The following is a 56494-nucleotide window of genomic DNA, read 5'->3' on the forward strand; positions in this document are numbered from 1 at the left end:
CGGTGAGGCTGTTGCCCGCCCTTTGATACGATCTGTTGTAAGTCATTGCCGGAGCAACCGCGAACCGTCCTGCGGTTGCTCCGGTACATCGGTACACCAGACCGTATGAGTCAGGCAGCGAACAGCGCCTCGAGCAGCGCGGGCGTGACGAAGGCCTCGACGACGGCGGCGACGACGAGTAACAGCCAGCCCACGAGAACGAGGAGCCCGGTCCGGTAGAAGTAGCGTTTCGTGAGGATCGCGTCGCGCGATCCGCGAAGCCGCTGGCCGACCCGGTATAGTAGTCGGAAGCCGACGCCGGCGGCGATGAAGAGCGCGGGGAGTTCGAAGATTCCGTGTGGAAGGAGGCCGACGAGGATGAAGCCGATGCCGTCGTTGCTGGCGATGAACGCGCCGAGATTCCCGACAATGATTCCGTTGAACACCATCGCCCAGGCCGTCAGGAGACCGAGCGTAAGCGCGCCGAGGATCGAAAGCAGGAACGCCCGCGTGTTGTTCACGAGCAAGAAGCGCGCCAGTTCGGTTCTGCTCTGCCCGCCGATATCCGGGAAGAGCGGCTCCCCAACCATCTCTTCGATGATCTCGAGCAGGTTGTAGCCGGCTGCCATCAGCGCGATCCCGATGAGGATCCCGATCGCGAACAGGCCGGCGGCGAAGCCAACGTAGCGGCTGTGCTCGTCCCACGCGTCCGCGAGCGCCTCGCGCGGTGGATAGCCACCGGTGGAGCGGTCACGCTCGCGCTGGGTTCGTTCGTTCATAGTCATATATTTCCGAAATAACGCATAAAGCCCGCGGCTCGTCTCACGGGTGGCCATCGACAGGCTAAGGCCGCCCGACGAGAACCCTGCACCAATGACGACGCTTGCGATTACCGGCGGGCAGGTCCTCCGTCCCGATCTGACGGTGGCGACTGCCGACGTACTGATCGATCAGGAACGTGGCGAAATCCTCGAGGTCGGTTCCGATCTCGCGGGCGACGCCGACGAAACGCTCGACGCCGCGGACTCGCTCGTGACGCCGGGGTTCGTCAACGGCCACTGCCACGTCGCCATGACGCTCCTGCGGGGGTACGCCGATGATAAACCGCTCGAGGCGTGGCTCCAGGAGGACATTTGGCCCGCCGAGGGGGAGCTGACGCCCGACGACGTCCGCGTCGGTGCCGAACTCGGCCTGCTCGAACTCATTAAATCCGGAACGACCGCCTTCGCGGATATGTACTTCCACGTCCCCGAGGTCGCCGCCGCGGTCGAGGACGCGGGGCTCCGGGCCCGCCTCGGCCACGGTATCGTCACCGTCGGCAAGGACGGCGAGGCCGCGCGCGAGGACGCGCGAACGAGCCTCGAGATCGCCCGCGAGTACGATGGCGCGGCCGACGGGCGGATCTCGACGGCCTTTATGCCCCACTCGCTGACGACCGTCGGGAACGAGTACCTCGAGGAGTTCGTCCCCGACGCTCGAGCGGCGGGCGTGCCGATCCACTATCACGCCAACGAGACCGAAGCCGAGGTCGCGCCGATCGTCGACGACTACGGCCAGCGCCCGCTCGAGTACGCCGCCGAGCACGGGTTCCTCGAGTCCGAGGATTTCGTCGCCCACGGCGTCCACGTCGACGACCGGGAGATCGAACTGCTCGCCGAGACCGGCACCGGCGTGATCCACTGCCCGGCGTCGAACATGAAACTGGCGAGCGGGATGGCGCCCGTCCAGCGCATGCTCGATGCCGGCGTCACCGTCGGCCTCGGGACGGACGGCGCGGCCTCGAACAACGACCTCTCGATGCTCGACGAGGCCCGCGACGCGGCCATGCTGGGCAAGCTCGCCGCCGACGACGCCAGCGCGGTGCCCGCCGAAGCGGTCATCGACGCGGTGACCCGGGGCAGTGCCGACGCGATCGGCCTCGAGTCGGGTCGCCTCGAGGCGGGTGCACCGGCCGATTTCGCGGTGATCGACCTCGAGCAACCGCACCTGACGCCGCGACACGATCTCGTGAGCCACCTCGCGTACGCGGCGGCGGCCGCCGACGTGCGACACACCGTCTGTGACGGCCGGGTGCTCATGCGCGATCGCGAGGTACTGACGCTCGAGGAAACGGCAGTTCGAGAGCGAGCGCTCGAGGCCGCCGAGTCGCTTTCGGCCCGCGCCGCCGAGTGATCGCCGGGCTCGAACCGTTCGACCCAGACAGGTCTAATACCGAAATAAACTCTCAAAACGGTGTATAAACCCTTAGGACAATTTTCGAACGATTTCTATTGTGGGCGAACAACGAGAACCGCCGTCCGGGTTTATTTAACAAAGACGGAAAGTCACGAGTGAATGAAAAACCGACTACTAACGATGACACTGGTCGCCGTTATGATCCTGTCCGTGTTCGCATCGGCAGGCGTGGCGGCACAGGAAGACGATAGCGACCTCGCAGTGGCCGTCGACGACGGCGACGATATCGTCGTCACGGTGACGGCGAACGACACTGCGGTTGCGAACGCGACCGTCGACGTAACGACGACTGAAAATAACACCTCGTACGCGGGAGCGGGCGAGTACACGACCGACGACGACGGAACGGTCGAACTCCCGACCCCTGCGGCGGACGTCGAGGTCTCGGTCACCGCCACGGCTGAGAACGACACCGCCACGACGACGGTGACGCTAACCGCGGACGCGGCGGCGGACGACGGCAACGAGACCGAAAACGAAACTGACGGCGATGATGGCAACGAGACCGAAAACGAAACTGACGGCGATGATGGCAACGAGACCGACGACGGAAACGAATCCGCGACGAACTTCGGTGCGATCGTCTCCGAGTACGTCCAGACCCAGCAGAACGATTCGAACGACACCAACGCGTCGATCGGGCTCTCGATCGCGAGCTTCGTCGTCCAGAACAATCCGGGGAACGCGCCGGCTCACGCCGGTCCGCCGAGCCACGCCGGCCCGCCGGCTGACGACGATGACGACACCGAGAGCGACGACGAACGAGGGCCGCCGAGCCACGCGGGCGGACCGAGTGACGATGGCGACGACAGTACCGACGGTGACGACGAGACGGGCGGCGGCCCGCCAAGTCATGCGGGCGGACCGAATGACGATGGCGGCGACGCTGACGAAGACGATGCCGACGAATAATCCGGTTTGATCGGACTGACCGACCGATGCCGGACGACGGCACTGACGTGCAGTGAACCGTCGTCGGTGTCGGAACCCGATCGCGGCGCTCGCCCTCGAGGCGATTGCCCCGATCGAGCAGGCACGTAGCGACCGCGGATCACCCACCACTCTCGCCGATTTGTTTTGACCCAGGAGAGATATCTCGTCGTCGAACCCGAGCCACGCCACGAACTGACCGTCGGAGCGGTTCGGTACCGTTTTGCCCACGGTCCCACTCAGTCGACACATGACCGACACCGAGTATCCCCCGATCAGCGAGCAACTCGACAATCTCGAGTCCGCTCGCGAGGAGGGACGCCGGAAAATGGACTGGGCCGCCCAACACATGCCGATCTGCGAGCACGTTCGCGAGGAGTTCGTCGCCGACCAGCCCTTCGCGGGCGAGCGCATCGGGATGGCGATGCACGTCGAGGCAAAGACGGCGATCCTCGTCGAAACGCTCGCAGAGGGCGGCGCCGAGGTCGCAGTCACGGGCTGCAACCCGCTTTCGACCCACGACGACGTGAGCGCGGCGCTCGACACGCACGAGAACATCACCAGCTACGCCAAGCGCGGCGTCGACGACGACGAGTACTACGCCGCGATCGAGGCCGTCATCGCCCACGAGCCGACGGTCACCGTCGACGACGGGATGGATCTCGTCGCGGCGATCCACGAGGACTACCCCGAACTGATCGACGGCATCGTCGGCGGGGCGGAGGAGACGACCACTGGTGTCCACCGCCTGCGCGCGATGGACGAAGACGGGGCGCTCGAGTACCCCGTCTTCGCGGTCAATGACACACCCATGAAGCGCCTCTTCGACAACGTCCACGGCACTGGCGAGTCCTCGCTGGCCTCCATCGCGATGACCACGAACCTCTCGTGGGCCGGCAAGAACGTCGTCGTCGCGGGCTACGGCTACTGCGGCAAGGGCGTCGCGAAGAAGGCCTCGGGCCAGAACGCGAACGTCATCGTCACCGAAGTCGAGCCCCGTCGCGCGCTCGAGGCCCACATGGAGGGCTACGACGTCATGCCCATGTCGGAAGCGGCCGAAGTGGGCGACGTCTTCCTGACGACGACGGGCAACCGCGACGTCATCGTCGAAGAACACTTCGAGAAGATGCAAGACGGTGTCCTGCTGGCCAACGCGGGCCACTTCGACATCGAGATCGATCTCGAGGCGCTCGACGAGCTCGCGGTCGATCGTTTCGAGGCCCGCGACGGCGTCGAAGCCTACGAGATGGGCGACGGTCGCAAGCTGAACGTCATCGCCGAGGGGCGACTCGTCAACCTCGCTGCGCCCGTTTCGCTGGGCCACCCTGTCGAGGTCATGGACCAGTCATTCGGCGTTCAGGCCGTCTGCGTGCGCGAGATGCTGGAAAACAGCGACGCCTACGACGCCGGCGTCCACGACGTCCCCGACGACCTCGACAAGGAGATCGCCGAGATCAAACTCGAGGCCGAGGGCGTCGACTTCGATTCGCTGACGGACACCCAGCGCGACTACATGGGTAGCTGGGACCACGGAACGTAGCTCGACCGCGTTTTCAGTAGAATTAGCAGCACACTGCGCTCTCTTTCCGTATTAGTGGCGTCGCAACTCACTCCTCGAGCCCGTCGCTTTCCTTGCTTTCGTCGACCGCGAACACCAGACTGCCGTCCTCGAGGCCGCCGAGGCGAACGCGAACCGGGAACGTCGCGCCCGTTTGCCGCCGACCGGTACAGCTACCGGTCCACCGCCATCCCTCGGCGACGGTCGGGAGCGCCGCCGACTCGAGGTGGGAAACGGCCGCGTCGGTGAACAGTGCCCGCCATGGGGTCCCGGTGAGAGCGTCGCGATTGGAGCCAAACTGCATCGCGAAGGACCGACTCGCGAACTGGACGTCGCCGTCGGGGTCGACGATCGCGATCCCATCGCCGGCGAACTCCACGCTCGCCAGCGATCGTCGCGCGAGCGTCGCCAGCCGGTGGCGCTCGAGGAGAGTGTGGACGCGGTCGGCGAGCAGCGCGAGCGTCTCGTCCCGTTCGGCGACGGCGGTCCAGCCGTCCGAGCGGACCGTCCGCATCAGCGCGGGCGTGAGCTCGTCCGCGAGGACGACGACCGGCAGTTCGGGCGCGTCAGTCCTGATCGTCTCGAGTCGGTCCGCAACGTCACCTGCGCTCTCGTCGTCGGTCGGCGTGTCACTCGTCGTATCATCGGTCCGCTCGCCACTTTCGCCGCGGTCCTCAGTTTCGTTGGCCGCCGTCGTCGGCGACTGCACGACGAGACAGTCGATGTCGTCGAATCGGGGCCGCGCGCTCTCGAGCGCGGGGACCGACTCGACGGTGACTTCGGTTTCGTCGTCGAACGCGCGGTCGATCGCGTCGCACTCGCGGCCGACGACGAGGAGACGAATCTGTGCTGGTCGCGTTCGAACGGGCGGTTCGGGGACGACAGCAGTTGATTTCAACATTGGTCTCGGTTTCGGCACGGTTTCGTTGCGCGACCGCGTTCGGTTTGGGGTCGAATCGCGCCTGCCGATCGTCGTCTCGGGCTGTTCATATCACTCGATCGCCGTCTCACGTCGCTTTCGTCCGTCAAAGTGGTCTCGAGCCGCCGGTGCTTACCCGCTGTCATGGACGTTCCCGTCGATGCTGACGGTGCCGTCGCTTCGAACCTCGACCAGCGAATCGCCGTACTCGAACGTGACGCGAACCCCGTTGTTCGTGTCCTGCGTGAAGAGCTGATCGAGCGCCTCGGGATCGACGACGTTGTACAGTGGCTCGAGTTCGTGTGCGGCAGTGTCGGTTGCAGTCGCGAGCGCCTCGACGACGCGGAGACTGATCGAATCGCTGTAGTGCTCTACCGTCGTTCCAGTCATCGTAGTCGGAGAAACGCGAGCGACCGGTATCCGCTTGGTCGTTATACACGTAACGCCGACGCAGCTGCGACACTACGTGTATAGTGTCACGTCCGTCAGCGAGCCAGCGTCGCTGTTGTCCCCCGGTCTCGCCGCAGGTCCCCTGGCACCGATCCGTCCGTCTTTCTCGCCACTGGAACCGGACTTCACCGGAGTCAACCATCTCTAAATATTTGCGCAATATCGGGAAAATAAACCGCGCATATCATTGGCAGTCATTCCGTAGGTGCCCTATGGTCGGTATCGCCGTTTGTCACGGACTGCTCGCGAACGCCACGACGCGTTCGATCTCGGTTTTGCTCGGAACGATCGGCGTGGTGGTCGCTCTCATCAGCGGGATCGCACCGCCCGATCTCGCGACGCTGGGGGTCGGCGCGGCGACGGAACCCGGACTACTCGTCGTGGGACTCGCCGCGCGGAGCGGCTCCGATGGACCGACCGATATCGAGCGACTCACCGACGAACTCCGGCAGTTCATTTCGCGCATCGAGGACGATCCCGCGCCGTTCGAGGCCGACCGCGCCGATGAATCGACCGATATCGCCGACACCATCGACTTCGCGATCGATCGGGACGACGAGGTCGGCCGACTCTCCGAGGTCATCGAGGACCTGACGGTCGCGGTGCGCGAGCGCGAACGGCGACGCGCCGAGAGCGATCGCGACCGACGGGACCTCTACCGGGTCACGTCCGATCCCGAACTCCGGGGCGAGGCGAAGATCCGACGACTGCTCGAGCTCGGCTGTGACCGGCTGGGGCTCGAGACCGGGTTCCTCTCCCGAATCGACGAGTCGACCGACCGCTACGAGGTCGAGACGGCCGTCGGCCACGAGGACGACCTCGAGGGGGCGGTACTGGATCTCTCTACGATCTACTGTCGAGACACGATCACGTCGGACGATATTCTGGGAATCCACGACGCCGAAGCGACGGACCGGGAATCACACCCGGCAGCCGACGAACTCGGTATCAGTTGCTATCTCGGCGGCAAGATCGTCGTCGATGGCGAACTCTACGGAATGCTCTGTTTCCTGAACCGCGACTCCCGGGACCGGCCGTTTACGGCCGCCGAAACGTCGTTCGTGGATTTGATGAGCCGCTGGATGAGCCAGGCCGTCGAGCGGCGCACGTACGTTCGACGGATCGAGGAGCGCGAGCGACGCCTCGAGCGAGCCCAGCAGTTCACCGACGACATGCTCGACGCCGTCGACGACGTCGTCTATCTGCTCGACGAGGACGGCGAGGTCCGGCGGTGGAACGAGAGCCTGTGCGAGACGACCGGCTACGCGGACACCGAGATCGAGCCGTTGCACGCCCTGGACTTCTTCGACGAGACCGACCACGACCGGATCATGACCGCGATCGAGGAGGTTCTCGAAACCGGATCGACGCGCATCGACGCCCCACTCGTGACCAGCGACGGCCGGCGGATCCCCTACGAGTTCGCCGGATCGGTCCTCGAGGGCCCGGACGGAGACCGGCTCATCGCCGGCGTGGGCCGCGATATCAGCGAGCGCAGGGACAAAGAGCGACGGCTCGAGCGATACAAGCAGTTCACGAACGACGTCCTCGACGCGTTGGACGACGTGTTCTACATCCTCGACGAGGACGGGGTGCTCCAGCGCTGGAACGAGACGCTGGTCGAGATGTCGGGGTATTCGAACGCCGAGATCGAGTCGATGCACGCCCTGGACTTCTTCGACGAGGAAAACCGGTCGGCTATCCGCGACTCGATCGAAGAGGCCTTCGAGACCGGTGAGACGCGGGTCGAAGCGGCGTTGCAGACGAAATCGGGCGAGCGGATCCCCTACGAGTTTATCGCGTCGGTCCTCGAGGATCCCGACGGCCAGCCCGTCGAGGTCGGGATCGGCCGTGACATCAGCAAGCGCAGGGACAAAGAGCGTCGGCTCCGCGAGCGCGAGGCCCGACTCGAGCGAACCACGCACCTGCTCGAGCAGTCCCAGCGGCTGGCGAAGATCGGCGCGTGGGAACTCGACGTAACCGAGGAGCCGTACGACACTCGATGGACCGAGGAGGTCCGCCGGATCTACGACATTTCGGACGACGAGTCGGTCGATCTCGAACGTGCATTCGGATTCTACCATCCCGAGGATCGCCCGCGTATCCGCGCGGCGGTCGAGCGTGCGATCGAGGACGGCGAGCCGTACGATCTCGAACTCCGCATCACGACGGACGACGGCGACCGGCGATGGGTTCGGGCCATCGGCGAACCGGTCTTCGAGAACGAAGCGGGGGGTTCCGCCGACGGCCGGTCGCAGTCCGGCGACGGGGAGGTCGTCAAACTCCGTGGTTCGCTTCAGGATATCACCGAGCGAAAGGAGCACGAACGCGAACTCGAGCGCGCCGAAGCGATCATCCAGGCGCTGGACGAACTGGTGTACACAATCGATGCCGAGGGCCGCTTTACCTTCCTGAACGACGCTCTCACGTCGATCACCGGCTACGATCCCGACGAGTTGATCGGCAACCACGTCTCAACGGTGATGGCCGAGGGGGACCTCGAGACGGCTCGCGCTCGGATCCGCGACCTGCTCCGCGCCGACGACCCGTCTCAGACGTTCGAATTAGATCTCGAGACCGTCGACGGCGAGATAATCGACGCGGAAAACCACATGGCGCTGTTGCCGATGGTCGACGGCGAGTTCGCCGGAACCGCGGGCGTCATCCGCGACATCACCGAGCGCAAGGAACGCGAACGCGAACTCGAAGCGACGAGCGCACGGCTCGAAGCACTGTTCGAGAACTCCCCCGATATGATCAACGTGCTCGATACCGAGGGAACGATCGTCGATGCGAATCGAATGCTTTCCGACGAGCTGGGCTATCCCGCGGACGAGCTAATCGGCACGAAAATCTGGGAGCACGACCGTCTGGTCGACGCGGCCGACGTCCTGACCCAACTTGAGGAGATGTCGGTCGGCGAACAACAGAAGTTCGAAGGGGAGTATCAGTGTCGAGACGGATCGACCTTCCCCGTCGAGGTGCACCTGATCCGCATCGATCTCGAGGACGAGAACAGGTTTATCGCGATCAGCCGCGACATCACGGAACGGAAGGAACGCGAGCGGGATCTCCGCGAAACGAAACGCCGCCTCGAACTCGCACTGGAAGGAACGAACACGGGCGTCTGGGAGTGGGATCTGGAGACCGATACGGTCGACTGGAACGAGACGTACGAGGGACTGTTGGGTATCGATCCGGGGGCGTTCGGCGGAACGTTCGACGCCTTCGAGCGGCGCGTCCATCCGGACGACGTGGCCCGCGTCAACGAAGAGGTCACCCGAGCGATCGAGAACGACGAGCTGTTTCAGACGGAGTTCAGGCTCCGACACGAGGACGGGGGCTGGATCTGGGTCGGATCCCGCGGTCGGGTCGTACACGACGAGGACGGGAGCGAGCGCATGGTCGGGATCAACAACGACATCTCCCAGCGCAAGGAACACGAACGCGAACTCGAGCGGACGACGGAACTCTTAGAGCAGGCCGAACGGATCGCCAGCATCGGCGGCTGGGAACTCGACGTAAGCGGTGACTTCCCCGACGTGACCCTGACCGACGGGCTGCGTCGCCTCTACGACCTGCCGCTGGACGCGGACGTCGATCCGGAACTGGCGTCGTCGTTCCCGCATCCGGACGACGAAGCGATGGTTTCGGACATCGTCGCTGCGGCACTCGAGCGGGGGGAGAGCTACGAGATCGAACACCGCATAGAGACTATCGAGGGAGACGTTCGCTGGGTTCGATCGATCGGCGAGCCGGTCTACCGGGACGGCGACGGCCGGCCGGCTGACGCCGAGCCGTCGACTCACGATCGCGCGGGCGACCCTGTTGTCGACGACCGGGAGTTGCCGCAGCCCGGCGACGGCATCGACGGGGTCCGGGGAGCGATTCAGGACATCACGGCGAGAAAGGAGCGCGAACTGGCCCTCGAGTCGCTCCACGACGCCGCCCGCGACCTGCTGGGTACCGACACCGAACGGGAGGTCGCGGCGCTGGTCGTCGAGACGGCCGCGGATATCCTCGAGGCGTCGGGCGTGGCCGTTTACGCCCTCAACTCCGACGTGAACCGGTTCGAGCCCGTCGCGTACACCGACGAGTTCGCGACGCTCTGTTCGGGACCGCCGTCGGTCGCCGTCGGCGACGACGACTCCGTTCTCTGGAACGCCTACGTGACGGAAACGGGGACGGTCGTCGACGATCCGGCGTCGTTCGATCGGTCGCGGATCTTCGGGCCGGCGGTCGAGAGCGGGGTCGTCGTTCCGATCGGCGATCACGGGGTCTTCGCGGTCGCGTCGGGCGACGGAACGATCGACACCGACGCTCGACGGCTGATCGAGACGCTCGTCGCCACGACCGAGGCCGCGTTCGATCGTCTCGCGAGCGAGGCCAGCCTCCGCGAGCGGGAGGCGGAGCTCGAGGAACGGAACCGCCGGCTCAACCGCCAGATCGAGATCACCGAACTCATCAGGCGGATCGATCAGTCGCTGATCGGGGCCGACGGCCGCGCGGAAATCGAACGGACCGTCCCCGAGCGGCTGATCGAGGCCGACGATGTCGCGTTCGCGTGGATCGGCCAGCTCGACGCCGGCGGCACTCGACTCGAGCCCCGGGCCTGGGCGGGAACCGGCCAAGAGTATCTCGACGACGTCTCTCTCGAGGGCGACGCGTCGGCTGAGCCGGCCGTCCGGACCGCCCGGACCGAGACGCCGACGGTCGTCTCGAACGTCGTCGAAGGGCTGCAAGGCGACCCCTGGCGGCGACGAGCCGTCGACCGGGGGTTCCAGTCGGTCATCAGCGTCCCCCTCTCGCACGCGGAGTACTCCTACGGCGTCCTCACGGTCTACGCCGACGAACCGGACGCGTTCGCCGACCTCGAGCGGACGGTCATGACGGAACTCGGCGAGGGGATCGCGAACGCGATCACCGCCGCCAAAACGCGGGAGGCACTGCACGCCGAAACGGTGCTCGAGTTGACCCTGCGGATCGAGGGCTCGGAGGACCTGCTGTCTCGGATCGCGGCGAAGACGGGTGCCCGGGTCGAGTACGCGGGTCTGGGGACGCACTCCGGCGACGAGACGCTGCTGTTCTTCGAGACCAGCGGCGTCTCCCCCGACGACGTTCGCGCGGTCCTCGACGATCTCGTCTCGGTGACGGACTCCCGGCTCATCAGCGACGCCGACGGCGACTGCCGGTTCGAGGCGACCGTCACCGGCGAACTCATCGCCTCGCGGCTGGTCCGCCACGGCGGCAGTCCGCGCTCGATGCACGCCGACGCGACGGGGACCGAGATCACCGTCGACGTCTCGACGGGCACCGACGTCCGCGAGTTCGTCGAGATGCTCCGCGAGGGGTATCCGACCGTCGAACTCCGATCCCGCCGCTACGTCGAGCGATCGATGGGGACGCGACGCGAACTCGTCACGTCGCTGTTCGAGGCGCTGACCGACCGGCAACTCGAGGTGCTTCGCACGGCCTACTTCGCCGGCTTTTTCGAGTGGCCCCGCGAGAGCACCGGCGAGGAGATCGCAGAGTTGCTCGCGGTGACGCAGCCGACGGTCAACAGACACCTGCGGATCGGCCAACAGCGACTGCTGGCACAGCTGTTCGAGGACGAAGTTCCGGTTCCCGCGGAGTGATCGATCGGCATCGGCCGTTCGACGAGGGCGCTCCCCGGCGAGACGGGCCGTTTCGGATGAGCAACGCCCAAGGCCCCCGTCGTCGTACGTCTCTCCATGGAAACGCCCGCACGCCATCGCGACGACGGCCCGATTCGATCGACGCTCGTCGCGATCGGCCTGGCAGCGTTCGGTATCCTCGCCAGTCAGTTCACGGTCCTCCCCGCCGTCCTGCTCGATCCAGCGGTAGTCACGTCACCGATGGAGGCGTCGATCACGAGTCGGGCGCTCCTGTTGACCCTGAACTTCGTCGGCTTCGCGCTCGCCGGCGGGATCTACCTCGCGGCGACCGACCGCGGCTGGTCGTACGTCGATCTCCGAACCCCGACGAAACGGGGCTGGGGCTACATCCTCGCCGGCGTCGTCGGGAGCTTCGTGTTTTACGTTCTCGTCAGCCTGCTCGTCCAGTTGCTTTCCCTCCCCACCGCGGACAACTCGGTCTCGGGCTTCATCGGCGACGACCAGACGATGGTTCTCGTCATGATCGCGATCGTCTTCCTCTTCAACGCGCCGGCCGAGGAGTTCCTCTTCCGGAATATCGTCCAGAAGCGCCTCTACGATGCGTTCTCCCGGCTCCAGGCGGTCGTCATCGCCAGCGCCATCTTCGCGCTGATCCACATCCTGTCGTACGCCGTCTCCCAGTCGCTGCTCGCCACCGTCGTTCCGGTCGTCATCGTCTTCGGCGGCTCGATCATCTTCGGGTTGCTCTACGCGAAAACGGACAACCTCTTCGTTCCGATCGCCGCCCACGCCGCCTTCAACGCCATCCAGTTTGGCATCCTCTACATCGCCCTCGAGTACGAGATCGAGACCGCCGAGCCGTCGACGTCGCTGCTCGTCGACCTGCTGGCGGCTGTCCCGCTGTAGGCCCCGCCGCTATCGGCTGAGCCTCCGTACTCGTCCCCCCCAACGATCACTTCCACCGCGCTGTCCGTTCCTTTATTACCGGCCGGCGGTGACGGTGGGGTATGTCTCAGGCGAAGGGCGACCGCCGCGAGCGGGAACTCGTCAACGCGCTCGACGAGGCCGGCTTCGCGGTCATGCGTGCGCCCGCCAGCGGTTCTGCGACCGAACGCGAACTCCCCGACGTGCTCGCCGGCGACGGCGAACAGTTCTACGCGATCGAGGCGAAATCGAGTTCGGGCGACCCGATCTATCTCACCGGCGAGGAGGTCGAAGCGCTCATCTACTTCGCGCAGAACTTCGGCGCGAAACCCCGGATCGGGATCCGCTTCGACCGAGAGGACTGGTACTTTTTCCACCCTGGCGACCTCCACGTGACCGACGGCGGCAACTACCGCGTCAAAAAGGAGACGGCCATCGCCGAGGGAACCGATTTTCCCGAGTTCACCGGCCAATCCGAGAAGGTCACGCTCGAGGAGATCGGCGACAGCGGGGCCGATACCGGTCCCGACGAGGAAATCCTCCGCGTGCTCAACGCCGTCGAGCAGGGCGTGATGAACGTCGAAGAGGCCGCAAAAGTGCTCGAGTGAGCCAATTCGACCGATCGGCGTTCGGGGACCCGTCTCAGTCGTCGGCTGCCACCGTCTCCGAGACCGTCTCGGGATCGATCGGCGCATAGCGGACGATCGGTTCGAACGCCTCGAGGACGAACCGATCGCCACCGGTGATTCCCCGCGCCTCCCTCTCTTCGAGTTCGGTCGCGACGAATCGTTGTGCGACGAGTGCCGTCCGGCCGTCGCCGTCTTCGAGGTCGGCTCGTGCCTCCTCGAGCAACAGCGCGGCGGTGAACACTTCGAAACAGTAGTGAGCGAGCCGGTGGCGTCTCGAGCGCCGGTGGTGTTGCCGGCCGGTCTCTCCCCGCGAAACCGGAACGAGACGCTACGACGCCTTCTCGAGGCGGGTCCGCGGGAAGACGTAGACCTTCAGCGATGCGGGGATGACGCCGTTGGGCGCGACGGTGGCGTGGGGATAGATTGCGCCGACAACGGGGACGTCGGGATCATAGTCCGCGTTGGTCTCGTACTCCGCGACCGTCGTGTCGGCCGCCCCGATCTCGACGGCGTCGGCTCGAAGTTCCGAGACGTCGACAACGGTGAGTCGATCGCCGGTCTCGCGGTCACGGACGGTGTCGCCCGCGTAGATCGCGTGCTCGTCGCAGTAGAACGGCGCGGGTTCGTCCTCGTCGACGAAGATCGTCTCGCCGCAGTCGCGACAGTCGACCGCGACCTCGCCTGGCGGCGGTGTCCGGCCTTCCGTGATCTCGATCGCGACTCTGCGGATGTGCTTGCAGCGGGCTTCGCGGAAGACGTGGTCCGGACAGGTGCATCGACCCGCCTCGAGGTCGACGAGGTAGGTGTGGTCGCTCGCGGACTCGACCTCGTAGAGGCCGTCGCCCAGCGACAACACCGACATCGGTTCGATTCGCGCCCGGCGCGATCGCTTTGTGAGGTGGTCTGTGGACGGTACTGGAAGCGGTGCTTTCGGTGACGCTGTTGTTTTCATCGGTGCGTCGAAGTGGATTCGCTGGTCGGCTGGCTATTCGATATAAATAGGGGCTCGACGAGCATAACGGGCCTGCTTGCACCCTCATGGCAGCGGTTTATACGGCGGACTGCGGACGACTGACGATCGCGACGACGATCCGTCTCGAGGCACCCTTCGAAGCGCTTTTCACCGGTCCGGCGAAACCGATCGAACAATGCTCGATCGCGAACAGCTCATCGAAATCGTCGTCGCCGTTACTGCCGTCTTTCTGATGCTGGGGGCCATGATCGCCGTCGGCTCCTCCTACGGGGCCGATAACAGCACGCTCTCGCCCGAAGGCGGACAGATACTGGTAGCGGTCATCGCCGGCTTCATCCTCCTGATGACCGCGGCCGGCATCCTCCTCGCCTACCTGCTCAACGACCCCGAGAACGGTCTCGAGGCCAACGACGATGACGACGATGCGGACGCGCAGGGAACCTTCTGAGGGCGTCGGTACGCTTTTCACGTTTCCAATTTGACAATACCTATGGACAGTGCTGACTCCAGTTCGGCTCGAGCGGATGGATTCCGTTCCAGTCAGGCTGCCGCCATCGTCGTGTTCGTCCTGCTCTGTTCGTCGCTGCTCGTGAGTGTGCTGTCCATCGTCGATCCGGTTGTCGCCGCCGGCGCGGTGGCGGGACCGACGGTCCTCGCGCTCGCGCTCCTGGGGCGACTGGCCGCGACGGACGGGTCGACGGCCGATCATGCGGCCGAAGACGACGAGGGTGACGACTCGAGCGTCTGGAACGCGATCCCGTCCGACCAGTACGACGGTCGACACGCCGAATCCGGCGGTCTCGCCCGCGGCGAACAGGAACGAGCGCTACGGGACATTCAACGGCAGGCCGACGAACTGTCCGACGAGCCCCAGAAAAAGTGACGCACGACGCAGAACCGTCGAATTTCGATCGCACGCGGCCCCACGATCGACCCCTGCTATCAGCCGAGAGCAACTGCCATCAGTCGCCGCTCGCGGCACTGTCCTCACCGTCGGTCCCCTCTCGCCAGTCCTCGATCTCGTCGTCGTCGGCGTCGTCGATCCGCTGTTCGTAGTAGGCCATCGGATGCGGAATGCGCTCGCAGAGGTCGTCTTTGTTCACGCAGTCGCCGTAGGACTGCATCGTCGCACACGAGGGCGGCGAGTACTCCGTCGGGGAGCTATCGCCGCGGATGTGGTCGGTCTGGTAGCGGGTCATCTCCTCGCCGAACGACGAGTTGACGCGATAGAGGTCGACGATCTGATCGGTGGTCATCCCGATACTCGTCAGGAACGCTGTGATCGCGAATCGGGAGTGGTGCGCCAGGTGTTCGCCCTTCTGGATCTGATCGAGCAGGGCCTTCATACACGGCGGGAACAGGTCCGGAACGACCGTGTCGATGTCCTGGGTCAACTCGAGATCGGCGACCACCTCGCGGATCTCGGCCGCATCGTCCTCGAGCGCAGTCGCGATGGTGTCTGGCACCTCGAACGGAAGGCCATCCTCGATACGGCTCCGGATCGCCTCGCGCAAGAGCGCGAGCAGCTCCTCCGCGTCGACAGGCACCTCGCCGGCGTCCAACGATCGATTAACCAGTCGCCACTCGTCTTCCCACAGGTCCTCGGCCAGCGGGAGGTAGGTGCCGACGTCGATCCGATAGCCGTCGCCGTCGGTCGCCTCGCGAACGTCGTCCCGCAGATCGAACTCGGCGAGCAGGTCCTCGAGTTCGAGACCCGTCGTCTCGACGCTCTTCAGCTCGGTGGTGTCGGCCATGTCGGCGGTAAAGCGGTTGTAGGCCGCCGCGGCTTCCCCGCGGGCGTACTTTCGGACGAGCACTCGCTCCCCGACCAGCGAGACGAGCACCCGCGCGACGGGATAGGAGAGCAACTCGACGCGAGCCTCGCGGTGTGAGTCTCCGACCTCCCCCTCCTCGAGCGCGGTAATAACGCGTTGGCGTGCGCGGTCGACGACCGCCTGATCCTGCTCAACGACGGTCGCGAGATCGACCGCCTCCGTCGCGACGGACTCGCGAGCGGCCTCGAGAAACGGGTACCGCGCGTGCAGTCGCTGCATCGGTAACAATATTTTACCGCGACGGGATAAACGCGCTGATTACCACAATCAGTCTTTATCCCGCTGAACTGTTCCGACGGGTGGGCCTCGAGATTGATCTCGGTCGGTCGACATCGAGACGACCGTCGCGAGGCCGTCACCGACACGATAATATCGTATTACCGGTCCCCGACGGTCGATCGCGTGAAGCGGGCCGACGCCCCCACTTTCGAGGATCGATTTCAAGGGTGTTCGACACGTCGTTCCGGGTATGCCACAGGCGACGAGAGACGGCGTGTCGATTTACTACGAACACGAGCGACGTGATGGGGACGGGCGAGCGCCGGTCGTGTTCGTTCAGGGACTCGGATTCGGTCGGTGGATGTGGCGCTGGCAGCGCGAGGCAGTTGCCGACGAGTACGACGTGATCGCTCCGGACAACCGGGGCACCGGCCGCTCGGACGTCGGCCTGCCGCCGCTCGTGGCGCGACTACCGGGGACGCTCCGCGCCCTCGTCCTCCTCAAACTGGCCGGTTACTCGATGGGCGGGCTCGCAGCGGACCTCGAGGCCGTCCTCGACGACGCGGGGATCTACGACGCTCACATCGTCGGCGCGAGCATGGGCGGGATGATCGCCCAGCGCTACGCGCTGGAGTACTCCCGGACGAAGTCACTGACGCTGTGTTGTACGTCCCACGGGGGCCCCGACGCGGCACCGGTGCCCGAGGAGACCCAGGAACGCATGTTCGATACGCCAGACGGAGCCAGCGAGCGGGAGACGATCCGCCACCGAATGCGCCCCGCGTTCAACGAGCGGTTCACCAACCGGAACCCCCACCTGATGGATCGACTCATCGAGTGGCGACTCGAGCAGGACGCCGGTGCCCCCGCTCGCGAGGCTCAGGCCGCCGCCGTCCAGAACTTCGACGTCAGCGACCGCCTCGACGGGCTCCGCGTGCCGACGCTGCTCCTCCACGGGACCGACGACCAGGTCGTCCCCGTCGAAAACGCGCGGCTGCTCGAGGAGAAGATTTCGGACAGCCGCCTCGAACTCGTCGAGGGCGGCTCGCACCTCTTCTTCATCGAAGACGACGAACTGGTCAACGAGCACCTGCTGGCCTTCCTCGACGAGCAGGAGTGACGAGGGGTTCGAGACTGGCGGCCGTCTTGGCGCTGCTCGGGCGACGGTCGTCAGCTGGCTGCAGTGGCGTCCCGGATCCGGATCTCACCGTCGCTTCGGACGCCGACATCGAGGCCCTCGTAGGTAAACCACACCAGATGAGTGCCGTCGGTCGCGCCTCGCTGAGCGTGCTCGACCAGATCGTTGAGCGCGCCCGGATCCATGACGTCGTACAGCGGCGCTAGCTCGGCGGGATCGGCCTCGAGAACCGCGGCGACTGCGGTGACAACGGCCTCGCTCGGCTGGCCGTCCGCCGGATCGAACGTGGTGACGTAGCTGTGATCGGGCGACTCCGACTCGTCCGTCGAATCGTTTGGGGAGGGCATACCCTGCTATTGTCGAGAACTCGGGTAGCCACTCGCCTGCCTATATCATCGTATTAAGTAGCCGATGACGCTCGAGCGCGTCATCCGGTCTGCTGTCAGTCAGTTCCGGCGCACGCGACCCGCCATGCGGGTGCGCCCGCAAACAGTTACAGCTGCCGTATCAGTCGCTCTGGATGCGCGGCGCAAGCATGTAGGTAACCTGTCCCTGCCCCTCCGCGAAGCCGAAGTAGATCTTGACGGGGAACTCCTCGCCGAGGTCGAGCGTGACCTCGGTGTCCTTGGGAATCGCCTTGTTCATGTCCTTGAGGTAGTCAAGCGAGAACAGCGAGCGGGCTGGACCGACCTGCAGATCGATCAGATCGTCCTGGGTGAGCTCGAGGTGGACGTCGTCGGTGTCGCCCTCCGCGTTGACGTAGAAGAACTCGTCAGTTTCGTCGACGCCGAGTGCGATGTGATCGGACACCATGTCGGCGGCCGTCACGGAACGGTTGACGTCTTTCCCCTCGAGGACGACCTCCGCTGGCAGGTCGAGGTCCGGAATGTCCGGCTCCTGGCGGATCGAGTCGGGATCGATGAGCGCGAGCGTGTACTCGAGCCCGTCGATCTGGATGTGGAGCTTGCGGGTCTCCTCGTCGAGTTCGAGCTGGATGAGCTGGCCGGTGTCGGCCATGCCGGCGATATCCTCGAGCCGCGAGAGGTCGACGCCGATCAGTCCGCCGTCCGCCTCGTAGGATTCGAACGCAGACGCATCGAGCGAGAGGTCGACCATCCCGACGTTCGCGGGGTCGACGGCCCGGATCTCCAGTCCGTCTTCCTCGAGGTGGATCTTGCACTCGTCGACCAGCACGCTCACGGAATCGAGCGCGCTGGTGAGCGTTTCGGCGCTCACGATGGCCTTGAACATATAGGTCCGCGTACGGACGGTCGCCATAAAAAGCCACCCTTTACGCGCGAGCGGGCTCGGTTCATCTCGACTCGTGGCTTGGCGGTGATTGCCGGACGACACCGCCTCGAGTAGGAACTCGTTTCCGGGGACCGCGCGATCGAGCGGGCGGTGATGGACGCGGCTTCTCGAGTCGGGACCGCGTATTCGCGGCCTGAAACCGCGAGTCGCGGCACCTATCCGTCTCGACCGCCTAGCGACGCTAACTGAGTGCAATTTCGATGGCAGGCAAAGACCACTACTACAACAAGGCGAAGCAGGAAGGGTATCGCTCTCGAGCGGCATACAAGCTCAAACAGCTCGACCAGCTCGAGAACGTCATCGATCGCGGCGATACGGTCGTCGACCTGGGGGCGGCCCCCGGCGGCTGGCTCGAAGTCGCCGCCGAGGCGGTCGGCTCGGAGGGGAACGTCATCGGCGTCGACTTCCAGCGGATCAAGGACTTCGAGGACCACGACAACGTGGAGACGCTCCGTGGGGACATGACCGAGGACAAGACCCGCGATCGGGTTATCGACGCCGCCGGGGGCCCGGTCGACGTCGTCATCTCCGACATGGCACCCAACATGTCCGGGGAGTACTCGCTCGATCAGGCCCGCTCGCTGCACCTCGCACGACAGGCCTTCGAGACGTCCATCGAACTCCTCGACAGCGGCGGGGACTTCGTCGTGAAGGTCTTCGAGGGGCCGGACGTCGACGACTTCCGAGCGGACGTTGAGAAGGAGTTCCAGTACGTCCGTGCGACGTCGCCGAAGGCCAGCCGTGACGAGTCTTCCGAGGTCTACTTTATCGGAAAGGGACGGCTCACCGCGACGGTGCGGCCGGGCGACGAACTCGAGGTCGAGATCGACGCCGTCGGGAACGAGGGCGACGGCATGGCGAGCGTCGACGGCTACCGGCTGTTCGTCCCCGACACGGAGGAAGGCGAGACCGTCACGGTGTGCGTCGAGGACGTCAAGCCAAACTTCGGCTTCGCACAGCGGATCGACCGGGACTGACCGGTCGGCTACTCCTCCGTCTCGAGGCGGTCGTGGCGCTCGTCGATCTCGTCCAAGATATCCAGATTCTTTCGGATCGAGGACCGAATCGCGTCGCTTCGATTGACGAACTTCCCGTCGTCGCCGACGTGGTCGTCCAGATCCTCGAGGAGTTCCTGCGGAATTTCGACGCTGATCTTGGGCATCAGTCTGGATAGTCGTTCGCACGTCCTCGACTTAAGAGGGTTGATCGCACGGTTTCGATCGGGATTTCGTTTCGAGACGGATTCCGACTCGGCCGGGATGCCGTTCAGGCGAACGACATCTCACCCGGAGTCTCGAGTTGCTCGTGAGTAGAAATCGGCTGAGGTGGACATGCGGTCGGGGGAGGCGTGATACTTCCGTGCTGCCAGCGCAGCAGAACATACCCTGTTACCACACGCTTCAGTATAGCAACAACTGAAACGAGTTACACATCGATCGCACAGTAGTCGTGCGATCGGCTGTGCAGTGACGTTCAGTGGCTGCTATCGTTACTGATCCGTTCTCACTGTTTGAGAGTGACGACGGCATCCGCCACGGGACGGTCGTCTCGCAACTCGTCTACCAGTTCGAGAACGGGCACCAGCTCGTCGAACCGAGGACCTTCCGTGGCGACGTGATCGTCTCGGTCCCACTCGATGAAGCGGTCGTCAGCGAGCTTTGGAATGTGGACCACGTGCATACGGATGAGTTCCTTGTCGCCCGCGTTGCTCTCTCGATCGGTGGACAGATACTCGCGGAGGAACCGCTGGTTCGCTTCAGCAATTTCCTGGGAACTGCTGGACAACTCTGGGACGTGGTATCGGCCGGATTCCAGTAAATCGATCAATAACTCGCGTCGCTGCCCGTCAGCCAACGCCTCAAACACCTCGTCATTGCCAATCATCGAGTTTTCTCTGTCAACTCGTCTCAATTCCTGCTTACGGCCCATACAAACGTATTACTCCGCTAGCACGTGTTGATTTGCCTTGGTGCACGAGGGCGTGGGTCGGTCAGCCCTCCGACTCGGTGTGGACGAGCGTGTACCTGACGAGCGACACGATCGCACGACGGAGTCGTTCCGTCACGGCCTGATCCGAAATCCCGAGTTCGTCCGCGAGTTCCTTGGTCGTACAGCCTCTCGGGATGTCGTAGTACCCCATCCGGACGGCGAGCGTGATCGCTTCGCGCTGGAGTTCGGTCAACCCGTACCACGGACCGGCGTCCGGTTTCGTCGGGTTGAACACGCGCTGTACCTCCAGTGAAATCTGTGCGTCCTCACAGTGTGTCCTGAACTCGCTGAGGGCGTCGTGATCGGGAAATCGCAACTCGAACTCCCACGTATCGGGTGTTCCGACGGCACTCAATAGCTGTCCCTCGCTCTCCGCGATTCCCTCGAAGAGGTGATCGTGGTTCGCATCCCAGTCGAGGGTGAAGAGCGTCCTGTCGTCGAAGACGTCTACCTCCGCCGCGCTGGTGACGGCCGGGTGGCGTTGGATGGACTCGAGAAACGACTGTCGCGTCGAGTTGTGGATCCAGAAGAGCGGAACGGCCGCCTCGCCGATGGGGACGAGATTCTCGAGTTCGATGGACGTGATCCCCTCCACGTCGAGAATCCGTCCGAGTTCGAAATCCGAAGACGGAACCCGGAATTCTGCAATCACGCTCATTTCGTGCTGTGTTGATTGGCAATACATAGATAAAACGGATCGGCATGGTCCACCATGCACGTCCGGAACCGATAGGTTGTGACTCTCTATCGTCCCTCTCTGATGCCGTCGCGTACAAGCCATCACCGTCGGTGCTTGGTACACCACCCACGTGGGTTATCGGCCTTCGTGGCGAACCACCGGTATGGCTACCGTGATGGAATTTACGAGTCCGGCGGACGAGTTTCCATTGGGGACGGTCTTCGAAAACCTCCCCGAGGTAACAATCAACATGGAGCGACTCCTCCCGCAGGAGGACCTGATAATCCCGTATTTCTGGGTCCGGGGTGCGGCCGCCGAGGACATCGAAGCCGCGTTCGAAACCCACGCTGGATTGGTTACGCTCAAACTCATCGACAGCGTCGACGACGAGTATCTCATGCGTGCAGAGTGGGAACCGGAGTATTTCGGCATCCTGAGCGCCCTCACCGAAACCAACATCTCCGTCCTCTCCGGAGTCGGAACAAAAGCGGGGTGGGACTTCGAAGTCCGCGGTGAGAGCCGTGAGGCGATCAGCGACTTCCGTACCAACTGCCAAGCGCACGATATTCCCATCGAGATTACCGCAGTTCACCAGTTGCTCCCGATACAGGGCGACGACTACGAGTTGACCGACACCCAGCGAGAAGCGCTGGTGTTGGCTTACGAACGCGGATACTTCGATTCGCCACGTGAGGCCTCGCTCGAGGATATCGCCGCGGAACTCGGAATCACGCAGCAGTCGCTTTCGTCTCGACTGAGACGGGGTCACCGACGGCTCATCGGCGGAACGCTCATCAATCCGTGATTTCAACCGGAAATCCGAACAGTAGTATTAATACCTCCTGTATAATCAGTGGCTGTGTTAAACCGCCGCAGACCGCTAGAGTACCGTAGATATCTATGACTGCCAGTTTAGCCAGTGCCGAGTTAGAGTCGCTTGAGTTCGATCGGGAGTCAGACACGTATCGTGCCCGGTACGATCAGGACGCAACTGCCACGAGCATGGCCGTTGTCGCCGCAGTGTCGGACGTTCTAGATACCGACCCGCTCGAACTGGACCCGCTTCACGATACGATCGATACCGATGCCCTCGATGATCTGATTCGATGTCGGGACCCACCGAACGAACCGATCGGTGTCTCGTTTACGATCGAAGGATTCGAAATAACTGCGCTCAGTAATGGGGTGGTGATGCTCTCACCGATGAACTCCGAACGGGCCGCCGGCGAGAACGTCGGAATCACACGCCAATGACTACCGACGAGACGACGCCCTCGTCCGAAGCGGAGTTACGTGCCGAACTGAAAGCGCTTTTTCGTCGTGCGTACGACAGTGACCTCGAGATCGAAGGCGGGTGGGACTGTCGGAACGGAACCGACTATCCGGACTGGGACGTGATCGTTACCGAAGTACAAAAGAACGAGGTACAGGATATTCCGTCGACAAGCGAGTGATAGAGGGCACGTACAGCGTGTAAAACGGTTTCTCTGAGCAGTGATTGATTGGGCGGATGGAGCGCTTATTCGGGCGGAATCAGTGTAACGAAGTGTCCGCCATCGTGGCAACACGGAATCGCCACGCCCCCGCCAGCCGATTTCGACTTACACGGGCTTCGCACCCGTGTGCTCACGGCGGCGCCGTCTGCTCACGGGCTTTCTGCCCGTTCACATGGTCTGCGAGGCCCACGGCCTCGCACTATTTGCATGATTCGTGGGGCCTCCGGTCCCGCGCTCCCGCTCACTCACTGCGTTCACTCATCCACTGTCAGAGCACGCTCTGACAAGCTGCTGAAATATCGGAGACTTTCGCATCACGAGACGGCTTTGCCGTCTCGAACGACTTCGCTCGTAATACTCGCGACGACCTCGCACACTATCGTCAGCTGTCCTTACTCCTGTTCGGCCAGTGGGCAGCGCGCGCCACCGCATGTGGGTTGCGTCGTCCGAGCGGTACAGCGATCCCCTCTACGAAGCAACTGCAAGACTGAGCGAGCGATGAAACGTCGGTCGAGGAACAGTGAACACCGTCACTCTGTCGCGGTCGCACCGGTGTCTTCGGCGTCCGGTGGGGCCGTCGAGCCGCCGCCACCACCGCCGAACAACCGGCCGCCGCCCGTGAGGACGTAGAGGACGGCGAGACCGAGCAGGTAGGTCAGCGAGATCGGGATGGCAAACAGCAACATCATGAGGATCCCCTTCGGGCTAAAGAAGGCGGCGATGACGAAGATGCCGACGACGACGGGCCGCCACCGCTCGAGCATCGAGCGGTAACTGGCGACGCCGCCGACGTGGAACAGCGCCATCGTGACGATGATGTTGAGCAGGAAGCCGATACCGACGGTCGTGGCGATCACGAGCCAGAAGAAGCTCTTGATCCGGTAGGAGATGATCATCCCGTTGCTGATCGCGTCCGAGACCAGATACGAGATGATCGTCGGCGCGACCCAGAAGAACCCGAGATAGGTTCCGACGGCGAAGCCGACGAGCAGGCCGCCGCCCCAGACGACGAACGTGCGCCGGTCGCCGTAGACCAGCCCGCGCTCCTTGGCTGGCGGCCAGGCGTAGTACAGTATCACCGGCAACGTAGCGACGAGTCCGGCGAGGGCGCTCACCTTCGCCTCGAAGATGAGCACTTCGACCGGGTGCAGAGCGACGACGATGTCCATCGCTTCGATGAGTTCGCCGAGGTCCATCCCGCTCGGGTCGATGTCGTTGCGGGTAGCGACCTCGTCGAGCACGTTCTGTGGAACCCGATCGAGGAAGAGCCTGAGGATGTCCCCGAGACCGCCCGAGTAGAGCCAGAAGAAGGTGCCGCCCATGACGACCATGAACAGCCCGACGATGCGGAACACCTTCGAGGTGAGACTGTTGAAGATGAAGGCGATGTCGTAGGCGTAGCCCCCGATGTCGTCCTCGTCCGTCTCCTCCTCAGTGAACGGGTCGAGCATGCCGGCCGCGGTGCTCGCGAAGAGGCTCTCGTCCTCGCCAGTGTCACCGCCTGCGGCGCTCGCGGTACCGCCCGCGGCCGCGCCGTCACCGCCATCGTCGGCCGTCTCGATCGAATCGAACCTGTCGAGGATGGCTTGTGCCTTTTCCCGGTCGTCGTCGTACATCGCCTGCCGGGAGTACTCGAGCGCCTGGTCCTCGCTCATACTGTGGAAGACTTGCACCGACACGTCGTCGATGTCCTCGACCGCGAGCGTCTCGAAGTCGACATCCTCGTGGGTGTCGGCCCGTCGAATGTCGTCCGCTCTCGGATAGACCGGTTGCTGGAGCACGTGGATCGTGTAGCCGAGCAGGACTACGAACCCGACGGCGGCGCTGACCAGGAGACCGACCGCGATCTCACCGGCGAGACCGTGCGTGTTCGCCATCGCCTCGAGTCCGAGGGTCCCGCTGGGGCGCAGCCACGACGGGAACGTCGGGTAGACGGACTCGCGGAGGTAGCCGAAACCGCCCTGGTTGACGGCGACGGAGATCGCGGCCGCGACGACGGCGAGCACGCCGCCGAACTGGAGGAGACGCCGCTTGACGTGGTCGGTTCCCGTCCCCTCGGATTTCGCCGCGCCGCGCCGACGAACGTTGGTGACGACCTTCGCCAGGCCGAGGCTGAAAACGTAGAGGATAACCATCGGCATGGCCCACATGACCTGTGTGAACGGATCCGGCGGCGAGAACAGGGCCCCGAAGATGACGATCCCGACGACGGCGTGTCGCCACTTGTCCCGGAACGTCTCGTAGGGAATGATCTCGGTGTAGGACAGCACGCCCATCAACAGCGGGAGCTGGGCGGCGAGTCCGAACGAGAGCGTCAGCAGCGCCATGAACTCGGTGAACTCGGTGATCCCGTAACTGGGTTTGACGCCGGCGCTGACGGCGTTCCCCGCGAGGAAGCCGAACGCGTACGGGAAGAAGATGGTGTAGGCGTAGATGACCCCCGCCACGAACAGCGAGAGCGCCATCACGACGAAGCCGGCGATATACCCCTTCGAGATCGGGACGACGCTGTGATAGCCGCGCCGACGGATCGCTTTCCGGGAGAAAAAGAGCAGTGCGGGAATCGCAACGACGGCGCCCGTGATCATCCCGATCTTGGCCTGTAAGAGGATCACCTCGAACGGCGTTCGCGTGATGATGTCAGTCGAGCCGGCGATCTCCTCGTTCATCTGCCCCTTTGCGGTCGCCTCGAGGAAGTCCCAGACGACCACGCGGAGCGCGTAAAAGGAGCTGACAAAGCCGATGAGAAAGACGATAAATACCTTCTGCAGGTGCTCTTGGGCACCCGAGAGGAGCGCGCCGATCGTCTCCCGGCCGCTGTTGATGGCCCGGGCGGTGTCCTCGTCGACGGCAGAACTCATTGGGTTGGGGTAACTGACATCCAGTTATCAACCTTTCGAGTGGGTGTGCGGGTTCGTGGGGCGATCGAACGGCCTTCTCACTCTCGAGGGGTAGTCGTAAGAAAAAGGCCTATAACCGGTGGCCTATCAGTATTCCGTAGATGTCGGACGAGCCGGCGGACGATCGCGATGCCGAGTCTCCCGAAGAGTCACGGGACGACCCCGATATCGAGGGCCCTGACGAGACACGGGGCGACCTCGACGAGCGACCGCTAGCTCCGGACGATGCCGCCGAATCCGACCCTGACCCCGATACCGGATCGTCAGCGACCGACGGCGCGGCGTCGCCGAACCTCGAGACCGACGGCGAAGGCGTCGTCGGCGATCCGCACACCCCCGAGCAGCCGTACCCCGATCCCGACGACGATATCGGCGGACTCTCGACGCCGCCGGACGACGAGGAGATGCCCCTGGCCGATCACATCGAGGAGATGGTGCTCCGGCTGGCGGTCGTCTTGCTGTTCGGAGCCGGCGGGACGGCGATCGGGCTGCTGTGGGCCTCCAACGCGATCGAATTCATCTGGTTCAACGTTTTCCCCTACGACGCCGGCGAGGTCCCGCCGCCCCACGTTTACAACCCGCTCGAGCTGTGGTTGACCCGGATCAAGATCTCGTCGCTGCTCGGGATCATGATCGCGCTGCCGGCGTTCGTCTACGAGTGTTACCTGTTCATGCGGCCGGGGCTGTATCCGAACGAGCGCAAGTACTACCTCGCGGCGGTGCCGACGAGCGTCGTTCTCGGCGCGATCGGGATGTTGTTTTCCTACGTGCTCGTGTTGCCGATCCTCTTTCGGTACTTCACCTACTACGCGGAGGGAAGCGCCGAGATCGCGTACGCGCTGGGCGACACGTTCAACCTGATCATCACGCTCATGGGCTTTCTCGCGATCGTGTTCCAGATTCCGCTCTTCATCATGCTGGCGATCATGATGGGCGTGACGACCCGCCGCTGGCTGGCCCAGAAGCGACTGTACTTCTGGGCGGGCTTCGCGGGGCTTTCGTTCATGTTCACGCTCGACCCGACCGGGATGGCTCCCATCCTGGTCGCCGTCACGATGATCCTGCTGTTCGAAGGGACGCTGTTCGTCCTGAAGTGGGTCGGACGCGAGTAACCCGACTCGAGCCGGTATCGATGCATTTTCGCTCCTATCGGCTGTCAGCACGTGCGATCCATACCCCGGGTAGTTCCCGCCAGGCGTGATCGTTTGTCTATAGTAGCCACTGAAACGATTCACACACTGATCGGACAGCTGTCGGTCGAGCAGGCGTGCAATGACTGTCAGTGACTACTATAGTGGGACCCGACGGTCTACTCTTGGGAATACGTAGCACGGAATACATTCGTGGACATCTGTCCGCTCGGCTCGGCGGAATAGCCGCCGTTTGATCCCCTTATATTCTCCCTATCCGTTCGAATATTGCGGACTCTCTCCGATCCGACCGAGGAAATATGGAGTTTGTAAACGATTACCGTTTAGTAGTTGCATATATTTTCTTGATGCGTGAAACTCTGAATGATATCGGTCAAATCTCTCTCCGATAGGTGTGATTGTAAATCACACATTCCCGTCCGCGTCGCGTCCCGGAGGTGTGAGCCGTGACCGATCTGGTGCCAACCACGTGTATGCGATGTGCGGTCGGCTGCGGGCACGTCCAGCAGGCTCCCGACCGCGGCTACGGCCTCGGGACCGTCCGCGGCGATCCGAGTCATCCGGTCAACCGGGGATTGGCCTGCCAGCGCGGCGTCAGCGAGACCGCCGATCCGGGCGGCGAGTGGCTCACCAGGCCGCTCGTACGCAAAGACGGCGAGCTCGTGGCGACCACCATCGAATCGGCCCTCGAGCGCGCGGCGGAAGGCATCGGTACCGCGCTGGAAGACGGCGGGAGCGACAGCGTCGCGGTCCTGGGGAGCGGGCAGCAGACCAACGAGGCCGCCTACGCCCTGGGCAAGCTCGCCCGCGGCGGCTTCGGGACCCGCTACTACGACGCCAACACGACGCTGTGTATGGCCTCAGCTGTCACCGCCTACTACGACGCGTTCGGCAGTGACGCGCCGCCGCCGACCTACGACGACATCCCCGAGGCCAAGACGCACGTCGTCTGGGGCGCGAATCCGTCGGCCGCCCATCCGGTCATGTTTCGCTGGATCCGCCAGTCTGCTGACGAGGACGACTCCGAACTCATCGTGGTCGACCCCGTTCACAGCGAGACCGCCGAGGTCGCCGACCACCACGTCCCGCTCGAGCCAGGTGCCGATCTCGCGCTGGCTCGAGCCGTTCTCGCTCGCGTCGTCGAGACGGACCGGATCGACGAGGCGTTCGTCGAGGAGGCGACGGTCGGCTTCGACGAACTTCGAGCCGAGCTTCCCGACGCGGCCGCCGCCGCCGAGATGGCAGGTGTTTCGATGAGTGACGTCGATCACCTCGCGGACGCGCTCGAGGATCCGTCCCTGCTGTACTGGGGGATGGGGATCAACCAGAGCGTCAACGGGACCGCGGCCGCGGGCGCGCTGATCGATTGCTGCCTCGCGACTGGCAACCTCCGGCCGGGTTCGGGACCGTTCTCGCTGACCGGTCAGGCCAACTCGATGGGGACCCGCGTCTGCTCCTCGAAGGGGTCGTGGCCCGGTCACCGCCCGTTCACGGATCCGGACCACCGCAGGGCGGTCGCCGAGACGTGGGGCGTGCCGGTCTCGCGGTTTCCCGACGACACGGGGCCGGGACCGGTCGGTATCGTCAGCGCGCTCGGCGACGACATCGACGCCGTCTACGCGGTCGCGACCAACCCCGTCGCTGGCATGCCCGATGCGACGCGCGTCCGCGAGAAACTCGAGGACGCGTTCCTCGTCGTGCAGGACGCGTTTCGGAGCGAAACGGTCGAGTACGCCGACGTCGTCCTACCCGCAGCGACGTGGGGGGAGTCCGACGGGACGACGACCAACATGGAGCGGACCGTCTCCCGGGTTCGGGCCGCGACGGAGACTCCCTCCGGCGTCCGGACGGACCTCGAGTTGATCGGCGACCTCGCCGATCGTATCGTCCCCGATCTGTTCGATCGGACACCGGAGCCCGAAGCGGTCTTCGACGAGTTTGCGGCGCTGACAGCCGGCACCCCCGCCGATCTCTCCGGGATCAGCTACGAGCGCCTCGAGGCCGAACGCGCGGTTCGCTGGCCGGCACCGGCACCGGACGTGTCGGCGGGGTACCGGTACTACGAGGCCGGGGATGGCGACGACGAGCAGACGGGTGACATCGGCGACGAGCAGACAACGAACGATACCGGCGAGCGAACGGCCGACGACGGCGATGCGGTCGACGGCGAGACTGATTCCGGCGGCCCGACCGACGAATCGTGGTCGTTCTACACCCAGTCCGGCCGCGCGCGGTTCTCGACGGGTGAGGCCCGGCCGCTTCCCGAGCCGACCGACGAGTCCTATCCGTTCACGCTGACCACTGCACGCCGCCCGGACGCGTACAATACCGGGGTCCGGACCCGCGAGGACGAACCGCCGACGGCGCGGGTCAGCCCGGCGACGGCCGCCGCGATCGCGGACGAACTCGAGGCCCCCGCTGACGGCCACGTGAGCGACGAGGCCGACGAGGGAGACGAGGACCGGCAGTACGGCCGAGTGGTCTCTCGACGGGCATCGGTCACGGTTTGCGTCGAGACCGACGAGGCGATCCCCGACGGGGTCGTCTGGCTACCGATTCACCACCCCGACGTGAACGACCTCACGCTGCCCGACGTCGACCCGCGCTCGAACGAGCCGAACTTCAAGCAGTGTGCCGTCCGCCTCGAGGCGCCGCGGGAGCGCGACGTCAGGGCGGTCGCGGAAGCGAGTGCCTGAGGACGTATGACCGCGAAATCGACATCTGGTCCCGCAAGCGACGGCACACCCCCGATCCGGGGGAGTCCGCGACGGGGTGTGGCGTCCGCGACGCTCGGCTTCTTCGTCGGATTCGCCGGCGTGGTGCTCTACGGCCCCGTCGCGACCGAACTCGAGGGGGCGATGGGCCTCTCTGGGCTCGCGCTCGGACTGCTGGTCGCAGCGCCGCAGCTGACCGGGTCGCTCCTTCGCATTCCCTTCGGCGCGTGGGTCGAGGATGTCGGGGCGGCGAAGCCGTTCCTGGTTTTGCTCGGCGGTGCCGTCGTGGGGATGGCCGGCCTGTCGACGATTCTCGTGACCCTTGGGACCGATGGTCTGACGATGGCCCACTACCCGCTCGTCTTCCTGTTCGGCGCGCTTTCGGGCTGTGGGATCGCGACGTTCTCCGTCGGGGCCGCCCAGACATCGTACTGGTCGCCCGAAGACCGACAGGGAACGATGCTCGCGGTGTACGCGGGGCTGGGAAACAGTTCGCCGGGAATTTTCACGCTCCTCGTCCCCGTCGCGCTCGCCGTGCTCGGCCTGACGGGTGCGTACCTCGCGTGGTTTGGCTTCCTCGTCTGCGGGACGTTCGTCTACGGCGTCATCGCCGTCGACCCCCCGTTCTTCCAGCTCCGGAAGCAGGGACTCGAGGCCGAGACAGCGAAGCAACGGGCCGAAACGCGGGGCCAGGAGCTGTTCCCGAGCGGGGACGCGATGGCGTCGATCCGCGAGGCGGCCGGCATCTCGCGAACGTGGGTGCTCGTCGCGCTCTTTTTCGCGTCGTTCGGTGGCTTCCTCGCGTTGACGACCTGGTTTCCGTCCTACTGGACGGCCGTCCACGATCTCGACCTGCAGGCGTCGGGTGCCCTCACCGCGATCGCCTTCACGCTACTTGCGGCGCTCATTCGCGTTCCGGGGGGCATCATCAGTGACCGAATCGGCGGCGAACGGACCGCGATCGCGAGTTTCGCTCTCGTCGCCGTCGCCGCGGCCGTTCTGATGGCAGCTCGGACCGTCCCGATCGCGGTCGCCGCGACGGTCCTGCTCGGTATCGGGATCGGCGTCGCCAACGCGGCGGTGTTCGGGCTCGTCCCGACGTACGTGCCGGAGGCCGTCGGCGGCGCGTCGGGGCTGGTCGGCGGACTCGGCGCGTTCGGCGGCTTCGCTATCCCGCCGATACTCGGGCTCTTCGTCGATCTGCAGGGGCCCGCCGGCTACGCGAACGGTTTCGTCGTCTTCTTCGTCCTCGCGATCGCCTTGATCGGCCTCTCGGGCGGGCTGTACCGCACTCGAGTGGTGCCGACGCCGGACGGCCCGGTTCCGTCCGACGATTGAACCTGTCCGGTTTTTGACCCACTTTCTGCCTGGTCGTCGAGTTTGGGGCCAGCCACACGCCCGGTCGTGATGCCGTCCCGGCCGTGTCACCCGCCGCGCGTCGGCTTCGTGCCTCGAGACCGAAGACGAGATCCGCGATTACTCGCGAGACGGGATCGAGTCGCGCCGGCCGTGTTTGAAATCGGCCATTCTCTCCCCCGCTGATCCGTGATATACATCCTAATACAGACTATATCTCATTGGATATCCCACGTCCGGCTCCGAATATGACTCAAAACAAGTTATTTGTGAACGATTACTGTTATATGCTTTAGGAACATGGCGTTGAAACGTGAATTACGACATGTTTGGCGAGGAAATCTACAAATCAGAGTCCGATCGTTCGGTCGGGGTGGTCCGCGATGGCGCATAAGAAAGAGGAACGCAAGGAGGGCTGTTACGGCGACGAGGTCCGCGAACACATCCTCGAGTTCGCCGAAAACGGCGGCTACGAAGCGATTCCGGAGGACGAACACGAGACGTGGTTCACCCGGTTCAAGTTCTGGGGACTGTTCCACCAGCGCTCCGGGCAGGAGTCGTACTTCATGATGCGACTGACCAACGCCAGCGGCATTCTCGAGCCCAACCAGTTGCGAACGATCGGCGAGGTCGCCCGCGAGTACGCGACCGGGCCCGTTGAGAACCCCGAGTTCGGCAACGGCTGGATCGATCTCACGACCCGCCAGTCGGTGCAGCTGCACTGGCTCAAACTCGAGGACGTGCCCGAAATCTGGGAGCAACTCGAGTCGGCCGGCGTTCACTCCCGATCCGCGGGCGGCGACACGATGCGCAACATCTCCGGCTGTCCGCTCCACGGGAAGGCCGAAGAGTTCGTCGAGGCCGGCCCCCTGCTCGAGCGCTTCGAGGAGGAGCTTCGCACGGACGACGCGCTCGCGAACATGCCTCGGAAGTTCAACATCAGCGCGTCGGGTTGTACGGTCGGCTGTGCACAGGACTCGCTCAACGATATCGGGTTCGAGCCAGCGACGAAGGAGGTAGACGGCGAGGAAGCCCGCGGGTTCAACGTCCGCGTCGGCGGCGGGCTCGGCGGCCGCCAGCCCCGCGCCGCGACCCCGCTCGATATCTTCGTCCGGCCGGAAAACGCCTACGAGGTTGGCCGCGGCTTCGTCGAGCTCTACCACGACTACGGCAACCGCCAGAACCGCTCGAAGAACCGCGCTCGGTTTTTCGCCGAGGACTGGGGGATGGAAAAGATCCGCGAGACGCTCCAGGCGGAGTACGTCGACTTCGAGATGCGCCGCGCGGGCGAGGACTTCCGCGAGGAATACACCTACAACGCCGGTCGCCCGGTCGAGGACGGCCAGCACGACCACGTCGGCGTTGGCGACCAGACGGACGGCGGGAACTACGTCGGCCTGAGCGTTCCCATCGGCCGGCTCCCGGCCGAGGACGCCATCGAACTGGCCGACTACGCCGACGAGTACGGCTCCGGCGAGGTCCGCCTGACCCGCCGCCAGAACCCGGTCATCGTCGACGTCGCCGACGAGGATCTCGAGGATCTGCTCGCCGAACCGCTGCTCGAGGAGTACCCCGCCGAGCCGAGTCCCTTCGAGCGCGGCGCGATGGCCTGTACCGGCACCGAGTTCTGTTCGATCGCGCTGACCGAGACGAAGGGTCGGATGGCCCGCATGCTGCGCTGGTTCAATGCGAACGTCGAGTTGCCCGACGACGTCGGCACAATCAAGATGCACTACTCCGGCTGTACCGCCGACTGCGGGCAGGCGATGACCGCGGATATCGGTCTTCAGGGGATGCGCGCCCGCAAAGACGGTGAGATGGTCGAGGCCTTCGATATCGGCGTCGGCGGCGGCGTCGGCGAGGAGCCCTCGTTCATCGACTGGGTACAACAGCGCGTGCCGGCCGACGAGGCCCCCGGCGCGATCCGGAACCTGCTGCAGGCCTACGCGGCCCACCGTTCGGACGGACAGACGTTCCGTCAGTGGGTCGAGGCGACGGCCGAGGAACAGCTCGTCGAGTTCTGCGAGCCCGAGGAGACCGACTTCGAGGCACCGTACATGGCCGACGCCAAGCAGTCGTGGTACCCCTTCGCGGAGAGCGAGTCCGCGGCGGCCGCGGTCGGCGAGGAGTCCGCGGCTCCCTCGGACGACTGAGACGGCACTGACTCTGTGTTCTCTCGGCGGTATCAAACCGATTTCTCACGCGTGTATTTATCAACTTCCGGACCGTATAGTCGACCATGCCCGAAGACGTACTCTTCAAATCCGAGAGCGACCAGAGTCGAGCGGATATCGCGTCCCTTCTCCGACGCGTCGCGGACAACCTCGAGGACGGCGAGGCGATCACGCTCAAAGCGGGATCCGAATCCGTGACGCTCGAGCCACCCGCCCGTCCCACCTTCGAGGTCAAAGCCGAGCGCGAGGGACCGGCCGACGCGCCTGGCGAACTGAGCGTCGAATTCGAACTCGAGTGGGACGAAGCCGGCGAAGGAGACGGGGACGGGAACGGCGGTGGACCGCTCGAAATCGAATAATCCAGCCGTTCTACCGGCGGAGCAGGCCGAGTGCCTCGGGGCTTGACCCCGAGGCGGTTCACTGCTTGCGTGAGTGCGGGTGGTGACCGCCCGCAGCTGACCCACGAACGACGCGATTAGCGGTGCTCTCGCGTTCGTTCGTACGCGTAATCGAGGGCCTCCTCGAGCGAGCCGGGGCCGTCGTAGCTGGCCGAGAAGAGATCCATGAAGTCTCGAGCGATCCGGTTACACCGTTCGAACGTTAGGACGGTTCTGACTCGCATCGTTTCGGAGAGATCGAGCCCCGGGTAGCTCGTCGCCGTCAGCGAGTAGCCGGGATGATCTTCACCGTCGAGCGAGGCGGGCGCGACCTTGAGCCGCAAATCACCCGATTCGTGGAGATACGTCCGATACTGCATTTCCCGGTCCATGTCGGCCGGGGTATAGGTCCGACACTCTTCGGCGTTCCACTCGAGCGGCACGTCGGCTTCCATCGATCACTGCTACTAACCCGAGCGCTACGTTCGTATCGCAACAAGCAATATTATCGGACGGAGGTCCATGACCTGGAATATCGATTAGTTCTATGGGGTGTTATTGATTATATATTGGATGAATGTCCATCTCTTCCACGCACTAGCCGAACGATCGACGAATCTGTCCTCGTCCCGGCAGCCGGTTTCGCTCTCACGTCCGGTGATCGGCTGGGATGGTGCAGTCCGTCGTTGTCGGTCGTCGCTCGCGGATTCGATATCAGGCACCCTACGAGTGACTGGCACACACTACTGCGTTGGCCGGGAGCGCGGCTCGAGCAGATGCGAGAGCTGCGCGACTCGGGGAAGGGCAGGCGGTTCACCGATACTCGCCGTGAGCGAACGCAGTGAGCGAGCGGGTCGACGACTGATGTGAGTGAAACGAACGGAAGGAGGAGTGCTTTTCATCGAAGCTAAGCGGGATCGAAGATCCCGCGAGGTCCGAGAGAGCGCTTCGCGCTCTCTCGAGATTTTGCCGAGTGCGGTCGCGAAGCGACCGCACGCAGAGCAAAAGTTCGTTGTTAGTCGTCGCTCGAGGGGCCTGCCTCGGCGGCCAACGCTTCGTCTTCGGCCTCGGGACTCACGCTCCCCGTCCGATAGCCGTGGAGATCGAGCGTGACGTGATCGAAGCCGAGCGTCGACAGCGCTTCGCGGACCGTTTCGACGAACTCGCGTTCCAGGGCGCGCTCGAGTTCGTCGGGTGCGACCTCGATGCGGGCGAGGCCGTCGTGGTCGCGGACGCGGAACTGGTCGAACCCCCACTGACGGAGCAACGCTTCGGCCTGCTCGATCCGCGCGAGTCGGTCGTCGGTGACGTCGAGTCCGGTCGGAATCCGCGAGGAGAGACAGGCCATCGAGGGCTTATCGGCGACCGACAGCTCGTAGCGGTCGGCGATCTCGCGGACCTCGTCCTTCGCGATGTCGTGGGCCAGCAGCGGTGAATGCACGTCGAGTTCCTCTACCGCCTGCAGTCCGGGCCGATGGCCCGCACCAGGATCGTCCGCGTTCGTGCCGTCACAGACCGTTTCGACCTCGAGGTCGCGGGCAGTCTCGAGCATCTCGCCGAGTCGCATCGTCCGGCAGTGATAGCAGCGATCGTCGTCGTTTTCGACGAACGCGTCGCTCTCGAGTTCGGAGAAGGAGACGATCTCGTGGCGGATGCCGATCTCGCGTGCGACCCGCTTGGCGTCCTCGAGTTCGGCCGCAGGAAGCGTCTCGCTCTTTGCGGTGCAGGCGACGGCGTCCTCGCCGAGCGCGTCGTGGGCGAGCGCGGCCACCACGCTCGAGTCGACCCCGCCAGAGAAGGCCACGAGGACCCCGTTTCGGCCTGCGAGGTCGGTGCGGGCGGCCTCGAGTTTCGTCTCGACCGAAGTCATTGCCCGTGGTTCGAACCGAACGGGCAAAAGCGCGTTGTCGTCAGGTCGTGGATATCGCTTCCATCGGACGCCGGCGGCCGCGAGGACGTGCCGTTTCGGGTGCGTCGTGCGGCCCGTTGCAGTCATCAGCGCGCCGGACGGTTAAGGTCGCGTCCGTGGTACCACGACTATCGAGACCACTATGGCTGTCTCCGACCACCTGCAACGGTTGCGCTCACTCGCCGAGACGGAAGGGCACACCAGCGACATCGACGAGCACTCGCGCGAGGAACACGTCGCCGACGCGGTGGCCCGCGGGATCCAGGGCGGGTTCGTTGCGACGCTGATCATGACCGCCTTTCGCCTCCCGCTCTTGCGATCGTTGCCGCCGTCGGCGAACTTCTGGTCGCAGTACGTCGCTGGCGGCGATCCCGACGACCACACGATCCCCGGCCTCGCCCTGCACCTCCTCTACGGCGTCAGCTCCGGCGCCGTCTTCGGCGTGCTGTTCTCCCTGTACGACGCCGGCCGATCGATCGAGCCCGAACAGCGCGGACTCGTCTGGGGCTCGGTCTACGGCATGGCCCTGTCGGCCTTCGGCACACAGGTCGTGTTACAGGAACTGCTCGATATCCGCCTCGAGGCCGACGAACTTGCTCTCTTTCACGCCGGCCACCTCGTTTACGGCCTTTCGCTCGGGGCCTGGGTCGGCTCCCGGACCGAGGGCGTGGAGGATCCGGAACGGGAGTACGAGTACGATAACGGCAACTAACCGCCGATCCCGCTCAGCTTGTCGACATCTTCCTCGAGTCGACTCGCGTACTCGAGGCGCAGGTCTCGGGCGTCGGCCCGGGTCACGTACTGGCGGCCGTCGATCCGCGTCGAGATCGGATGATAGTCGCCGACAGAGAACCCCATCCGCTCGAGATAGTTCGCGACGGCCGGCGACTCGAGGCCGTCGCGGATCGCCGACTCGGTGAGTTCACTGACGGTTTCGAACGCGGGGAGGGTGATTCCATCGCCCGTGACGTGGCCGGGTCGGGCGGTCGGACCGCCGTACCGGTACCCGATTCCGTCGTCGCTCGTCCAGCCGTCGCCATCGTCGCTCGTCCAGTTACCGGCCGCTCCCTCGTTCGGTCCGTCGATTCGAACGGTGGTGCGGTGGAGCCGGTCCAGCATCGTCTCGAGGTCGTCGACCAGCCGAAGTAACTGACTCGGCAGGGCGGCGTCGGGCGAGCGCCATTCGATCGTGGACATCGACTCGTGCAGTCGCACGGGCGTCCAGCCTACGTCGTCGGGCGAGATGGACTCCTCGACCGTCGCCGCGTCGACGCCCGCCGAGACGGCCGCGTCTCTGAACCCCTCGTAGCGGCGCTCGAGCCCCCGATACCACTCTCCGACGGTCTCGACGTAGCGCCAGCGCCGGCCGCGTTTCGGGAACGCCTCGCCGCTCTCCGTTCGGTGGCAGCGGGAACGGGCCCCGTTGGCGATCCGGTCGCCTCGAACGTACGGCGACGAGTTGACCAGCGCGAGCGCCGGATCGAGGGCGAGGAGGGTGTTGAGCTGGTCGGTGACGTTTCGCTGCTCGATGTGGATCCCCGCGCCGGCACAGTATTTCGCGCAGTCGACGCGTTCACCGATCACTGCCGTCCGGATGCGCTCTCGCCCGTCTGTACGCCGATCGGTCACGTCGCCGTTGATCGGCGTGGCGAAGGGGACGAGGCGCTTGTCCAGCGTCGACGCCCGCGAGAGGACTCCCTCGAGTTCCCTCGCGAGCGCCGTCCGGAGTTCCGAGATCGACTCGCAGGACGGCGTTTTCACCGCGAGCAGCGGCTCGACGGACGCTCGTTCGGTCCGCGTCGATACGTCCGCGAGCGCCCCCGGTTCGGTGAGATCGCCGTCGCTATCCACGACCCAGTACTCGACTTCGATACTCGTTTGCATGCTCGAGGGTCCTTCGCTCTCGTCGGTCGGCCGGTCGGGTTGCGGTGCGGTCCGCGACGACGTAATTCGGCTCGGTCTGCTAGCTGGAAAACCGGTACTCGTCGTCGGTGTCGGTCCGATTGGATCGATTCGTGGAAGTGACCGTGCCCTGCAGCCGCCACCCGTATTTCATCGGGCCGTCGCTCCCGCTGGTGTGAGTCCGATTCGACCGGGAGGACCTCGACGACGACAAACGGGAGGGGATCACGGAGCTGATCGACGATCTCGCGAACGAGCGCTTCGAGGGGGTCGATTTCGGCGACTGAATCCGGTCAGCTCCTCGGCACGGGGACTCGAGCGCTCACTCCGGATTGAACCCACCGACGAGATGCTCGAGCGCGAACAGCGCGATCGCGCCGAGGGCGGCCCAAGCGGCCGTCAGCGCGATCGTTTCGGTGGTCCATGCGTGCGTTTCGGCGATGTTGTGCAGCGGGGCCGGAACCGAGCCGGCGATGAGGCTGACCAGGAAGACGAGGGTCAACTCGCGGTTGCGGGCCAGCGCGATACGCACGACGCGGGCGATGGTAACGAGGCCGACGACGCCGCCAGTGAGGAACAGCACGACGGTCGTTCCCGGATCGATGACGGCGGCGAGCGAGCCATCGCCGAGCAGGTCGCCGAGCGCGCGGACGAACGCGCTCAGCTCCGAGGAGAGGAAGATGTACTGGCCGAGCAGTATCAGGATGAGCGAACCGGAGATTCCCGGCAGGATCATCGCGCTGACGGCGATCGCGCCGGCGACGAGGATCACGACCGGACCGCCCCCCGGGAGCGTGACGAGGTCGGCGGCGACCAGTAATGCGAGCCCGGCACCCGCAGTCGCGGTCCCCGCGTGAAGGGGCGTCGTGAACGTGAGGCTCCGGCCGAGTGTGATCGCCGAGGCGGCGATCAACCCGGTGAAGAAGCCGAACATCGCGACCGGGTGGGACTCCGCGAGCGTCGAGACGAGGTCGGCGATCAGCACCACCGCGGTGGCCATGCCGACGCCCAGCGGAAGCAAGAATCCGAAATCCAGTTCGAGCAGCGCCTCGCGCGCCCGCTCGCGCCGCTCGGGACGGTACCCCCGGAGGATGGCGACGGCTCGGCGAGGCGTAAACGCCGTGACGGCGGCGATCAGCCGGCCGTAGAAGCCCAGCAGGAGCGCGACGGTGCCGCCGGAGACGCCGGGGAGGGCGTCGGCCGTCCCCATGCAGAGTCCGTAGCCGTAGGCCCGAAGCAACTCGAGTCGGTCGACGACGACGTCGGTTCGTTCATACTCCATGTGTTCGTTCCTGGCGTCGCCGGTCGGCGTCGCGGCTGGACAGTGTTCGATGCCACCGTTTCGAGCCCGAGTGACCGAGCCGCCGGTTCGCCTGCATGGTCGATGGGGCGACGTGCGTCCGTATAAAAGTGCGACAACCTCGTCAGCGCGTGCTCCCCGTCCTCGGTTATCGTCCCCGTCTCCCATCCTTGTCTCCCGTCCCTGGCCACCGTCGCCGTCCGGTTCGGCGAACCGCGGTTTCAGGCCGGCCGTCCAATCGTGTACAGGAACATCGGCGTCTGCCCCGCGGCGCGGGGGGCGAAAAAGTCCGAGACGATGTCGTCGTAGAACGTCAGCCCGGTCCCGCCGAGGTCGCGGTGAGCGTAGGTCCCGAGATACAGTCGGCCTGCTGTCAGCGACGCCTCGAGCTGTGCCACCCGGTAGCCGCGATCGCCGAGCGCGTCGACGACCGCTGTGAGGTCGGTCATGAAGTAGACGCAGACCGCGGCGTCGGCGGCCAACCCCTGATCCAGCGCGAGGTGGCCCGCCTCGCTGCGACACTCGCCGGCCCGCAGGCGCTCGAGTTCGCCCCGGGCCGGGTGGTAGTGGTAGGTCCCCGACGCGAGGCCGTCGACGCCGTTGACGACGAGGAAGGGGGCGACGAACGACAGCGGCGGGTCGTCCGCGAAACGGCTGTCCATCGCCACCCCGCGAACAGCCCGGTCGAGCACGGTCGACAGCTTCCGAAAACTGATCGGCTCGCGCTCGTACTCGCGACAGGAGCCGCGGCGGCGGATCGTCTCGTGGAGCGGCCGGCTCGAGGCCGTCTCGTGACCGACCGGCTCGAGTGCAACCCGTTCGCCGTCGCCGGGTTCGCGGGTGCCGATCGGTCCCGCCGGCCGCCCGGATCGCCAGGAGTCGGCCGCGCCGCCGTTCTCGAGAGTGCCAGCCGACCACGCCTCGTGGATCAGCGGGAACTCCCGCTCGTTCGGCGAGAGCGGTTCGGTGTCGGGATCGATCGGGTCGATGTCTGCCGAACCGGAATTGGCGTCGGAACCGGCGGCGAAATCGAACTCGGAATCGGTGTTTCCCGAACCGATCGGTACGATCTCGAGTGGCGCTTCGCGTTCGGGCTTGAGTCCGAGCAGGTCCGCGACGGGACGATCCGCGAAGCCGGTGACGACCTCGGCGCGGTAGTCGAGCGCATGGGCGACCGCCAGCAGGTTCGCGAGGTGCGTCCCGGAGTCCCAGAACGCGTGGCGAAACGTTCGGTCCCCGTACTTCCAGGCGTTTCGCCACCACGTCGAGGTCGCGACGACCGACAGCGGCGCGTCGGCGACGCCCGCGTGCTCGCTGGCGCTCGCGAGCACGCCGCGGTAGTCCCCCTCGCGGAGCACGTCGAGCGACAGCGTCCGGGGATCGAAGTGGTAGACGCCGGCCTCGAGTTCGCGTCCCGGTTCACCGGTCTCGTCGTCGCCGTCGTCACCCCCGAGATCGCCGCAGACGACGTACAGGTCGACGTGGTAGAGCGCGCCGGTCGTCGCTGCGGCGCGAAAGCGGAGGGTGCGACCGCGCCTGTCGATCCGTTTCGTGACGCCGGCAGCGTAGTAACACAGGCTCGTGACTGTCTCGAGATCAGGCTGGTGCGCTCGAGCGGGATCACCGTCGGGCGTCGGCTCTGCGATGGCTGCGAGCGCGGGTTGCTGGGGCGGGCGAATCCGGTCGGAGAGCGGCTTCGCGGGCAGGTCGGTGTACACCTTGTACAGCCGCGGTTTGTTGTCGAAGTTCAGACCGCGACCGCCCTCGTGAACGCTTCTGGGCGAGTGTTTCGTCCGCTCGTGGTAGTCGATCGCCCCGGTTGGCATGCGCCGAGCTACCACGGCGACGCCGAAAAACCCGGCAGGAACTTTTTCCTCGCTCCGGTTTGTTACACCGCTCGAGAACATGGACCTCGAGTCGATTCCGGGCGTCGGCGAGAAGACCGCCCGAGCGCTATCCGCGCTCGACGATCCCGAGCGCGCGCTGCGAGCGGGCGACGTGGAAGCGATCGCGACTGCCCCGGGGATCTCCCAGGGGCGGGCCGCGCGCATCGCGCGCGGCGCGATCCGGCTCGAGCACGACGATCCCGGCGGGTTTCTCGCGACCGATCGCGCCCGCGAGGTCTACCGGGCGGTCCTCGGACTGCTCGAGGAGCGCACGGTCACCGACTACGCCGCCCGTCGACTCGAGACGTTCTATCCGAGCCCGCGGCGCTCGCGCATCGCGGAGGTACAGGAGTTCGCCCGCGAGGCGCTCGAGTGCGACCCCGACCTCGCGGTGCTCGACGCGCTCGAGGGGGTCGAACCCCTTCGAGAGCCGGGCGACGTGCGGGTTCGCGAGCGCTGTCTGGCGACGACCGACGCCGAGCGCTACTCGGCGGCGCGCGAGGCGATTCCGGAACTCTCCGTCGAAATCGTCGAGGACGCACAGGGGCTGGCCGAACTCGCCCGGGGGTACGCGACGGTGATCGCCCTCGACGAGTCCTTCGCCGGCGTCACGCTCGAGGGCGACGTGCAGGTCCGGCCCGACGCCCTCGAGAACCCGGCTGAAGTCGTCCCCGAGCGGCCGCTGGCATTCTTCGCGCGCAATCGGGACCGCCTGCAGGCGGCCGTCGCGGTCCATCGGGCCGCCGATCTCGAGCCGCCCTGCGATCTCTCGGCCCTCGAGGACGGCCTCTCGCGGCTGGCCGAGGACGGCACGGTCGCGGGCGACGACGAACTCGACCGGCTGACGACGGCGGTCGACGACCTCGATGCGGCGGCGAGCGCGGCCGAGAGCGTCGCAAACGACCACCTTCGGGAGGCGATCCGCGAACAGGACGTGACGATCGAGGGCTCGGACCTGCTCTCGCTGGTCGAGCGCGGGGCCGGCGTCGACTCTCTCCTCTCGCGGGAACTTGCGGACGAGTACGCCGCGGCGGTCGAGGCGGCCCGAGACCACCTCGTCGACGCGCTCGATCTCGATCAGGGCGAAGCCGAAATAGCGCGCCGCGCGTTCAGCGACGAGCCCACGTTTCCGGTTGAGCGCGACGAGGACGTCATCAGTCGGGTACGCGAGGAGCTGACGGCGGCCAAGGACCGTCGCGCGGGCAAACTGAAGCGCGAGCTCGCGGCCGATCTTGCCGACCAGCGCGACGGTGCCCGTCAGCTCGTCCGGGACGCCCTCGAGCTAGACGTCGAACTCGCGATCGCCCGCTTCGCCGAGGAGTACGAGTGTGTGATGCCCGAATTCGCTGACAGCGAGGCGCTACGCGCCTCGGAAGCGAGTAGCGCGGAACGAAGTTCCGCGGACAGTCGAGCGGCGGAGTCATCCGAGACGGCAAAGCCGTCTCGTGATGACGGAAGCCGCGAAGCGGCTTGCGAACCGCCGCGAGACGACAGTGAAACCGCGAGCAAAAGCGTTGCCGAGGTCGGCTTCGCGATCGAGGGCGGCCGCTCGCCCCTGCTCGACGAGCCGCTCGAGTCGATCGACCCCGTCGATTACGAGGTCTCGGGCGTGGCGCTCCTCTCGGGGGTCAACAGCGGCGGGAAGACCTCCACGCTGGATCTGGTCGCGAGCGTGGTCATACTGGCCCACATGGGCCTGCCCGTCCCCGCCGAGCGCGTCCGATTGCGGCGGTTCGACGATCTGCACTACCACGCCAAGACCCAGGGGACGCTCGACGCGGGTGCCTTCGAGTCGACCGTCCGTGAGTTCGCCGACCTCGCACAGGGCGGCGAGGGCTCGCTCGTGCTGGTCGACGAACTCGAGAGCATCACGGAGCCCGGGGCCTCGGCGAAGATCATTGCCGGGATTCTGGAGGCGCTCTCGGCGAACGGCGCGACGGCCGTCTTCGTTTCCCACCTGGCCGGCGAGATCCGCGAGATGGCCGACTACGACGTGACCGTCGACGGCATCGAAGCTGTCGGGCTCGTGGACGGGGCACTCGAGGTCAACCGCTCGCCGGTCAAGGACCATCTGGCACGGTCGACGCCGGAGCTAATCGTCGAGAAACTCGCCGGCGAGGCCCGGGACGACGCGGTCGCGACCAACGGCGGCGCGCCCGCAGACAGCGAGGGCGACCCGGAACCCGTGTTCTACGATCGGCTGTTGGAGAAGTTCGAGTAACCTCGCCTCGTTTTGAACCCGCCGTATCGCCACACCGAACCGGGCCATGCAAGTGCAATACTGACCACCGAGCACCCCCTGTGTTAAGTTATGCCACACCAGTTTCGGTGTCCGAGGGAGGGGTGTTGTTTCGAACTGCGCTGTGACGCCGAGTACGAGGCCGCGCGACTCGCGCGAGCCCACGCCCGCGTCGCACATCGAGACCGAATTCCCCCGGCGGATCTCGATCGCTGGCTCGAGCGAATCGAGGCGGCCTAACGCCGCTCGAGCCGAGAATCCGGCAAACATCTAAGTAGCTTCGACAGCGTGGTGAAAGTGATGGCAGACGACCCCGAGGAGGGGATGTTGTCGTGGGACGAATCCGTGTTCAGCAACGAGCACGTCTTCGAGATCGACTACGTCCCCGAGACGTTCAAGCACCGCGAGGGCCAGACCCAGAGCCTGACGTACGCGCTGCGCCCCGCGGTGCGGGGGTCGCGACCGCTGAACGTCGTCGTTCGGGGACCGCCCGGGACGGGAAAGACGACGGCGATCCAGAAGCTGTTCGACGAGGTGGGAGCCCAGACGAGCGAGGTCCGAACGATCCGAGTCAACTGTCAGGTCAACGCGACTCGGTACTCGGTGTTTTCGCGGCTCTTCGAGGGCACGTTCGACTACGAACCGCCCTCGTCGGGGATCTCCTTCAAGAAGCTGTTCGGCCAGATCGCCGAGAAACTCGTCGAGGAGGACAAGGTGCTCGTCGTCGCCCTGGACGACATCAACTACCTCTTTTACGAAAACGAGGCCTCTGACACGCTCTACTCACTGCTTCGGGCCCACGAGGAGTATCCCGGGGCGAAGATCGGTGTCGTCGTCGTCTCCTCCGATCCCGCGCTGGACGTCATCGACGAACTCGACTCCCGAGTCCAGAGCGTCTTCCGCCCGGAGGACGTCTACTTCCCCGTCTACGACCAGCCCGAGATCGTCGACATCCTCGAGGAGCGGGTCGAACGGGGCTTCAACGACGGCGTCATCGCCCGGGACACCCTCGAGTACGTCGCGGAACTCACCGCCGAGAGCGGCGATCTCCGGGTCGGGATCGATCTGCTGCGGCGGGCCGGACTCAACGCCGAGATGCGGGCCAGCCGAACCGTCGAGCGACAGGACGTCGAGAACGCCTACGAGAAGTCCAAGTACATCAATCTCTCACGGTCCCTGTCGGGACTGACCGACACCGAACGGGCGCTGCTCGAGGTGATCGCCGACCGCGACGGCGACCAGGCCGGCGAGGTCTACGAGGTCTTTCACGACCGGACCGACCTCGGCTACACGCGCTACTCCGAAATCGTGAACAAACTCGACCAGCTCGGCCTGATCGACGCCGACTACGCGGACGTCGACGGCCGCGGTCGCTCGCGGTCGCTCACGCTCTCTTATGAGAAAGAGGCGGTACTCGACCGGCTCGAGTAATCTCGCCCGGACGCGGACGCCGAAACGACCGCTCGGTTTAGATGCCCCAGATCAGAGCGATGCCGCCCGTCGTGACCACTGCCAGCAGGAGCTGTAGCGGCCCGCCGACTCGCAGGAAGTCGGTGAACTTGTAGCCGCCGGGGCCGTAAACCATCAGATTCGTCTGATAGCCCACCGGCGTCATGAAAGAGGTCGCGGAGGCGAACATCACCGCGAGGAGAAACGAGAACTGCGTCGCTCCGAGGCTCCCCGCGGCGTCGATCGCGACGGGGATCATCAACACTACCGTCGCCACGGGCGTGATGACGTTCGCGAGCAACCCCGTCACGACGGTGAACAACAGCAAGACCGCGACGAGCGGGAGAAACGCGGCGGTCCCAACGAGCGCGCCGGCGATTACCTGCGAGCCGCCCGTCGCCTCGAGGGCGACGCCGAGGGGTATCACGCCCGCGAGCAGGAACACGATGTTCCACGAGACGGCGTCGTACGCGTCGGTGGTCGACAGACAGCCGGTCACGATCATGAGGAAGACGCCGGCGAACGCCGCGATGACGATGGAGACGAGACCGAGCGCTGCGGTTCCGACGACGCCGGCCATGATCGCGAGTGCGATCGGCGTCTTCGGTGACAGCGGCGCGACCTCGTCGATCCTGCCTTCGAGCAACCTATCGGAGGCGTCATCGACGACCACGAGGTCGCCGGTCTCGGTGACGTACTCGATCGTACTGGTGACCGTCTGGACCAAGAGGAGGTCGCCCGCTTCGAGCGTCACGTCCTCGAGGTCGGTCCGGAGCAACTCGCCGTCGCGGCGGATCGCCAGCACGGTCAGCTGGTAGACCTCCCGGAGATGCGTCTCGGAGAGCGTCTCTCCGATGAACGACGATTCGCCGGGGACGATCGTTTTGGCGAGTCGCTCATTGCCCGCGGATTCCTCGAAGGTCTCCTCGGTCACCGACTGCCGGTGGAGCTGGCGCAACTCCTCATTCTCGACGAAGCGGTTGACCGCCTGCAGGCTCCCGTGGACCGTGAGTACGTCACCCTCTCGGATGTGCTGGCCCGGTTCGATCACTGTCGTCTCTTCGCCGCTGCGGTCGTTGCTGTCACGGTCGTTGCCGTCGCGGGGACGCTGCTGGCTGCGCCCCTCCCTATTGCCTCGCGTGTCGACGGTCTCGTCGCCGGAGAATCGCTGGTCTCGATCCGATCCACTGGCTGGTGTCTCGCGGTCTCCCTGGCCATCGCTATCGTCAGCACCATCGTATTCGAGTACCCGCTCGTTCGCTGCGGGCTGGCTGTCACGATCTCCGTCTCGACGATGCTGGAGGACCCGAACGTCCGCGTCGGCTCGTTCCTCGAGTTCGTCGACCGTGAGTCCGATCGGTGCCGAGTCCGCGCCGACGCGGACCTGTGTGAGATGATCCTCGAGATCGAACTCCTCCACGAGGTCCGCGTCGACCGGGATCCGAGCGGGCGTCAGCCACCGACCGACGGTCATGAGGTAGGCGAGGCCGACGACCAGAATCACGAGGCCGAGGGCCGAGAACTCGAACATGCCGATGGGGGGTCGACCGAGCAGGTCGGCGGCGAATTCGCTGGCGAGCAGGTTCGTCGAGGTGCCGACGAGCGTCAGGGTGCCGCCGAGGATCGCTGCATACGAGAGCGGCAAGAGCAGTTTCGACGGCGAGATGCCGGTCTTCTCGGCGAGATCCGAGATCATCGGGATGAAGATCGCGACGACGGGCGTGTTATTGATAAAGCCCGCAATCGGCCCCGTCGTGGCGATCGTCGCCGCCAGCGCACGCGTTTCGTCGCCGTCGGTAAACGCCGCCAGCGAGAGGCCGAGCCGCTGGACCACGCCGGTCTGCTGGATACCCGCACTGAGCATGTACATCGCGACGATCGTCACCGTCGCGGTGTTGGCAAAGCCCGAGATCGCCGCCCGGTGGCCGACGCCGGTCAGCGGCTCGAGCGCCGCCAGCGAGACGACGATCCCGATCGCCGTCACGTCGTTCGGAATCACCTCCGAGACGAACAGAACGAGAGCGACCGCGATGAGTCCGAACACCACCAGGGCACCGCCCGACAGCTCCGTCCCGATCATCGCGCGGTGTCCGAAACTCCGTTACCAGTCATACTCTCATGTCTGTGAGCTATTGGCTGATCTATGTTTCGGGACCGACCGATGGCAGTTCCGGCAGCTACGATACTCCCTCTCAGTCTCTTTCGAGCCGCTTCTATCGCGGCCCGCATGCGAGCGCGTAAAGTGGCTCGAACCCCTGACTCCGATAATGAGTGACGCGCAAGGTCCCCTCCAACCGGACCGTCCGAACGTCGATCACCCGTTTCGGGTCGACGCTCCCTTCGAGCCCGCGGGCGATCAGCCCGAAGCGATCGAGCAGTTAGTCGACGGGTTCCGGTCCGGAATGGACAAACAGACCCTGCTCGGGGTGACCGGCTCCGGAAAAACGAACACCGTCTCGTGGGTCGCAGAGGAAATCCAGAAACCGACGCTGGTGATCGCCCACAACAAGACGCTGGCGGCCCAACTCTACGAGGAGTTTCGCAATCTCTTCCCGGACAACGCCGTCGAGTACTTCGTCTCCTACTACGACTACTACCAGCCCGAGGCCTACGTCGAGCAGAGCGACACCTACATCGACAAGGACGCCTCGGTCAACGACGAGATCGACCGCCTGCGCCACTCCGCCACGCGGTCGCTGCTGACCCGCGAGGACGTCATCGTCGTCGCGAGTGTCTCCGCGATCTACGGCCTCGGCGACCCGCGCAACTACATCGACATGTCCCTGCGACTCGAGGTCGGCGAGGAGGTCGGCCGCGACGAGCTGTTGAAACGCCTGGTGGACCTGAACTACGAGCGCAACGACGTCGACTTCACGCAGGGTACCTTCCGGGTGCGGGGAGACACCGTCGAGATCTACCCGATGTACGGCCGCTATGCGGTGCGCGTCGAACTCTGGGGCGACGAGATCGACCGCATGGTCAAGGTCGACCCGCTCGAGGGGAAAACCCAGGGCGACCAGCAAGCGGTGCTCGTCCACCCCGCGGAGCACTATTCGATTCCCGAGACCACGCTCGAGGACGCGATGGACGAGATCCGTGACGATCTCGATTCGCGCATTTCCTACTTCGAACGCAAAGGCGACATGATCGCCGCCCAGCGCATCGAGGAGCGGACGACCTTCGACCTCGAGATGATGCAGGAGACGGGCTACTGTTCGGGGATCGAGAACTACTCGGTCTATCTGTCCGATCGCGAGTCCGGCGAGGCTCCCTACACGCTGCTCGATTACTTCCCGGACGACTTCCTGACCGTGGTCGACGAGTCCCACGTGACGCTCCCGCAGATCCGCGGGCAGTTCGCCGGTGACAAGTCCCGGAAGGACTCGCTGGTCGAGAACGGCTTTCGGCTGCCGACGGCCTACGACAACCGGCCGCTCACCTTCGAGGAATTCGAGGAGAAGACCGATCAGACCCTCTACGTGAGCGCCACGCCCAGCGACTACGAGCGCGAGGAGAGCGAGCAGATCGTCGAACAGATCGTTCGGCCCACCCATCTTATCGACCCGGCGATCGAGGTTTCCGATGCAACAGGGCAGGTCGACGACCTCATGGACCGCATCGACGAGCGTATCGAGCGCGAGGAGCGCACGCTCGTGACGACGCTGACCAAACGGATGGCCGAGGACCTCACCGAGTACCTCGAGGAGGCGGGCGTCGACGTGGCCTACATGCACGACGAGACCGACACGCTCGAGCGCCACGAGATCATCCGCTCGCTGCGATTGGGTGAGATCGACGTGCTCGTCGGGATCAACCTCCTGCGGGAGGGGCTGGACATCCCCGAGGTCTCGCTGGTGGCCATTCTCGATGCGGACCAGGCGGGGTTCCTTCGGAGCGAGACGACGCTCGTCCAGACGATGGGCCGGGCGGCCCGGAACGTCAACGGCGAGGTCGTCCTCTACGCGGACGAGCCCTCGAACGCCATGGAGTCCGCGATCGAGGAGACCCAGCGCCGCCGCGAGATCCAACAGGAGTACAACGAGGAACACGGCCTCGAGCCCACGACGATCGAGAAGGAAGTCGGCGAGACCAATCTGCCCGGCAGCAAGACCGACACCAGCGAGGTCTCCGGCCGGGAGATCGATGGCGAGGACGACGCGGCGCGGTACGTCGACGAACTCGAGGAGCGGATGCAGGACGCGGCGGGGAATCTCGAGTTCGAGCTAGCGGCCGATATTCGCGATCGGATTCGGGAGGTCCGGGAGGAGTTCGAACTCGAGGGCAGCGACGAGGGGATCGCGCCGCCGACCGAGGAGTTCTAGCTGGATTCCGTCTGCGCCAATCAGAGCGCCGAACTGTGGATATTCACTGTGATCGTCCAGCTGCCGGTGTTCGCCGACAAAACAATTTTCATAGTATTATTATTTGGGTAAAATTTATAGTCCAGAAAAATAATATGTATTTGAAGTCGGTCACAACGACTTCAGACAAGACGGTGTTCAGGAAGATGGACGAGCAATCGAAACCAGACGGAACGGAACAAAGCGCTAACCAACAGTCGTCATCGCGAAACGAGCACGGAACGACGTCAAGACGCGGGCTTCTCCGGAAAAGTGGTGCGGGAGCGGTTGCCCTCACCGGGTTTGCCGCGGCGACGACTTCGGCTGAAGCACAGACACACGGATACTCAGTTGGTAATGCAGAGTATGGCGGCGGTTGGGACTCAATTCACGTGTCCATCGTGGACATGTGCAATTCGAGTGCCAAGTCCCGTGAGTGTCGAGACGGCGTGTACACTGGTCTGAAGCAGTTGTACAATAGATTCGACTGGTTCAAAGGATTCTGGATCGAGTACAACGAGACTGACGTCACCTACACTGGGCCGAACGATTCGAGCGCCATTGGTGATCGGCTCTCCGACGAGGGCTTTGATGAAGATATTCACTACCACGTGATCAACAACTCGTTCGACGGATCGACCCACAACAGAGGAGGGAACGCTTGGAACAGCGATCGCCGTGAAATATCGGCTGTCTCGTACGAATCGACGTTTTGGCACGCCCCGAATATGATCAATCGAGGGTTACATCAGTTTATCCATATGTATATCGGCGGTAACGAGGCCCAGAGTCGCGCCGATGGTGACCTGAACGACTACGAGGCACAACACGCGCTGGGAACGAGCATTCGGGGCGTTCGATCGGTGATGGCTGACCGAAACGCGTACTCTCATTTAGCACAACGTGGGAATTGTTCGGGAAGTAGCTCAGGGAGCGCACCGCAAGGGCGAAACGATATCTACTTCTCGAACTGTGCGGAGTTCGCCTTCCGAGAGTCTGCGTACGCAAAAAGATAACCTATTTGAAATTTTAACTCCCACCAGACATTTCCACTATTTGGCTCTGGTGAATCGATCCGTTACAACTAGGGAGTTGAAGCGGGAAACGGCGGATGCTTCATGTCCAAAATTTCCCGCTTCACTGGGAGGGTAGTAACGTTGGCTAAAAGTATAGAAGATGGAAGCGAACCAAGAAACGACATCAACTGCTAGCAATGATGGAAAAAGCACGGAACCTTTCAAAAAAGCTAGATATCTCCGCCAATCTGGTAATCTCACTGAAGCAGCCGGCAGGTGGACTCCATGGAGCGTCTACCGCCTATGAGGTAGCCGCTACAAAGTACTCGAGTGCTGCGGTCGTTGCCAGCGATGCTGTCGCCGCCGGCGGGTATGCCGTGTAGGCCGAGACGACCGGCTCCGCAGCCGGCGAGGCCAGCCAACGAGCGTACGTTCAGTCCGTTCCGGTCACCGAACCACTGTGGCGGAAGAGGTCGACGGCCTCGAGATCACGCTCCCTAGTGGGGCCGTCTACGAACACGAGATTCATGACGGCCACGAGCGCAAGCACGGTTGGGAGCAGATCAAAGAACTCCCCGGATCAATCAACACGAGGATATCGGTGAGATCATTCGTGCGCCGAACGCGATCGAGGAAGACGGTCGATACGACCTGATTATCGGCGATAACCCGGTGGAGACGGGCAAATCATTCTGCGCGTACTCGAGGGGATGCTGGTTTCTGCCAGTGAACTGGTCGAGGACCCGACTGGAAAAGAAGTTGAAATTGATCACACTGACGAGCATCCAGTTCGAGAAGATGGGGATCAAATCAATGATTACGATACTATCGAACAGATAATTCGAAACTCGGGACAAATTTATCAGAACGGTCAAAAACCGACTGTATATCAAGCAAATCAACGGTCAATGGTATACGGTTCGGACTTTCGAACTTCCTGCTGGGCCTATTACAGTCAGTACGACCGTGATATATGACGCCCGCAACGATCTTGAAGAATTCCTTGATGAAAGAGGGTATCCAGCCAAGAATCTACGAGTCAGATTGATAAAACAGACGAAGCTAAGAACACCATGAGCGACAAAAATGTATCCGATCGGCCAGACAAAAACGGTGCAGTAACTCAAGCTGTTCGTGACTACAAAGAGTTTGCACGGGCAAAGCGCAGGGCTGGAAACCTCCAGACGGCAGGAGAGTACTACGTGGCTGCTGCACGAGGAAATCTTATGCAATATCGGCGGTTACCCGACGATCTGACTGACAGCGACGATCCCCCTTCTCCGAACGCAATGAAATTCGGTTTCGCAATAAAGGGGCTGTTACTCGGCGCGCTTTGTTTCCGAATCGACGGTGCATATGATCGTTGTCATCATCACTGTAAACAGGGTGAATCAATCGTCACAGATCTGCTTATCGAACCGGCCTTTACGATGGATGCACGAGTTGGTCTCTGTCACGAGATCTGTGGTGATTTTCGTCTGATAGGTGATTTGGGAGAGTACGACGAGGCGTATACGATGGCAGCAAACCGATATACGAGGGTTGACAATGATCTCGGATGGTCCTCGGAAAGCGAGTTCGAAGACGTCATCCAGATCCCCCTCGAACTTGCCGACTCAGTCGAGATGGGGCTGGATACAGAACACCGAAACAGAATCATGTACACCTCGCTTGACGATAGAATTGAATATAAAAAAGGTACTACTCTGACATCATCGATGCCGTCATAGAAGCTGGAAACTGGAATTCGAAACTATTGTGACTGCCCCGGTTACCGAGATTGAAGCTACCCCCATTTTGATACGGAGATTCCACTAATTGTCGTCGATATTTGCTGCGAGGATTCTGTACAAAATTCACAACACGCCGAACCCGAACTCCGCCATCCCGAACACCGGTCCCCACAGGAAGTGGAGCGCGACACCGACGACGATGGCGGGCAGGAAGTTGTAGATCGTCGCGACGATGGCGGCCCTGGCGTCGACGGCCAGCAGCGGGAACAGGGCGTCGCCGTCCTGGGCGATCGCGTTGGCTGACAGTGCCGAAAAGGGCAGCCCGCCCTCGGCGTAGACGCTCGAGAGCAGGATCTGGGGGCCACAGCCGGGGATCAGCCCGACAACCGCGCCGCCGATCGGTGCTAGCACGCCCGCCGCCGCGGCGAGAGTCGCGATGTTCGCCCCGCTGAAGAGGACGAAGTACTCGTAGACGAGAAAGGCCACGAGCACCCAGACGGTGACGAAACTGGTCTCCATCGCAGCGTGGGTGAGCGTGTCGTAGACGGAGCCGAAGGAGTCTCGAGCCCGGGCGATTTCCCCCTCGCCGACGTAGTGGCGGCCGACGGCGTAGAGGTATAGCGACAGGACCGCGCCGACGATGCCGGTGACGGTGAACAGTCCGTCGAAGCCGAGGCCGAGCGACAGCGCGACCTCGGGACCGCCGCGGAGCAGGTAGAGGCTTCCAAAGATGAGCCCCGAGATGGCGGCTCCCCACCATAGGACGTGCGCGAGGTGTGAGAGCGGGGTGAGCACTCGAGAGTGTCGATCCGGTCCTGACTCGTGGGCGTGGGTGGGGGCTGGGCCGCCGTAATCGTGGGCCGGATTCGGCCCGACGCCGCTGTTGACCACGGTGCCGCCGTCGGCCATCGCTGGCGAGAGTTTCGCGACGGCAGCGTCGACCCGCGAGACGCCCAGTCCGACTTCGTCGACGAGGTAGCCGGTCGCGACGGAGGCCGCGAAGGCGATGGCGTAGGCGTAGAGTGCGGCTTCGGGGGCCAGTGCGAGGATGACGAACGCCGAGTCGCCCGCGGTCGCACCCAGCGTCGCGACGACGGTCCCGAAGCTGACCGTGCCGCGGACGTACAGCGGCATGACGACGATCGCGCCGCCGCAGCCGGGAGTCAACCCGAGGAGGCCGCCGAACAGCACCTGCAATCGTTCGTTGTCCTCTATCGCGCCGATGACGGCCCCGTCGGTCGCGTACTGGAGCAGACCGAAGGCCAGTACCGTTACCGCGACGAACGCGCTCACCTGAACGTAGCCGTCCCGGAGCGATGCGAGGAGGACCTCGAGCAGTTCGTTCACGGCGTCTCACTCCCGGTTTGGGCGCTCGATACCCAAAGATTAGACATCTCTAAAAATAGGTTTAGTATAGTAGGGTAAAAAGTTGCTGGTGGCTGTTGCCGGTCGTTCGCATACGGTGTCGCCGCTTCGCTCACGTTTGTTTACCCGTCTTCGGGCCGTCAGCTCAGCCGTACCGGTCTTCCCTCGATTTCATTTCCACGAGAGAACGGGAGCGGTCGGTCTCGCTCGTCGTCACGCGGCCCCACCTAATTCAGCGCGAGGAAACCTCGGCGTTCACGCCGGGGAGACTGTCATTCGTTCTCGTGGTCCTCACGCAGGTGTTCAATCGCGTGGAGTTCGACCACGGGAACTATTTTGGCGATGGTGAGGAAGAACAGACAGACCATGCCGATCGTCCCGAAGATCGATGCGAGTTCGATCAGGCTCGGGATGTAGACGCCCGGGACGGCCGCGTAGATATCGAACGTGGGATGCAAGAACCCTTCGACGACGAACAGCACCTTCTCGAGGATCGTCGCGGTGAGGACGGCAAGGCCGGAGATGACGGCCCGTCGCTTGGTGAACAGCGTCGGCCGGAGCGTCTGGGCGAAAATGTACGACAGAGTCAGGAAAACCAGCGACATCGAGGTGAGGTAGATGGGGTTGGTCGCTCTGGCCAGGGCTGCGACGGTCAGGTCGACGGGTGCGGCGAATAGCCCGGTGATGTTCTGCTGGAGTTGCAGCCACAGGAAGAGCAGACAGAAGAAGCCGAGCCAGAGGAGCAGTCCGCGGAAGATGTCGTCGGTGAAGATGTGGTCCCAGTCGTAGGCGTAGCGAAACGAGTAGGCGAGGATGATCACGCCGCTGATGGCCGACGTGAGCGCGATGGTGAGAAACTGCGGACCCTGCACGCCGCCGAACCAGGTCGGCATCGTCGGGATCACCGCGAACAGCCATGGAATGACGCCGCCGTGGAGCAAGAGCGGGGCCATAATGATGATCGCGAGCGCAAGCCACCAGACCATACGCTGGACGATCCGATCTTCCGTCTTGGTGTAACCGATCGTGATGAGCCGATAGATCGGATCGAGGCGGTCGGGAAGCTGGTCGCGCAGTCGGCTGACGTCGTAACGCAGGGTGAGCGAGAGATAGGTCGCCGTCAATACGAAGTAGGCCGTGATGACGGTCACGTCCCACACCAGCGGCGAGTTGTGGATCGTGATGTGGTAGTGACCGACGACGCTCGTGACCATCCGGTCTGGCCGACCGAGGTGGACGATGATGTAAAACCCCGCCGCGGACAGCCCGGCGAGAGTCAGCAACTCGGCGAGTCGCGCGACCGGCATGTAGCGATCCATCCCCAGCAGACGGACCGCGGCCGAGAGGATGATCCCGCCGTGGGCGATGCCCACCCACCAGATGAAGGCGCCGATGTAGATTCCCCACGTGACGCCGCCGCCGCTCCCCCAGTCACCGAGCGCGGTGACGGCCAGCCCCTGCTGCAGCTGGTAGGCCCAGCCGATGAGGAAGGCGAGAAGCGCCAGTCCCGCCACGGCGACCATCGCGAAGTACGTTTTCGAGGTCGTTCCGATCGGCCGCAGAATGTCGGCCTCGCTCGGCGTTTTCGTCCCCATCGTGCTATGGAGGACCACACCAGCGCCTCACTTGCGTCCGTGCGGTGCATTTGCAAGGTCTTGGAGCGATCGGTTCCATCCGCTTCGTCGCCGTCGCGCGCTACAACTCGAGCGTGTAGACCACTTCCCGTCGCTGCTCGCCGCCGATTTCGACCTCGTCCTCGTCGGTCGGTTCGAACCCGTGGGTCTCGTAGAACTCCCGGCCGCTCTCGTTCGAGGCGAGGTCGATCGCGCGCATTCGTTTCATGTTGAAGTCCCGGAGATCCTCTCGCAGCCGCTCGTACAGCGCGGTTCCGATCCCCTCGCCCTGGTGGCCCGGGTGGACAGACATCCGAAGGACGTCGCCTTCCTCCGCCGTGACGACGCCGTGGGTGAAGCCGACGAGGTCGCCGTCGGCTTCCGCAACGAGGAAGGCGGTACCGGGTTTCGACAGCGCCGTCTCGAGGGCCTCGTCGCCGTACCACTCATCGATCGTCTCGTCGATCGTCTCATCGTCGAGTTCGTCGTAGGTGTCGTGCCACGTCTCGCGGGCGACGGCCCTGATCTGTTCGCGATCGTCGCGGGTGGCTGGTCTGATCTCCATGCGATGGGCTACGACAGCGAGTACCAAAGTGGTATCACCTCACTGTGTTATAGGAGCCGCTGAACGTCACTGTACAGCCGATCGCCCGACTGCTGTGCGATCGGTGTGAATCGTTTCAGTTGTTACTATCGGTGCACCGGCAGGGAACGAACCCGGTCCTCGCGGACGACCGATCCCTCGCTCGAGTCGGTTCCGACCGGAGGAAACCGCCGCCTACAGCTCAAGCGTGTAGACCGCCTCGGGGTAGAACTCGCCGTCGATTTCGACTTCTCCCTTGTCGGTCTGCTCGAAGCCAAGCCCCTCGTAGAAGGCGCGGCTGGCGTCGTTGAACGCGAAGTCGAACGACCGGACCCGCTCGGCCTCCTGGGATTCGATCTCCGCCATCAGCTGCTCGTGGAGTTCGGAGCCGATCCCCTCGCCCTGGTGGTCCGGGTGGACGTACATCCGGAGGATGTCGGCCGTCTCGCCCTGGACGACCGCGTGGGTAAAGCCGACGAGGTCGCCGTCGCGTTCGTCGGACTCCGTCCGACTCCCAGCCGCGGACTCCGCGCGCTCGGCGACGAGAACGACCGTCCCGGGAGCCTCGAGCGGCATCGAGTCGTCGGTGTACCAGTTGTCGACGGTCCGGTCGATCATGTCGGCCTCGAGTTCGTCGTAGGTGTCGTGCCACGTGTCGCGGGCGACGGCTGTGATCGCCTCGAAGTCGTCGGACGTCGCGGATCGAACGTTCATACCTCATCATCGAACGTGGGACATAAATAATACGCTGCCACGAGACGACCGCGCCGACGGAGCCGTGACTCGGTCGTCGCGTAACGTGCGGGTAGAGCGGAGCCGCTCCCAGCGGGGGTCACTCTCGAACGTCGAACCCTCGATCCCGAAGCAGGTCCGGGACGCGATCGCGGTGATCGCCTTGCAGTTCGATACGACCCTCGTCGACCGTTCCGCCCGTCCCGAGCGAACTCTTGAGGTCCGAGGCGGTCGATTCGATTTCCGACTTCGTGAGGTCGAAGCCCTCGATGATCGTCACCGGCTTGTCGTATCGCCGGCTCTCGGTTCGGAGCGACAGTACTTGCTGAGATGTCTCGAGGTCCCCCTGACTGTCGAGTTCGTCGAGCAGGTCGTCAAGGTCGTCGTTGTCTGCCATATCTTCACATGGAACGTGGGCGAGGATAGCCCTGTCCTTGCCGTTGCAACGGTCCGGGCTCGAATCCGACGGCCGACTCGGAGCGGTCGTTCTGTTGGTGCTCTCGAGTCACGTCCTCCGGTAGTTTTTCCGTTCAGTAGCGGAGAACGACGTATCACGCCGAACCGGCTACCGACGTGCCGTGGCGCGCGCTTGCGGCCGACCGAGCGTCGCGAGGCGCGAACACAGTGAGTGCCTCGGAAAGCGAGCGGTGACCGCAGGGAACCGTGAGCACAGTGAGGGCGGCCGATGACACTGCGCGAGGTCTTCGTGAACGCAGTGAACGAAGTCGTTCGAGACGGCAAAGCCGTCTCATGATGCGAAAAATCGTTGATTTTTCAGCAGCTTGTCAGAGCGTGCTCTGACAGCGGATGAGTGAGTGACCAAAGGGAGCGACCGTTAGCGCGGGACCGTCGGTC

48 protein-coding genes and 1 pseudogene are annotated in these 56494 nt (G+C 64.3%); 26 read left to right on the plus strand and 23 right to left on the minus strand.

Translation table 11 applies throughout. The annotated features are described in order from the left end of the window. Nucleotides 1-110 precede the first annotated feature (110 nt). A complete protein-coding gene (locus tag ACEWFR_RS17335; RefSeq protein ID WP_374062229.1) occupies nt 111-758 on the minus strand; it encodes a stage II sporulation protein M in 648 nt (215 codons plus the stop codon). A 94-nt stretch (nt 759-852) separates the two neighbouring features. Between ACEWFR_RS17335 and ACEWFR_RS17340 the strand changes: the two genes are divergently transcribed. The 3 genes from ACEWFR_RS17340 to ACEWFR_RS17350 all read left to right on the plus strand — a co-directional run bounded on the left by ACEWFR_RS17340 (nt 853) and on the right by ACEWFR_RS17350 (nt 4684). Continuing rightward, the gene (locus ACEWFR_RS17340; RefSeq protein WP_374062230.1) at nt 853-2151 is read left to right on the plus strand and encodes an amidohydrolase; all 1299 of its coding nucleotides are present in this window, start codon (nt 853-855) and stop codon (nt 2149-2151) included. 213 nt (nt 2152-2364) lie between these two features. After that, entirely contained in the window at nt 2365-3126 is a 762-nt protein-coding gene (locus ACEWFR_RS17345; RefSeq protein ID WP_374062231.1) for a hypothetical protein, read from the plus strand. Nucleotides 3127-3394: 268 nt separating this feature from the next. Continuing rightward, the gene (locus tag ACEWFR_RS17350) at nt 3395-4684 is read left to right on the plus strand and encodes an adenosylhomocysteinase (protein WP_374062232.1); all 1290 of its coding nucleotides are present in this window, start codon (nt 3395-3397) and stop codon (nt 4682-4684) included. A 67-nt stretch (nt 4685-4751) separates the two neighbouring features. On the opposite strand, the gene ACEWFR_RS17355 is transcribed toward ACEWFR_RS17350, so the two are convergent. Continuing rightward, nucleotides 4752-5603, minus strand: a complete 852-nt coding sequence (locus ACEWFR_RS17355) for a PAS domain-containing protein (RefSeq protein ID WP_374062233.1) — start codon at nt 5601-5603, stop codon at nt 4752-4754. Between the two features lie 150 nt (nt 5604-5753). Further along, the gene (locus tag ACEWFR_RS17360) at nt 5754-6011 is read right to left on the minus strand and encodes a HalOD1 output domain-containing protein (RefSeq protein ID WP_374062234.1); all 258 of its coding nucleotides are present in this window, start codon (nt 6009-6011) and stop codon (nt 5754-5756) included. A gap of 272 nt (nt 6012-6283) precedes the next feature. Between ACEWFR_RS17360 and ACEWFR_RS17365 the strand changes: the two genes are divergently transcribed. The 3 genes from ACEWFR_RS17365 (at nt 6284) to hjc (ending at nt 13239) form a co-directional block, all read left to right on the plus strand. Continuing rightward, complete coding sequence (locus tag ACEWFR_RS17365; protein WP_374062235.1) at nt 6284-11707, plus strand: PAS domain S-box protein; 5424 nt, start codon at nt 6284-6286, stop codon at nt 11705-11707. Nucleotides 11708-11803: 96 nt separating this feature from the next. Further along, nucleotides 11804-12613 carry a lysostaphin resistance A-like protein gene (locus tag ACEWFR_RS17370; RefSeq protein WP_374062236.1) on the plus strand — a complete coding sequence of 270 codons (810 nt, stop codon included), beginning with the start codon at nt 11804-11806 and terminating at the stop codon, nt 12611-12613. Between the two features lie 101 nt (nt 12614-12714). Next, the gene (hjc, locus tag ACEWFR_RS17375; RefSeq protein ID WP_374062237.1) at nt 12715-13239 is read left to right on the plus strand and encodes a Holliday junction resolvase Hjc; all 525 of its coding nucleotides are present in this window, start codon (nt 12715-12717) and stop codon (nt 13237-13239) included. Nucleotides 13240-13273: 34 nt separating this feature from the next. On the opposite strand, the pseudogene ACEWFR_RS17380 reads toward hjc, so the two are convergent. Both ACEWFR_RS17380 and ACEWFR_RS17385 read right to left on the minus strand, forming a co-directional pair. After that, nucleotides 13274-13525 (minus strand): annotated as a pseudogene (locus ACEWFR_RS17380) (acyl-CoA dehydrogenase); the annotation flags it as partial. A 63-nt stretch (nt 13526-13588) separates the two neighbouring features. After that, nucleotides 13589-14212, minus strand: coding sequence for an SWIM zinc finger family protein (locus tag ACEWFR_RS17385; RefSeq protein WP_374062238.1), 624 nt, complete (start codon nt 14210-14212; stop codon nt 13589-13591). A gap of 196 nt (nt 14213-14408) precedes the next feature. Here ACEWFR_RS17385 and ACEWFR_RS17390 point away from each other — a divergent pair, with 196 nt between their 5' ends. Both ACEWFR_RS17390 and ACEWFR_RS17395 read left to right on the plus strand, forming a co-directional pair. Continuing rightward, on the plus strand, nt 14409-14681 hold the full coding sequence (locus ACEWFR_RS17390; RefSeq protein WP_098725144.1) for a hypothetical protein: 273 nt from the start codon (nt 14409-14411) through the stop codon (nt 14679-14681). A 42-nt stretch (nt 14682-14723) separates the two neighbouring features. Next, the gene (locus ACEWFR_RS17395; protein WP_374062239.1) at nt 14724-15116 is read left to right on the plus strand and encodes a hypothetical protein; all 393 of its coding nucleotides are present in this window, start codon (nt 14724-14726) and stop codon (nt 15114-15116) included. Nucleotides 15117-15195: 79 nt separating this feature from the next. Here the strand turns inward: ACEWFR_RS17395 and priL are convergent, their stop codons facing one another. Further along, entirely contained in the window at nt 15196-16287 is a 1092-nt protein-coding gene (gene priL, locus ACEWFR_RS17400; protein WP_374062240.1) for a DNA primase regulatory subunit PriL, read from the minus strand. A 250-nt stretch (nt 16288-16537) separates the two neighbouring features. On the opposite strand from priL, the gene ACEWFR_RS17405 reads away from it, so the two are divergent. Then, nucleotides 16538-17407, plus strand: a complete 870-nt coding sequence (locus tag ACEWFR_RS17405; RefSeq protein WP_374062241.1) for an alpha/beta fold hydrolase — start codon at nt 16538-16540, stop codon at nt 17405-17407. A gap of 50 nt (nt 17408-17457) precedes the next feature. Here the strand turns inward: ACEWFR_RS17405 and ACEWFR_RS17410 are convergent, their stop codons facing one another. Both ACEWFR_RS17410 and ACEWFR_RS17415 read right to left on the minus strand, forming a co-directional pair. Further along, entirely contained in the window at nt 17458-17772 is a 315-nt protein-coding gene (locus ACEWFR_RS17410) for a HalOD1 output domain-containing protein (RefSeq protein WP_374062242.1), read from the minus strand. 160 nt (nt 17773-17932) lie between these two features. Then, on the minus strand, nt 17933-18676 hold the full coding sequence (locus ACEWFR_RS17415; protein WP_098727327.1) for a DNA polymerase sliding clamp: 744 nt from the start codon (nt 18674-18676) through the stop codon (nt 17933-17935). Between the two features lie 260 nt (nt 18677-18936). Between ACEWFR_RS17415 and ACEWFR_RS17420 the strand changes: the two genes are divergently transcribed. Further along, nucleotides 18937-19713 carry a 23S rRNA (uridine(2552)-2'-O)-methyltransferase gene (locus tag ACEWFR_RS17420; RefSeq protein ID WP_374062243.1) on the plus strand — a complete coding sequence of 259 codons (777 nt, stop codon included), beginning with the start codon at nt 18937-18939 and terminating at the stop codon, nt 19711-19713. An 8-nt stretch (nt 19714-19721) separates the two neighbouring features. Here the strand turns inward: ACEWFR_RS17420 and ACEWFR_RS17425 are convergent, their stop codons facing one another. From ACEWFR_RS17425 to ACEWFR_RS17435, 3 genes are all read right to left on the minus strand, one after another. Continuing rightward, nucleotides 19722-19898, minus strand: a complete 177-nt coding sequence (locus ACEWFR_RS17425) for a ribbon-helix-helix domain-containing protein (protein WP_098725150.1) — start codon at nt 19896-19898, stop codon at nt 19722-19724. Between the two features lie 341 nt (nt 19899-20239). Continuing rightward, on the minus strand, nt 20240-20620 hold the full coding sequence (locus ACEWFR_RS17430; protein ID WP_374062244.1) for a hypothetical protein: 381 nt from the start codon (nt 20618-20620) through the stop codon (nt 20240-20242). Nucleotides 20621-20726: 106 nt separating this feature from the next. After that, nucleotides 20727-21383: a helix-turn-helix domain-containing protein gene (locus ACEWFR_RS17435; protein WP_374062245.1), complete on the minus strand. Its 657-nt coding sequence runs from the start codon at nt 21381-21383 to the stop codon at nt 20727-20729. Nucleotides 21384-21567: 184 nt separating this feature from the next. On the opposite strand from ACEWFR_RS17435, the gene ACEWFR_RS17440 reads away from it, so the two are divergent. The 3 genes from ACEWFR_RS17440 (at nt 21568) to ACEWFR_RS17450 (ending at nt 22858) form a co-directional block, all read left to right on the plus strand. Next, the gene (locus ACEWFR_RS17440; protein ID WP_374062246.1) at nt 21568-22209 is read left to right on the plus strand and encodes a helix-turn-helix domain-containing protein; all 642 of its coding nucleotides are present in this window, start codon (nt 21568-21570) and stop codon (nt 22207-22209) included. A 95-nt stretch (nt 22210-22304) separates the two neighbouring features. Then, a complete protein-coding gene (locus ACEWFR_RS17445) occupies nt 22305-22658 on the plus strand; it encodes a HalOD1 output domain-containing protein (protein WP_374062247.1) in 354 nt (117 codons plus the stop codon). Next, nucleotides 22655-22858 (plus strand): hypothetical protein, encoded by a 204-nt coding sequence (locus tag ACEWFR_RS17450; RefSeq protein WP_374062248.1) that lies wholly within the window; start codon nt 22655-22657, stop codon nt 22856-22858. Before ACEWFR_RS17445 ends, ACEWFR_RS17450 begins: the two co-directional genes overlap by 4 nt. 572 nt (nt 22859-23430) lie before the next feature. Here the strand turns inward: ACEWFR_RS17450 and ACEWFR_RS17455 are convergent. Then, the gene (locus ACEWFR_RS17455; RefSeq protein WP_374062249.1) at nt 23431-25761 is read right to left on the minus strand and encodes a twin-arginine translocase subunit TatC; all 2331 of its coding nucleotides are present in this window, start codon (nt 25759-25761) and stop codon (nt 23431-23433) included. 140 nt (nt 25762-25901) lie between these two features. Between ACEWFR_RS17455 and ACEWFR_RS17460 the strand changes: the two genes are divergently transcribed. From ACEWFR_RS17460 to ACEWFR_RS17480, 5 genes are all read left to right on the plus strand, one after another. Then, the gene (locus ACEWFR_RS17460) at nt 25902-26912 is read left to right on the plus strand and encodes a twin-arginine translocase subunit TatC (protein ID WP_374062250.1); all 1011 of its coding nucleotides are present in this window, start codon (nt 25902-25904) and stop codon (nt 26910-26912) included. Between the two features lie 512 nt (nt 26913-27424). Further along, the gene (gene nasA, locus ACEWFR_RS17465) at nt 27425-29647 is read left to right on the plus strand and encodes an assimilatory nitrate reductase NasA (RefSeq protein ID WP_374062273.1); all 2223 of its coding nucleotides are present in this window, start codon (nt 27425-27427) and stop codon (nt 29645-29647) included. Between the two features lie 6 nt (nt 29648-29653). Further along, nucleotides 29654-31003 carry a nitrate/nitrite transporter gene (locus ACEWFR_RS17470; protein ID WP_374062251.1) on the plus strand — a complete coding sequence of 450 codons (1350 nt, stop codon included), beginning with the start codon at nt 29654-29656 and terminating at the stop codon, nt 31001-31003. Nucleotides 31004-31404: 401 nt separating this feature from the next. Next, nucleotides 31405-33174, plus strand: coding sequence for a nitrite/sulfite reductase (locus ACEWFR_RS17475; RefSeq protein ID WP_374062253.1), 1770 nt, complete (start codon nt 31405-31407; stop codon nt 33172-33174). A gap of 86 nt (nt 33175-33260) precedes the next feature. Then, nucleotides 33261-33554, plus strand: a complete 294-nt coding sequence (locus tag ACEWFR_RS17480) for an amphi-Trp domain-containing protein (RefSeq protein ID WP_098725161.1) — start codon at nt 33261-33263, stop codon at nt 33552-33554. Nucleotides 33555-33670: 116 nt separating this feature from the next. Here the strand turns inward: ACEWFR_RS17480 and ACEWFR_RS17485 are convergent, their stop codons facing one another. Further along, nucleotides 33671-34027, minus strand: coding sequence for a hypothetical protein (locus ACEWFR_RS17485; RefSeq protein WP_374062254.1), 357 nt, complete (start codon nt 34025-34027; stop codon nt 33671-33673). Nucleotides 34028-34587: 560 nt separating this feature from the next. After that, a complete protein-coding gene (gene larE / locus ACEWFR_RS17490) occupies nt 34588-35442 on the minus strand; it encodes an ATP-dependent sacrificial sulfur transferase LarE (RefSeq protein WP_374062255.1) in 855 nt (284 codons plus the stop codon). Nucleotides 35443-35623: 181 nt separating this feature from the next. Between larE and ACEWFR_RS17495 the strand changes: the two genes are divergently transcribed. Continuing rightward, nucleotides 35624-36193 carry a DUF6789 family protein gene (locus ACEWFR_RS17495; RefSeq protein WP_098725163.1) on the plus strand — a complete coding sequence of 190 codons (570 nt, stop codon included), beginning with the start codon at nt 35624-35626 and terminating at the stop codon, nt 36191-36193. Here the strand turns inward: ACEWFR_RS17495 and ACEWFR_RS17500 are convergent. The 3 genes from ACEWFR_RS17500 to ACEWFR_RS17510 form a co-directional block, all read right to left on the minus strand. Further along, nucleotides 36190-37365 carry a glutamate--cysteine ligase gene (locus ACEWFR_RS17500; RefSeq protein WP_374062256.1) on the minus strand — a complete coding sequence of 392 codons (1176 nt, stop codon included), beginning with the start codon at nt 37363-37365 and terminating at the stop codon, nt 36190-36192. The genes ACEWFR_RS17495 and ACEWFR_RS17500 overlap by 4 nt on opposite strands. Nucleotides 37366-37705: 340 nt before the next feature. After that, nucleotides 37706-38665, minus strand: a complete 960-nt coding sequence (locus tag ACEWFR_RS17505; protein WP_374062257.1) for a DUF368 domain-containing protein — start codon at nt 38663-38665, stop codon at nt 37706-37708. 239 nt (nt 38666-38904) lie between these two features. After that, nucleotides 38905-40509: a SagB/ThcOx family dehydrogenase gene (locus ACEWFR_RS17510; protein WP_374062258.1), complete on the minus strand. Its 1605-nt coding sequence runs from the start codon at nt 40507-40509 to the stop codon at nt 38905-38907. Nucleotides 40510-40588: 79 nt separating this feature from the next. Here ACEWFR_RS17510 and ACEWFR_RS17515 point away from each other — a divergent pair, with 79 nt between their 5' ends. The 3 genes from ACEWFR_RS17515 (at nt 40589) to ACEWFR_RS17525 (ending at nt 44239) form a co-directional block, all read left to right on the plus strand. After that, a complete protein-coding gene (locus ACEWFR_RS17515; RefSeq protein WP_374062259.1) occupies nt 40589-42790 on the plus strand; it encodes a helix-hairpin-helix domain-containing protein in 2202 nt (733 codons plus the stop codon). A gap of 90 nt (nt 42791-42880) precedes the next feature. Continuing rightward, nucleotides 42881-43048 (plus strand): hypothetical protein, encoded by a 168-nt coding sequence (locus tag ACEWFR_RS17520; RefSeq protein WP_374062260.1) that lies wholly within the window; start codon nt 42881-42883, stop codon nt 43046-43048. 60 nt (nt 43049-43108) lie between these two features. After that, on the plus strand, nt 43109-44239 hold the full coding sequence (locus ACEWFR_RS17525) for an ORC1-type DNA replication protein (RefSeq protein WP_374062261.1): 1131 nt from the start codon (nt 43109-43111) through the stop codon (nt 44237-44239). A gap of 37 nt (nt 44240-44276) precedes the next feature. On the opposite strand, the gene ACEWFR_RS17530 is transcribed toward ACEWFR_RS17525, so the two are convergent. Continuing rightward, a complete protein-coding gene (locus ACEWFR_RS17530; protein WP_374062262.1) occupies nt 44277-46337 on the minus strand; it encodes an SLC13 family permease in 2061 nt (686 codons plus the stop codon). 187 nt (nt 46338-46524) lie between these two features. Between ACEWFR_RS17530 and uvrB the strand changes: the two genes are divergently transcribed. The 4 genes from uvrB (at nt 46525) to ACEWFR_RS17550 (ending at nt 51343) form a co-directional block, all read left to right on the plus strand. Further along, a complete protein-coding gene (gene uvrB, locus ACEWFR_RS17535; protein ID WP_374062263.1) occupies nt 46525-48579 on the plus strand; it encodes an excinuclease ABC subunit UvrB in 2055 nt (684 codons plus the stop codon). A 185-nt stretch (nt 48580-48764) separates the two neighbouring features. Continuing rightward, a complete protein-coding gene (locus ACEWFR_RS17540; protein WP_374062264.1) occupies nt 48765-49613 on the plus strand; it encodes a hypothetical protein in 849 nt (282 codons plus the stop codon). A 460-nt stretch (nt 49614-50073) separates the two neighbouring features. Then, nucleotides 50074-50268: a hypothetical protein gene (locus ACEWFR_RS17545; protein WP_374062265.1), complete on the plus strand. Its 195-nt coding sequence runs from the start codon at nt 50074-50076 to the stop codon at nt 50266-50268. Between the two features lie 418 nt (nt 50269-50686). Further along, the gene (locus tag ACEWFR_RS17550) at nt 50687-51343 is read left to right on the plus strand and encodes a hypothetical protein (protein ID WP_374062266.1); all 657 of its coding nucleotides are present in this window, start codon (nt 50687-50689) and stop codon (nt 51341-51343) included. Nucleotides 51344-51469: 126 nt separating this feature from the next. Here the strand turns inward: ACEWFR_RS17550 and ACEWFR_RS17555 are convergent, their stop codons facing one another. From ACEWFR_RS17555 to ACEWFR_RS17575, 5 genes are all read right to left on the minus strand, one after another. Continuing rightward, nucleotides 51470-52693, minus strand: a complete 1224-nt coding sequence (locus ACEWFR_RS17555; RefSeq protein WP_374062267.1) for a putative manganese transporter — start codon at nt 52691-52693, stop codon at nt 51470-51472. Between the two features lie 290 nt (nt 52694-52983). Continuing rightward, on the minus strand, nt 52984-54306 hold the full coding sequence (gene nrfD / locus ACEWFR_RS17560) for an NrfD/PsrC family molybdoenzyme membrane anchor subunit (protein WP_374062274.1): 1323 nt from the start codon (nt 54304-54306) through the stop codon (nt 52984-52986). 100 nt (nt 54307-54406) lie between these two features. Continuing rightward, nucleotides 54407-54889, minus strand: coding sequence for an N-acetyltransferase family protein (locus ACEWFR_RS17565; protein WP_374062268.1), 483 nt, complete (start codon nt 54887-54889; stop codon nt 54407-54409). A gap of 213 nt (nt 54890-55102) precedes the next feature. Further along, complete coding sequence (locus ACEWFR_RS17570) at nt 55103-55621, minus strand: N-acetyltransferase family protein (RefSeq protein ID WP_374062269.1); 519 nt, start codon at nt 55619-55621, stop codon at nt 55103-55105. Nucleotides 55622-55739: 118 nt separating this feature from the next. Continuing rightward, a complete protein-coding gene (locus ACEWFR_RS17575; RefSeq protein ID WP_374062270.1) occupies nt 55740-56036 on the minus strand; it encodes a translation initiation factor in 297 nt (98 codons plus the stop codon). Between the last annotated feature and the right edge of the window lie 458 nt (nt 56037-56494).

Origin of the sequence: Natrinema sp. H-ect4, from assembly GCF_041894845.1 — an archaeon.
Classification (GTDB): domain Archaea; phylum Halobacteriota; class Halobacteria; order Halobacteriales; family Natrialbaceae; genus Natrinema.

What these genes read in the sequence shown, in the direction of transcription:
- ACEWFR_RS17335 (WP_374062229.1), bottom strand. Translation starts at nt 758, where the DNA reads ATGAACGAACGAACCCAGCGCGAGCGTGACCGCTCCACCGGTGGCTAT.
- ACEWFR_RS17340 (WP_374062230.1), top strand. Translation starts at nt 853, where the DNA reads ATGACGACGCTTGCGATTACCGGCGGGCAGGTCCTCCGTCCCGATCTG.
- ACEWFR_RS17350 (WP_374062232.1), top strand. Translation starts at nt 3,395, where the DNA reads ATGACCGACACCGAGTATCCCCCGATCAGCGAGCAACTCGACAATCTC.
- ACEWFR_RS17355 (WP_374062233.1), bottom strand. Translation starts at nt 5,603, where the DNA reads ATGTTGAAATCAACTGCTGTCGTCCCCGAACCGCCCGTTCGAACGCGA.
- ACEWFR_RS17360 (WP_374062234.1), bottom strand. Translation starts at nt 6,011, where the DNA reads ATGACTGGAACGACGGTAGAGCACTACAGCGATTCGATCAGTCTCCGC.
- ACEWFR_RS17365 (WP_374062235.1), top strand. Translation starts at nt 6,284, where the DNA reads ATGGTCGGTATCGCCGTTTGTCACGGACTGCTCGCGAACGCCACGACG.
- ACEWFR_RS17370 (WP_374062236.1), top strand. Translation starts at nt 11,804, where the DNA reads ATGGAAACGCCCGCACGCCATCGCGACGACGGCCCGATTCGATCGACG.
- hjc (WP_374062237.1), top strand. Translation starts at nt 12,715, where the DNA reads ATGTCTCAGGCGAAGGGCGACCGCCGCGAGCGGGAACTCGTCAACGCG.
- ACEWFR_RS17385 (WP_374062238.1), bottom strand. Translation starts at nt 14,212, where the DNA reads ATGAAAACAACAGCGTCACCGAAAGCACCGCTTCCAGTACCGTCCACA.
- ACEWFR_RS17390 (WP_098725144.1), top strand. Translation starts at nt 14,409, where the DNA reads ATGCTCGATCGCGAACAGCTCATCGAAATCGTCGTCGCCGTTACTGCC.
- ACEWFR_RS17395 (WP_374062239.1), top strand. Translation starts at nt 14,724, where the DNA reads ATGGACAGTGCTGACTCCAGTTCGGCTCGAGCGGATGGATTCCGTTCC.
- priL (WP_374062240.1), bottom strand. Translation starts at nt 16,287, where the DNA reads ATGCAGCGACTGCACGCGCGGTACCCGTTTCTCGAGGCCGCTCGCGAG.
- ACEWFR_RS17405 (WP_374062241.1), top strand. Translation starts at nt 16,538, where the DNA reads ATGCCACAGGCGACGAGAGACGGCGTGTCGATTTACTACGAACACGAG.
- ACEWFR_RS17410 (WP_374062242.1), bottom strand. Translation starts at nt 17,772, where the DNA reads ATGCCCTCCCCAAACGATTCGACGGACGAGTCGGAGTCGCCCGATCAC.
- ACEWFR_RS17415 (WP_098727327.1), bottom strand. Translation starts at nt 18,676, where the DNA reads ATGTTCAAGGCCATCGTGAGCGCCGAAACGCTCACCAGCGCGCTCGAT.
- ACEWFR_RS17420 (WP_374062243.1), top strand. Translation starts at nt 18,937, where the DNA reads ATGGCAGGCAAAGACCACTACTACAACAAGGCGAAGCAGGAAGGGTAT.
- ACEWFR_RS17425 (WP_098725150.1), bottom strand. Translation starts at nt 19,898, where the DNA reads ATGCCCAAGATCAGCGTCGAAATTCCGCAGGAACTCCTCGAGGATCTG.
- ACEWFR_RS17430 (WP_374062244.1), bottom strand. Translation starts at nt 20,620, where the DNA reads ATGATTGGCAATGACGAGGTGTTTGAGGCGTTGGCTGACGGGCAGCGA.
- ACEWFR_RS17435 (WP_374062245.1), bottom strand. Translation starts at nt 21,383, where the DNA reads ATGAGCGTGATTGCAGAATTCCGGGTTCCGTCTTCGGATTTCGAACTC.
- ACEWFR_RS17440 (WP_374062246.1), top strand. Translation starts at nt 21,568, where the DNA reads ATGGCTACCGTGATGGAATTTACGAGTCCGGCGGACGAGTTTCCATTG.
- ACEWFR_RS17445 (WP_374062247.1), top strand. Translation starts at nt 22,305, where the DNA reads ATGACTGCCAGTTTAGCCAGTGCCGAGTTAGAGTCGCTTGAGTTCGAT.
- ACEWFR_RS17450 (WP_374062248.1), top strand. Translation starts at nt 22,655, where the DNA reads ATGACTACCGACGAGACGACGCCCTCGTCCGAAGCGGAGTTACGTGCC.
- ACEWFR_RS17455 (WP_374062249.1), bottom strand. Translation starts at nt 25,761, where the DNA reads ATGAGTTCTGCCGTCGACGAGGACACCGCCCGGGCCATCAACAGCGGC.
- ACEWFR_RS17460 (WP_374062250.1), top strand. Translation starts at nt 25,902, where the DNA reads ATGTCGGACGAGCCGGCGGACGATCGCGATGCCGAGTCTCCCGAAGAG.
- nasA (WP_374062273.1), top strand. Translation starts at nt 27,425, where the DNA reads ATGCGATGTGCGGTCGGCTGCGGGCACGTCCAGCAGGCTCCCGACCGC.
- ACEWFR_RS17470 (WP_374062251.1), top strand. Translation starts at nt 29,654, where the DNA reads ATGACCGCGAAATCGACATCTGGTCCCGCAAGCGACGGCACACCCCCG.
- ACEWFR_RS17475 (WP_374062253.1), top strand. Translation starts at nt 31,405, where the DNA reads ATGGCGCATAAGAAAGAGGAACGCAAGGAGGGCTGTTACGGCGACGAG.
- ACEWFR_RS17480 (WP_098725161.1), top strand. Translation starts at nt 33,261, where the DNA reads ATGCCCGAAGACGTACTCTTCAAATCCGAGAGCGACCAGAGTCGAGCG.
- ACEWFR_RS17485 (WP_374062254.1), bottom strand. Translation starts at nt 34,027, where the DNA reads ATGGAAGCCGACGTGCCGCTCGAGTGGAACGCCGAAGAGTGTCGGACC.
- larE (WP_374062255.1), bottom strand. Translation starts at nt 35,442, where the DNA reads ATGACTTCGGTCGAGACGAAACTCGAGGCCGCCCGCACCGACCTCGCA.
- ACEWFR_RS17495 (WP_098725163.1), top strand. Translation starts at nt 35,624, where the DNA reads ATGGCTGTCTCCGACCACCTGCAACGGTTGCGCTCACTCGCCGAGACG.
- ACEWFR_RS17500 (WP_374062256.1), bottom strand. Translation starts at nt 37,365, where the DNA reads ATGCAAACGAGTATCGAAGTCGAGTACTGGGTCGTGGATAGCGACGGC.
- ACEWFR_RS17505 (WP_374062257.1), bottom strand. Translation starts at nt 38,665, where the DNA reads ATGGAGTATGAACGAACCGACGTCGTCGTCGACCGACTCGAGTTGCTT.
- ACEWFR_RS17510 (WP_374062258.1), bottom strand. Translation starts at nt 40,509, where the DNA reads ATGCCAACCGGGGCGATCGACTACCACGAGCGGACGAAACACTCGCCC.
- ACEWFR_RS17515 (WP_374062259.1), top strand. Translation starts at nt 40,589, where the DNA reads ATGGACCTCGAGTCGATTCCGGGCGTCGGCGAGAAGACCGCCCGAGCG.
- ACEWFR_RS17520 (WP_374062260.1), top strand. Translation starts at nt 42,881, where the DNA reads ATGCCACACCAGTTTCGGTGTCCGAGGGAGGGGTGTTGTTTCGAACTG.
- ACEWFR_RS17525 (WP_374062261.1), top strand. Translation starts at nt 43,109, where the DNA reads ATGGCAGACGACCCCGAGGAGGGGATGTTGTCGTGGGACGAATCCGTG.
- ACEWFR_RS17530 (WP_374062262.1), bottom strand. Translation starts at nt 46,337, where the DNA reads ATGATCGGGACGGAGCTGTCGGGCGGTGCCCTGGTGGTGTTCGGACTC.
- uvrB (WP_374062263.1), top strand. Translation starts at nt 46,525, where the DNA reads ATGAGTGACGCGCAAGGTCCCCTCCAACCGGACCGTCCGAACGTCGAT.
- ACEWFR_RS17540 (WP_374062264.1), top strand. Translation starts at nt 48,765, where the DNA reads ATGGACGAGCAATCGAAACCAGACGGAACGGAACAAAGCGCTAACCAA.
- ACEWFR_RS17550 (WP_374062266.1), top strand. Translation starts at nt 50,687, where the DNA reads ATGAGCGACAAAAATGTATCCGATCGGCCAGACAAAAACGGTGCAGTA.
- nrfD (WP_374062274.1), bottom strand. Translation starts at nt 54,306, where the DNA reads ATGGGGACGAAAACGCCGAGCGAGGCCGACATTCTGCGGCCGATCGGA.
- ACEWFR_RS17565 (WP_374062268.1), bottom strand. Translation starts at nt 54,889, where the DNA reads ATGGAGATCAGACCAGCCACCCGCGACGATCGCGAACAGATCAGGGCC.
- ACEWFR_RS17570 (WP_374062269.1), bottom strand. Translation starts at nt 55,621, where the DNA reads ATGAACGTTCGATCCGCGACGTCCGACGACTTCGAGGCGATCACAGCC.
- ACEWFR_RS17575 (WP_374062270.1), bottom strand. Translation starts at nt 56,036, where the DNA reads ATGGCAGACAACGACGACCTTGACGACCTGCTCGACGAACTCGACAGT.